The sequence below is a fragment of the Haloferula sp. BvORR071 genome (assembly GCF_000739615.1).
Lineage (GTDB): Bacteria > Verrucomicrobiota > Verrucomicrobiia > Verrucomicrobiales > Akkermansiaceae > Haloferula.
Genome location: NZ_BATP01000007.1, coordinates 230,687 through 288,357 on the forward strand (window position 1 = coordinate 230,687; position 57,671 = coordinate 288,357).

General features: G+C 62.5%; 47 protein-coding genes (2 of these 47 running past the window's edge). 26 read left to right on the plus strand and 21 right to left on the minus strand.

What is annotated here, in order from left to right; all coding sequences use genetic code 11:
* Positions 1-1,316 carry the 3' portion of a glycosyltransferase family 4 protein gene (locus tag BV071_RS06265; RefSeq protein ID WP_052572965.1) on the plus strand. The gene continues 1,291 nt to the left of window position 1, outside the view, so only the last 1,316 of its 2,607 coding nucleotides appear in the window; its start codon lies beyond the left edge, outside the window; it ends in the stop codon at positions 1,314-1,316.
* On the plus strand, positions 1,306-2,226 hold the full coding sequence (locus BV071_RS06270; RefSeq protein WP_052572966.1) for an NAD-dependent epimerase/dehydratase family protein: 921 nt from the start codon (positions 1,306-1,308) through the stop codon (positions 2,224-2,226). Before BV071_RS06265 ends, BV071_RS06270 begins: the two co-directional genes overlap by 11 nt.
* Positions 2,227-2,583: 357 nt before the next feature.
* On the opposite strand, the gene BV071_RS06275 is transcribed toward BV071_RS06270, so the two are convergent.
* The gene (locus BV071_RS06275) at positions 2,584-4,146 is read right to left on the minus strand and encodes an FAD-dependent oxidoreductase (protein WP_035603534.1); all 1,563 of its coding nucleotides are present in this window, start codon (positions 4,144-4,146) and stop codon (positions 2,584-2,586) included.
* A 200-nt stretch (positions 4,147-4,346) separates the two neighbouring features.
* On the opposite strand from BV071_RS06275, the gene BV071_RS35205 reads away from it, so the two are divergent.
* Positions 4,347-4,496 (plus strand): hypothetical protein, encoded by a 150-nt coding sequence (locus BV071_RS35205; protein ID WP_265594129.1) that lies wholly within the window; start codon positions 4,347-4,349, stop codon positions 4,494-4,496.
* Positions 4,497-4,505: 9 nt separating this feature from the next.
* Here the strand turns inward: BV071_RS35205 and BV071_RS06280 are convergent, their stop codons facing one another.
* From BV071_RS06280 to BV071_RS06295, 4 genes are read right to left on the minus strand one after another with little or no spacing between them, the layout of a single operon-like run.
* Positions 4,506-4,856: a hotdog domain-containing protein gene (locus tag BV071_RS06280; protein WP_035603536.1), complete on the minus strand. Its 351-nt coding sequence runs from the start codon at positions 4,854-4,856 to the stop codon at positions 4,506-4,508.
* A gap of 6 nt (positions 4,857-4,862) precedes the next feature.
* The gene (locus BV071_RS06285) at positions 4,863-5,330 is read right to left on the minus strand and encodes a DoxX family protein (protein WP_035603539.1); all 468 of its coding nucleotides are present in this window, start codon (positions 5,328-5,330) and stop codon (positions 4,863-4,865) included.
* Positions 5,327-5,815 carry a R3H domain-containing nucleic acid-binding protein gene (locus BV071_RS06290; protein WP_035603541.1) on the minus strand — a complete coding sequence of 163 codons (489 nt, stop codon included), beginning with the start codon at positions 5,813-5,815 and terminating at the stop codon, positions 5,327-5,329. Before BV071_RS06290 ends, BV071_RS06285 begins: the two co-directional genes overlap by 4 nt.
* A 45-nt stretch (positions 5,816-5,860) precedes the next feature.
* On the minus strand, positions 5,861-6,310 hold the full coding sequence (locus BV071_RS06295; protein WP_035603544.1) for a GAF domain-containing protein: 450 nt from the start codon (positions 6,308-6,310) through the stop codon (positions 5,861-5,863).
* 217 nt (positions 6,311-6,527) lie between these two features.
* Between BV071_RS06295 and BV071_RS06300 the strand changes: the two genes are divergently transcribed.
* From BV071_RS06300 to BV071_RS06315, 4 genes are all read left to right on the plus strand, one after another.
* Positions 6,528-7,670 carry an aldose epimerase family protein gene (locus tag BV071_RS06300; protein ID WP_035603547.1) on the plus strand — a complete coding sequence of 381 codons (1,143 nt, stop codon included), beginning with the start codon at positions 6,528-6,530 and terminating at the stop codon, positions 7,668-7,670.
* Between the two features lie 122 nt (positions 7,671-7,792).
* On the plus strand, positions 7,793-9,550 hold the full coding sequence (locus BV071_RS06305) for a sodium:solute symporter family protein (RefSeq protein ID WP_035603550.1): 1,758 nt from the start codon (positions 7,793-7,795) through the stop codon (positions 9,548-9,550).
* 19 nt (positions 9,551-9,569) lie between these two features.
* Entirely contained in the window at positions 9,570-9,782 is a 213-nt protein-coding gene (locus tag BV071_RS06310) for a hypothetical protein (protein ID WP_035603553.1), read from the plus strand.
* 125 nt (positions 9,783-9,907) lie between these two features.
* A complete protein-coding gene (locus BV071_RS06315; RefSeq protein WP_075090848.1) occupies positions 9,908-11,971 on the plus strand; it encodes a hypothetical protein in 2,064 nt (687 codons plus the stop codon).
* 52 nt (positions 11,972-12,023) lie between these two features.
* Here the strand turns inward: BV071_RS06315 and BV071_RS06320 are convergent, their stop codons facing one another.
* On the minus strand, positions 12,024-14,690 hold the full coding sequence (locus tag BV071_RS06320; RefSeq protein ID WP_035603555.1) for a CotH kinase family protein: 2,667 nt from the start codon (positions 14,688-14,690) through the stop codon (positions 12,024-12,026).
* Positions 14,663-15,064: a lamin tail domain-containing protein gene (locus BV071_RS06325; RefSeq protein WP_081885826.1), complete on the minus strand. Its 402-nt coding sequence runs from the start codon at positions 15,062-15,064 to the stop codon at positions 14,663-14,665. Before BV071_RS06325 ends, BV071_RS06320 begins: the two co-directional genes overlap by 28 nt.
* Positions 15,065-15,255: 191 nt before the next feature.
* On the opposite strand from BV071_RS06325, the gene BV071_RS32570 reads away from it, so the two are divergent.
* Positions 15,256-19,176 carry a glycoside hydrolase family 2 TIM barrel-domain containing protein gene (locus BV071_RS32570; RefSeq protein ID WP_052572968.1) on the plus strand — a complete coding sequence of 1,307 codons (3,921 nt, stop codon included), beginning with the start codon at positions 15,256-15,258 and terminating at the stop codon, positions 19,174-19,176.
* Positions 19,177-19,216: 40 nt separating this feature from the next.
* Positions 19,217-20,395, plus strand: a complete 1,179-nt coding sequence (gene galK / locus BV071_RS06335; RefSeq protein WP_035603559.1) for a galactokinase — start codon at positions 19,217-19,219, stop codon at positions 20,393-20,395.
* 44 nt (positions 20,396-20,439) lie between these two features.
* On the opposite strand, the gene BV071_RS06340 is transcribed toward galK, so the two are convergent.
* Positions 20,440-21,411 carry an NPCBM/NEW2 domain-containing protein gene (locus tag BV071_RS06340; protein ID WP_035603562.1) on the minus strand — a complete coding sequence of 324 codons (972 nt, stop codon included), beginning with the start codon at positions 21,409-21,411 and terminating at the stop codon, positions 20,440-20,442.
* Between the two features lie 119 nt (positions 21,412-21,530).
* Here BV071_RS06340 and BV071_RS06345 point away from each other — a divergent pair, with 119 nt between their 5' ends.
* The 5 genes from BV071_RS06345 to BV071_RS35210 all read left to right on the plus strand — a co-directional run bounded on the left by BV071_RS06345 (position 21,531) and on the right by BV071_RS35210 (position 28,576).
* Positions 21,531-23,390, plus strand: a complete 1,860-nt coding sequence (locus tag BV071_RS06345) for a DUF1592 domain-containing protein (protein WP_052572969.1) — start codon at positions 21,531-21,533, stop codon at positions 23,388-23,390.
* Positions 23,387-23,794 carry a hypothetical protein gene (locus BV071_RS06350; RefSeq protein ID WP_035603565.1) on the plus strand — a complete coding sequence of 136 codons (408 nt, stop codon included), beginning with the start codon at positions 23,387-23,389 and terminating at the stop codon, positions 23,792-23,794. The genes BV071_RS06345 and BV071_RS06350 overlap by 4 nt, the downstream gene beginning before the upstream one ends.
* Positions 23,795-23,822: 28 nt before the next feature.
* A complete protein-coding gene (locus tag BV071_RS06355) occupies positions 23,823-25,229 on the plus strand; it encodes a DUF1552 domain-containing protein (protein ID WP_052572970.1) in 1,407 nt (468 codons plus the stop codon).
* Between the two features lie 331 nt (positions 25,230-25,560).
* Positions 25,561-28,299, plus strand: a complete 2,739-nt coding sequence (locus tag BV071_RS06360; RefSeq protein ID WP_035603568.1) for a right-handed parallel beta-helix repeat-containing protein — start codon at positions 25,561-25,563, stop codon at positions 28,297-28,299.
* A gap of 106 nt (positions 28,300-28,405) precedes the next feature.
* Positions 28,406-28,576 (plus strand): hypothetical protein, encoded by a 171-nt coding sequence (locus tag BV071_RS35210; protein ID WP_265594130.1) that lies wholly within the window; start codon positions 28,406-28,408, stop codon positions 28,574-28,576.
* 138 nt (positions 28,577-28,714) lie between these two features.
* Here the strand turns inward: BV071_RS35210 and BV071_RS06365 are convergent, their stop codons facing one another.
* Positions 28,715-29,224, minus strand: coding sequence for a hypothetical protein (locus tag BV071_RS06365; protein WP_035603571.1), 510 nt, complete (start codon positions 29,222-29,224; stop codon positions 28,715-28,717).
* 220 nt (positions 29,225-29,444) lie between these two features.
* Complete coding sequence (locus tag BV071_RS06370; protein ID WP_035603572.1) at positions 29,445-30,965, minus strand: FAD-dependent oxidoreductase; 1,521 nt, start codon at positions 30,963-30,965, stop codon at positions 29,445-29,447.
* A 173-nt stretch (positions 30,966-31,138) separates the two neighbouring features.
* On the opposite strand from BV071_RS06370, the gene BV071_RS06375 reads away from it, so the two are divergent.
* The gene (locus BV071_RS06375) at positions 31,139-31,351 is read left to right on the plus strand and encodes a hypothetical protein (protein WP_035603575.1); all 213 of its coding nucleotides are present in this window, start codon (positions 31,139-31,141) and stop codon (positions 31,349-31,351) included.
* Between the two features lie 485 nt (positions 31,352-31,836).
* Here BV071_RS06375 and BV071_RS06385 read toward each other — a convergent pair whose 3' ends face one another.
* Positions 31,837-33,054: an alpha/beta hydrolase gene (locus tag BV071_RS06385; protein ID WP_265594131.1), complete on the minus strand. Its 1,218-nt coding sequence runs from the start codon at positions 33,052-33,054 to the stop codon at positions 31,837-31,839.
* A gap of 42 nt (positions 33,055-33,096) precedes the next feature.
* Between BV071_RS06385 and BV071_RS35215 the strand changes: the two genes are divergently transcribed.
* The 3 genes from BV071_RS35215 to BV071_RS34710 all read left to right on the plus strand — a co-directional run bounded on the left by BV071_RS35215 (position 33,097) and on the right by BV071_RS34710 (position 34,583).
* Positions 33,097-33,261 carry a hypothetical protein gene (locus BV071_RS35215; protein ID WP_265594132.1) on the plus strand — a complete coding sequence of 55 codons (165 nt, stop codon included), beginning with the start codon at positions 33,097-33,099 and terminating at the stop codon, positions 33,259-33,261.
* An 82-nt stretch (positions 33,262-33,343) separates the two neighbouring features.
* Positions 33,344-33,799 (plus strand): hypothetical protein, encoded by a 456-nt coding sequence (locus BV071_RS35220; RefSeq protein ID WP_035603579.1) that lies wholly within the window; start codon positions 33,344-33,346, stop codon positions 33,797-33,799.
* A gap of 28 nt (positions 33,800-33,827) precedes the next feature.
* Positions 33,828-34,583: a DUF2383 domain-containing protein gene (locus BV071_RS34710; RefSeq protein ID WP_265594133.1), complete on the plus strand. Its 756-nt coding sequence runs from the start codon at positions 33,828-33,830 to the stop codon at positions 34,581-34,583.
* Positions 34,584-34,666: 83 nt separating this feature from the next.
* On the opposite strand, the gene BV071_RS06405 is transcribed toward BV071_RS34710, so the two are convergent.
* Together BV071_RS06405 and BV071_RS06410 are read right to left on the minus strand one after the other, a co-directional pair.
* Complete coding sequence (locus tag BV071_RS06405) at positions 34,667-36,457, minus strand: amidohydrolase (RefSeq protein ID WP_035603585.1); 1,791 nt, start codon at positions 36,455-36,457, stop codon at positions 34,667-34,669.
* A 12-nt stretch (positions 36,458-36,469) separates the two neighbouring features.
* Entirely contained in the window at positions 36,470-36,784 is a 315-nt protein-coding gene (locus BV071_RS06410; protein WP_265594134.1) for a hypothetical protein, read from the minus strand.
* A gap of 408 nt (positions 36,785-37,192) precedes the next feature.
* On the opposite strand from BV071_RS06410, the gene BV071_RS06415 reads away from it, so the two are divergent.
* Positions 37,193-37,495 carry a hypothetical protein gene (locus tag BV071_RS06415; RefSeq protein ID WP_035603587.1) on the plus strand — a complete coding sequence of 101 codons (303 nt, stop codon included), beginning with the start codon at positions 37,193-37,195 and terminating at the stop codon, positions 37,493-37,495.
* Positions 37,496-38,009: 514 nt separating this feature from the next.
* On the plus strand, positions 38,010-38,570 hold the full coding sequence (locus tag BV071_RS06420) for an NADAR family protein (protein ID WP_035603590.1): 561 nt from the start codon (positions 38,010-38,012) through the stop codon (positions 38,568-38,570).
* A gap of 42 nt (positions 38,571-38,612) precedes the next feature.
* Here the strand turns inward: BV071_RS06420 and BV071_RS06425 are convergent, their stop codons facing one another.
* Positions 38,613-39,290: a hydrolase gene (locus BV071_RS06425; protein ID WP_035603594.1), complete on the minus strand. Its 678-nt coding sequence runs from the start codon at positions 39,288-39,290 to the stop codon at positions 38,613-38,615.
* Positions 39,291-39,369: 79 nt separating this feature from the next.
* Entirely contained in the window at positions 39,370-40,344 is a 975-nt protein-coding gene (locus BV071_RS06430) for a hypothetical protein (protein ID WP_035603596.1), read from the minus strand.
* Positions 40,345-40,475: 131 nt separating this feature from the next.
* On the opposite strand from BV071_RS06430, the gene BV071_RS06435 reads away from it, so the two are divergent.
* Positions 40,476-41,306: an alpha/beta hydrolase gene (locus BV071_RS06435; RefSeq protein WP_035603601.1), complete on the plus strand. Its 831-nt coding sequence runs from the start codon at positions 40,476-40,478 to the stop codon at positions 41,304-41,306.
* Between the two features lie 90 nt (positions 41,307-41,396).
* Positions 41,397-42,089: a hypothetical protein gene (locus BV071_RS06440; protein WP_075090849.1), complete on the plus strand. Its 693-nt coding sequence runs from the start codon at positions 41,397-41,399 to the stop codon at positions 42,087-42,089.
* Between the two features lie 46 nt (positions 42,090-42,135).
* On the opposite strand, the gene BV071_RS06445 is transcribed toward BV071_RS06440, so the two are convergent.
* The gene (locus tag BV071_RS06445) at positions 42,136-44,613 is read right to left on the minus strand and encodes a TIM-barrel domain-containing protein (RefSeq protein WP_265594135.1); all 2,478 of its coding nucleotides are present in this window, start codon (positions 44,611-44,613) and stop codon (positions 42,136-42,138) included.
* 341 nt (positions 44,614-44,954) lie between these two features.
* Here BV071_RS06445 and BV071_RS06450 point away from each other — a divergent pair, with 341 nt between their 5' ends.
* Together BV071_RS06450 and BV071_RS06455 are read left to right on the plus strand one after the other, a co-directional pair.
* Positions 44,955-46,259 (plus strand): glycosyltransferase, encoded by a 1,305-nt coding sequence (locus tag BV071_RS06450; protein ID WP_035603604.1) that lies wholly within the window; start codon positions 44,955-44,957, stop codon positions 46,257-46,259.
* Positions 46,260-46,356: 97 nt separating this feature from the next.
* Positions 46,357-47,592 (plus strand): glycoside hydrolase family 57 protein, encoded by a 1,236-nt coding sequence (locus tag BV071_RS06455; protein ID WP_035603607.1) that lies wholly within the window; start codon positions 46,357-46,359, stop codon positions 47,590-47,592.
* On the opposite strand, the gene BV071_RS06460 is transcribed toward BV071_RS06455, so the two are convergent.
* The 3 genes from BV071_RS06460 to BV071_RS06470 form a co-directional block, all read right to left on the minus strand.
* Positions 47,572-48,441 (minus strand): hypothetical protein, encoded by an 870-nt coding sequence (locus BV071_RS06460; protein ID WP_035603611.1) that lies wholly within the window; start codon positions 48,439-48,441, stop codon positions 47,572-47,574. The two genes, BV071_RS06455 and BV071_RS06460, sit on opposite strands and share 21 nt — an antisense overlap.
* 259 nt (positions 48,442-48,700) lie before the next feature.
* The gene (locus BV071_RS06465) at positions 48,701-51,088 is read right to left on the minus strand and encodes a tetratricopeptide repeat protein (protein WP_265594136.1); all 2,388 of its coding nucleotides are present in this window, start codon (positions 51,086-51,088) and stop codon (positions 48,701-48,703) included.
* A gap of 146 nt (positions 51,089-51,234) precedes the next feature.
* Positions 51,235-53,655 carry a transglycosylase domain-containing protein gene (locus tag BV071_RS06470; RefSeq protein ID WP_035603615.1) on the minus strand — a complete coding sequence of 807 codons (2,421 nt, stop codon included), beginning with the start codon at positions 53,653-53,655 and terminating at the stop codon, positions 51,235-51,237.
* A 145-nt stretch (positions 53,656-53,800) separates the two neighbouring features.
* Between BV071_RS06470 and BV071_RS06475 the strand changes: the two genes are divergently transcribed.
* Both BV071_RS06475 and BV071_RS06480 read left to right on the plus strand, forming a co-directional pair.
* Positions 53,801-54,772, plus strand: a complete 972-nt coding sequence (locus tag BV071_RS06475) for an SAM-dependent methyltransferase (protein ID WP_052572975.1) — start codon at positions 53,801-53,803, stop codon at positions 54,770-54,772.
* Entirely contained in the window at positions 54,769-55,404 is a 636-nt protein-coding gene (locus BV071_RS06480; RefSeq protein ID WP_035603618.1) for a class I SAM-dependent methyltransferase, read from the plus strand. The genes BV071_RS06475 and BV071_RS06480 overlap by 4 nt, the downstream gene beginning before the upstream one ends.
* Before the next feature lie 240 nt (positions 55,405-55,644).
* Here BV071_RS06480 and BV071_RS06485 read toward each other — a convergent pair whose 3' ends face one another.
* Positions 55,645-57,156 carry an excinuclease ABC subunit UvrC gene (locus tag BV071_RS06485; RefSeq protein WP_265594137.1) on the minus strand — a complete coding sequence of 504 codons (1,512 nt, stop codon included), beginning with the start codon at positions 57,154-57,156 and terminating at the stop codon, positions 55,645-55,647.
* A gap of 106 nt (positions 57,157-57,262) precedes the next feature.
* A protein-coding gene (locus BV071_RS06490; protein WP_035603625.1) for a hypothetical protein crosses the window boundary here: on the minus strand, positions 57,263-57,671 show its 3' portion. Its footprint extends 8 nt past the window's final position; only the last 409 of its 417 coding nucleotides appear in the window; the start codon falls outside the window, past its right edge; its stop codon occupies positions 57,263-57,265.

Here is a 57,671-nt window from a genome sequence, read left to right on the forward strand (position 1 = left end):
GAACCCGTGAGCTGGCCTGGCGAAATCCGGCGCTGAGCTTGCGGGATGCCGATGCCTCGCCCGAGAACTTCGCGAAGGCGCTGGCGGATGCTCTGCTCGATCCCCCGCCCTCCGCCCACAAGCTGGTCTGGCGCGACTTCACCACCAGCCGCATGGCGGAACGCGTGGCCCGCTTCGCCAAGCAGGCTGCCTGTCGCTCGGCCCCCGCCACTACCCTCTGGTTCGTCAGCAACAATCTGAGCATGGGCGGGGCGCAGTCTTCCTTGCGGCGTTTGGCGAAGTCCTTCCACGCCCGCGGGATCCGAGTGCGCGTGGCCCTCTTGCAGGAGTATCCGGAGCACCCCACGCCGGGCCGGCTGGATTTGTTAGAGCATGGGATCGGGGTCTTCGTGCCTCCGCCGGCGGGCTTGATCGATGCGCGCGAAGGAGTGGATCTGATCTTGGAAGAGATGGCCAGCGATCCAGCGGCGACGGTGGTGTTCTGGAATGCGATCACCAGCCACAAGCTCTTGCTCGCGGACTCGCTCCCCTTCGCGAAGGTTCACGATATCTCGCCGGGTGAGATGTGGTTCAGCTCCTTCGAGAAGACGATGGAGAACCCGCCGCCCGGCTTGCCCTGCCGCGTGCCCTCCGATTACGGACGCCTATTAGAGTGCTTCACGGTGAAGTATTCGGCGGAAGCAGAACGTGCCGCGGCCATCGGCGCACGCGTACAGGTGATCCCGAATGGCGTGATCCTGCCGGACCAGCCACGGCGGCGGGCACAGGTGGAAGGTGCTTTCGTCTTCGGCACCGCTGCTCGCGTCAGTCCGCAAAAGCGGCTGGACGAATTGATCCAAGCTTTCCGCCTCGCCTTGCCCGATCTGCCGCCATGTGTCCTGCGGATCGCCGGTGGCGTCGAGACCGGTGCGGAGTCTTGTGCGGCGGAACTGCGCAAGCTGGCGGAAGGATTGCCCGTCGAATGGATCGGCGAGACTCAAGACATCGGTGCCTTCCATGCTGGCTGCGATGTCTTCGTGATGATCTCCGATCCCGCGGGCTGCCCGAATGCCTCGCTGGAAGCACTGGCTTCCGGACTACCGGTGATCGCCACGGATGTCGGCGGAGCTTCCGAGCAGGTCGTGGATGGAGTGAACGGCTTCTTCATTCCGAAGCGCGATGTCCCAGCCTTGGCCAAGGCCATGGTGGAGATCACCCGCGATCCAGCTCGCCGCGATGCGATGAGCGAGGCGGCGCGCGAGCATATACGCCGACACTTCACTTTGGAGCGAATGACGGAGGATTACCTGAAACTCTTGGTTCCAGATGCAAGCTGAGCGAAACAGAGTTCTGGTAACTGGAGCCTCCGGCTTCATCGGCAGCCAGGTGGCGCGCCACCTGGCTGCGGTGGGCCACGCCATCACCGCTCTCGACCTGCGGCCTCCGCCGGAGCCTCATCCGGCTGGAGTGAAGATGATCGACTGCGATCTTCGCCACGGGAAGCTACCCGACGACGAGCTCCCCCACGTCGTCCACCTTGCAGCCCTCGGCGGAGTGCGCCCTTCCATGGAGCGGCCGCTCGACTATCTCGACACCAATCTCGGGGCGACGATCCGTTTGTTAGAGCATGCCCGTAAGCGCGGCCTGCGGCGCTTCATCTTCGCATCCTCGTCCAGCGTCTATGGCCCCACTGCCGGCAGGCCAAGCAAGGAAGACGACCAGCTCAACCCGTGCAGCCCCTATGCCATTACCAAGCTCCAAGGCGAGGAATGGGGGCAGCTGTTCGCGGAGAAGCACGGCATCGATTTCATCGCCTTGCGCTTCTTTGCGGTGTGGGGACCGGGGCAGAGGCCGGATCTAGCGCTGGAGTCATTCCGCCGGAAGATCCTCGAAGGAGAAGCCATTACCATCCATGGCGACGGCAGCCAGCGGCGAGATCTCACGCATGTCTCGGATGTGGCGCGGGCGATTGAGGCGGCGCTAGCTTGGAATGGGCGAGGCTTCGAGGTGTTCAACGTCGGGACCGGTAGAAGTCACTCCGTGAATGAGATGCTACGCGCCGCGGAGGCGTGGACAGGGATGAAGACGAAGGTCCACTATGGCCCGGCGCATCCGGCGGATGTGCCCGCGACCTTGGCGGATGTGAGGAAGGCGGAGGAGATGCTCGGTTGGAAAGCGGAGGCCTCTTTTCCCGGAAGGTCCCCGCTCCCTAACAGCGGCAAAGCCGCCCTCGGACTGCTGCGGTGATCCGCAGCTTTTGAATGCATCTTACGGTGCGCCCTCTCGGTCGGAGTGAATCAGCCCGCCCGCTCCGCCAGCGCCGGACCTTATGTCCAGTTTGTAACAAAGCATCCCCGCGAATCACTTGGGCTCCGCGCCACCACGCTAGCCGTGGCTCCGCGGTCCCTCGCGCCGTGGCAATCCTTCCGGCTATCGAAGTCTCTTGTCAGGCCGACATCCCACGCTTGCGCAAGCGAACGCTCCGAGGGCTGATTCATTTCCCTCTGGAAAGCCGGCCCCACCCTGCACTCGAAAGCTGCAAATAATCGCAGCAGTCCGAGGGCCTGCGGCTTCATTCGCCGGGGACAAGATAGGAGGATAAAATCACCCCGCCACCGCCTCGGCCACGCGCATGCCGTCCATCGCGGCGCTTACGATGCCGCCGGCATAGCCTGCGCCTTCGCCGCAGGGATAGAGCCCCTGCAACTCCGGATGCTCCAAGGAGTCATCGCGGCGCGGGATCCGCACCGGCGAACTCGTGCGGGTCTCGAAACCCAAAAGTAGCGCTTCCTTCCCCGCATAGCCGCGGATCTTGCGATCGAAAAGCTTCAGGCCGGTCTGCATGCGCTGGACCACGCCTTTGGGCATGATCTCATGCAGCGGCGCGGGCTTGCCTCCGGGGAAGTAACTCGTCTTCGGCAGGTCCGCCGAAATCTTGCCCGCGAGGAAGTCCGCCACGCGCTGAGCCGGTGCCACTTGGCCGCCGCCGCCCGCTTGCTTCGCCGCGACCTCGAGGGCCTTTTGATAGGCGATGCCCGACAAAATGCCGTGCTCCTTCGCAAAGGAATCGGTGTCTTCCGGCTCGACGGTCACCACCAGCCCGGAGTTCGCGAAGGGCGAGTCGCGCCGCGCCAGGCTCATGCCATTGACCACCACCTCGTCATTCTCCGTGGAGGCCGGCACGATGAAACCGCCCGGGCACATGCAGAAGGAATGCACCCCGCGGTCGTCGATCTTGGTCGCTACGGCGTAGCGTGCCGCGGGCAAGAGCTCGGGGCGTTCCTCGTCCTTCTTCAGGTGGTACTGCTGGGCATCGATGAAGGGCTGGGGATGCTCGATCCGCACGCCAACCGCAAAGGGCTTGCGCTCTAACAGGATATGTTTCGCTGCGAGTAGGCGGTAGATATCACGCGCGCTGTGACCGGTCGCCAGGATTACCGCCTCACCGGTGATCTCCTCGCCCGTGGCCGTCACCACCCCGCGGAGCTTGTTCCCTTCCATCAGGAAATCGCTTACCTTGGTCTGGAAGCGGACCTCCCCGCCCCCTTCGAGGATCGAGGCGCGCATCGCCTTCACCACGTTCGGCAGAAGGTTCGAGCCGATGTGCGGATGGGCGTCGGTCAGGATCCGCTGCGGCGCGCCATGTGCGACCAGGATCTCATACACGCGCGCCACCGGCCCGCGCTTGGTTGCGCGGGTGTAGAGCTTGCCATCGGAAAAGGTCCCGGCCCCGCCCTCGCCGAAGCAGTAGTTCGAGTCCTCGATCACCGTCCCCTGGCGCAGGATCGGAGCGAGGTCGAAGCGCCGCGCGGAGGCATCCTTGCCGCGCTCCAGCACGATCGGCCTCAGGCCCAATTCCAAGCAACGCAGGGCCGCGAACATCCCGGCAGGACCGCAGCCGACGATCACGATCGTCTTGGCATTCGCGGGCAGCCGCGGCGCGGTCCATGTCGGCGTGACTTCTTCCGGCAGCGGCTCATCCACCGCCACCTCCAGGCGGACTTGCACTTTCACGGCCCGCTGGCGGGCATCGAGCGAGTGCTTGAGCAGGCGCACCCCGCTGACCCGGGTGGGCGGCAGGCCGAGCTGCTTCGCCGCCGCGGCTTTCCACGCCGCTTCATCTTCGGAAGCTTCGAGCGGCAGAATCAGGTCGAGCGTGTGGATCATCGGCGGGAAGGCGTCATCGCAGGAGCACGGCGGCGGGGCAAGCAAAGTAGTCCGCACAGGCCGTGTGTGGACGAAGCCCCCCCGTAGCCGTATCTACCCGGGGGCTTGGAGTTCGGTCCGCCACCAGAACTGCTTCGTCCGCTCAGAGGACTGAGCGGACTACTTTGCAAACCCCGCGAACCCACTAGCGTAGCCGGATCATGCTCCGATCCCTCTTCATCATCCTAGCGCTCGCCCTCCCGACTGCCGCCGAAACGGGCGGCTGGGGCTGGAACTTCCGGACCGATGCCGCGGGTTCCAAGTCCGACTTCCTGATCAAGGAAGTCCGGGTCGCCAAGTCGAAGCCCTGAGCCAAACCCTCAACTCCCGAGGGGCCGTTTCCGCCCCGCGTCATCCACGCTCACATAGGTAACCGTGGTCACAAAGATCGCCGGGGCCGAGAGATTGCGGCGGTCAAAGACCTCCACCTTGTAGCTCACCGAGGTGTTGCCTGCCTTCTCCTTCTGGCAGCGAATCTCCAGGATCGTCCCTTGCCTTACGGAGTAGCGGAACTCCACATTGTCCATGCCGATGGTCACGAACTGGCAGTGCGGATAGTCGATCGACGCCGCGATCCAGCACGCCTCATCCACCCACGCCAAGAGCCGCCCCCCGAAGAGGAAGCCGAAGTGGTTCAGGTCTTCCGGCAGGACAAGTCGATGCGTTTCCATGGGCGGCTACCGCCTGCGGCGGCGTCTGTCCTCCGTGTTGAACAAGGCATCCGCGGACCACTGCCCGCCGCCGGTGATGATCAGCACGAAGCAGGGAATCAGGTAGAGCACGGCCATCTCCTTGGCCGGTCCGCCAGTGGAGAAGAAATCTGCATTCACATTCACCTGGAAGGCCGCCACGCACATCGCGAAGCCGAACACGAATGCCGCGGGCCGCGTCGCCAAACCCAGTACCAAAAGAGCAGCGGCAAAGACCTCTGCGCCGATAGTGGCGATCAGGCTCACCGGCCCGCTCATCATGCTGAGTGGCCAGATCCGGGGCACTGGCCAATTCCCGGACAGCTGCGAAAATGCCTGCCACTTCCCGATTCCGTGGCCGATCATCATCATCAGCCCGAAGCTGACCCGCAGAAACAGGATGCCAGTGGAAGCGAGTGCATCTCGCGTCCCGCAGTCGAAAAAGAAGCGTTTCATTCAGTAGTTCCCGGCTGGCTTTCGGTCCCGCCACTGCCACGTGGCCGGATCAGGATGCGCTTCAGGCGCTCTTCGCCTCCGGGGGATACGCTCTCCACGTCCGTGTCATCGATCAGCGCATTGTGCACCAATCGCCGATAGTACGCGTTCAAGGGACGCATCTTGAACGGTTTCCCGCTGGCCTTCACGGTTTCCGCAGCGCCACGGACTTCCGCGCTCAGCTTGTCCTCCTGGATCGCGCGGTAGTGCTCGCAATCGATCCGGACGCGTGCGGCCTTGGGGAAATGTTTCTTAAGCACGCGGTTCACCAAGTACTGCAGATCGTCCAGACGCTCGCCGTCCTTGCCGATCAGCAGCTCGGGACGGGGGCTATGGATTTGCAGGCACGGCTCTTCCTCACTGTCGAAAACCTCGATGTCCACGTGGAAACCGAGGTGACCCAGCATCGTGTCGAGTATCTTTTTCGCGGCCCCGACGGGTGTCATGGCCCCTATCTAACGACCCAAGGGCCTTCTGGTCAATGTCGGTGCTCAATTTGCACTCCATGACTTTCCTACTTGGGCTGCAATGGCTGACAAACGGGCCTTTTCGTCGTCCGAAAAATCATGAGGCGCCTGCATACCCACCCCGAGCGTCCCCAGCACCTGGGTCCCGTCCGGCGAGAACACCGGTACCGCCAGCGAGCCGGAAACCTGCGTCTGGCGGGCATCTGGCCGCGCCACCCCGCCGAGGTCCTCCTGCAGGTTGCAGAGCTCCACCGGCTCCCGGCGCTCTGCCGCCACCCCGGCGATCCCCTTGCCAAAGGGAATGTGGGAAATCTTCGGCAGCAGGAACTCCGGCACCCCCCTCTGGATCACCAGCTCGAGGAACTCCCCGCTGCCATCGGTGCGGTGCAGGGTGCCAGTCTGGCAATTGAAGGCGCACAGGACTTCGTCCAGCCAGGCGGCAGGATCGGAGCAGGTCTGGAAATCGAGGCTCATCGGAGGCTTTTTCGGAGAACCGCACCGCTAAACAAGGAAATAGGTCTGGTGCAGCCCGCCGACCCATGCCCGTTCGCACGAAACGGCCACTACACAAGGAAATCTTGCCCAGCCCCGGCACACTCACCATAGACTAAGAAACCTGAGAACGAGGACGGGATTTCCCATTTACAGCCCCGCCTAACGATTTCACCCTTCAACCCTGTTTGACCAACCCATGAAGACCAAACCCTTGATGACTCTGATGGCGTCCGCTGCACTTGCCGCCGCCCTCCAGACCGGAACAGCCTCCGCAGAAAAAATCGCGATGGAAGCATTTGGCAAAACCGCTGATGGCCAAGAGGCCAAGGTCTACACCCTGACCAACAAGAACGGCCTCCGCGCCCGCATTTCCGACTTCGGTGCCACCCTGGTGTCCATGGAAGTCCCGGACAAAGCCGGCAAGATCGCCGACGTGACCCACGGCTTCGACTCCGTGGAAGGCTACGCTTCCGCCGGAAATCCCTACTTCGGAGCCTCGGTCGGCCGCTTCGGCAACCGCATCGCCAAGGGCATCTTCTCGCTGAACGGCAAGGAATACACCCTCGCCACCAACAACGAGCCCGGCGGCATCCCCTGCCACCTCCACGGCGGCAAGGTCGGCTTCAACAAGAAGATGTGGAAGGCCGAGCCCGACGAGGCCAAGAACGCCGTCGCTTTCACCTACGTCTCGCCGGACAAGGAAGAAGGCTACCCCGGCACCCTGACCACCAAGGTCACCTACACCCTCACCGAGGCCAACGAGCTGAAGTGGGAAGTCGAAGCCAAGACCGACGCCCCCACCATCCTCAACATCGTCCATCACAGCTACTGGAACCTCAGCGACGACCAGAACAGCTCGATCAACGACCACATCCTGACGCTGAATGCCGACAAGTTCCTGCCGACCGACGCGGGCCTGATCCCGACCGGCAAGCTGGAGCCCGTCGCCGGCACCCCGATGGATTTCACCAAGCCGACCCCGATCGGCCAGCGCGTGGACGCCAAGTTCGAGGCCCTCAAGCTCGGCGGCGGCTACGACCACGCTTGGATTCTCAAGCCCGGCAGCGGCGTCAAGCTGGCGGCCCGCCTCAAGGATCCCAAGTCCGGCCGCGTGATGGAAATCTCCACCGACAAGCCCGCGGTCCAGTTCTACGGCGGTAACTTCCTGGACGGCACCGTCGCCGGCAAGAAGGGCGTCAAGTACGCCTACCGCACGGCCTGCGCGCTGGAGACCGAAAACTACCCGGACGCTCCGAACCACAAGGACTTCCCGACCGCCGTGCTGAATCCGGGCGAGACCTACAAGCACGTGATGATCCACAAGTTCTCCGCTGAATAAGCGCGGATAGTCACCATTTCGTGCGCCCCCCTTTCCGGGGGGCGCACGCACTCGTCTCTTGCTAGAGAGCGGCCTCCCCGCCTCAATCACCCACCCGCTCAAGCAAACCCATCTTTGCCCCGATGCTAACCGAACTCGCTCCACTGCTCGCCAATGTCGGCGGCGCCGTCTCTCTCGAAGGGATCGCCAAGCCCGACCTCAACTTTATCGACTGGTCGATCATGGCGATCTACCTGGCCTTTGTCATTGGCATCGGCTTCGCGCTGAAGAAATACATGAACAGCGCGGAGGACTTCTTCCTCTCCGGCCGCTCGATTCCCGGTTGGGTCTGCGGTCTCGCCTTCATTTCCGCCAACCTCGGCGCACAGGAGCTGATCGGCATGGCCGCCTCCGGTGCTGAGTACGGGATCATGACCTCTCACTTCTACTGGGTGGGTGCCATTCCCGCGATGGTCTTCCTCGGGATCTTCATGATGCCGATGTACTACGGCTCCAAGGCCAAGTCGGTCCCGGAGTATCTGAAGATGCGCTACAACGAGCCGACCCGGGTCTTCAACTCGGTGTCCTTCGCCTTCATGACCGTCGCGTCCTCCGGCATCTCGATGCACGCGCTGGCGGACCTCTTGCACACCTTGCTTGGTTGGCCCTACGCGGTCTCGTTGATCGTCACCTCGGCCATCGTCCTTGCCTACGTGCTGAAGGGCGGCCTCAGCTCCGCGATCTACAATGAGGTGCTGCAGTTCTTCATGATCGTCTTCGGCATGGCCCCGATCGCCTACATCGCGCTGAAGGACATCGGCGGCTGGGAAGGCCTGATGGTGAAGCTACATGCCTCTCCCGCCGGTGAAGGTGCCGTCCATTCCTGGGCACAGACCGGCGACCTCCACAATCCCTTGGGTGTGCCATGGTATGGTATCCTTTTCGGCCTCGGCTTTGTGCTCTCCTTCGGCTACTGGACCACAAACTTCGCCGAGGTGCAGCGCGCGCTGGCCGCGAATTCGATGGGTGCCGCCCGCCGCACCCCGATCATCGGTGCCATTCCAAAGATGCTCTTCCCCGCGATCGTCATCCTGCCCGGCATGATCGCCTACGGCCTCACCAGCGACTCGGTCGCCGGCGGCTACTCGATCCCAATCAAGGATGGTGCCCTGAACTACAATCAGGTGCTGCCCTCGATGATCTTCCACTACTTCCCCAATGGCCTGCTGGGGCTGGCGCTCACCGCGCTGATGGCCTCCTTCATGTCCGGGATGGCGGCAAACGTGACGGCCTTCAACACGGTCTGGACCTACGACCTCTACAAGACCATGAAGCCGAACCAGACCGACAAGGAGCTGCTCGCCATGGGCAAGTACGCGACGGTCTTCGGCATCATCGCCGCCATGGGCTTCGCGCTGGTGGCCTCGAAGTACAACAACATCATGTCGATCCTGCAGCTGGTGTTCGGCTTTGTGAATGCGCCGCTGTTCGCGACCTTCCTGCTGGGCATGTTCACCAAGCGCTCGAATAGCTCCGGTTCCTTCTGGGGCCTGGTGGTCGGCACCGCCACCGCCGTCACCTTCCACGGCCTCAGCTACGCCACCGGAAATGCCCCGGGCCTCAAGGGTGCCTGGATCACCCCGGTCAAGGCCTTCGAGTTCCCGAAGGAAATGTCCCAAGGCTTCTGGGTCGCGATCGTGGCCTTCAGCACGACCTTCCTGGTGAACCTCGTCATCTCGCTGCTCACCAAGCGCACCAAGACCGATGCGGAGCTGGCTGGCTTGGTCTACTCGCTCACGCCGAAGCATCGCGATGAGAACGAGCCTTGGATCCTGCGTCCCGCAGTGATGGGCAGCATCGTGATGATCGCTGTTGTCGCCCTGAACATCTACTTCTGGTAATCCCGAAACCCACACTACCATGGATCTCCGACTTCCAATCGGCTACGTCTTCTCGATCTACGGCCTGATGCTCGCGGGCTACGGCGTCTTTACCAACGGCGCCGAGATGTATGCGAAATCGCTCAACATCAAGATCCTCGGCATGAACGTGAACACCTTCTGGGGTCTCGTCATGCTGGTCTTCGGTCTGCTCATGCTCTTCTTCGCCAAGAAAGCGAAGAACCAAGGCTAAGCGCCCGATTCGCCAAACAATTCCCGGGGCCAATCCCGCCGCATGAAAAACGGCAGGATTGGCCCCGTATGCTGTCCCGCCCTTCGGACACCAGCCAAACTGATTTATCCTGTAAAACTGCCCGCATGATCCCTGCCCTTTCACTGCTTCTCGCCCAGACCGCCGCCCCGGAGGCCGTGACCCTGAAAGCCGGCAAGATGGGCACCCTGGATGTGGTGCTCTTCTTCCTGATGGTCATCGGCGTCACCGGCTTCGGCATCTGGAAGGGCACCCGCAAATCGAAGGATGCGACGGATGGTGGTGCGGCGGGCTACTTCCTCGCCGGCCGCGGCCTCACCTGGTGGCTCGTCGGCTTCTCCCTGATCTCCGCGAATATCTCCACCGAGCAATTCGTCGGCATGTCCGGTGCGGCTGCGGACTGGCTGGGTATGGCGATTGCCTCCTATGAATGGCTGGCGGCCATCGCGCTGGTCTTGGTTGCCTTTGTCTTCCTGCCGCGCCTGCTGCGCTGCGGCCTCTACACCATTCCGGAGTTCCTGGAGTATCGCTACGGCGTGGTCTCCCGCACGGTGATGGCCTCACTGGCGCTGCTGATGCTGGTCTGCGGTCCCACCGCCACAGTGATCTATTCCGGGGCCAAGGTGGTCTCGGTCTTCTTCCAAGGTGTGGACGTCGCCGGCCTGAATCTGGGGAACGTGAAGATCGGCTGCTGCCTGGTGGGCATCTGTGCCGCGATCAACGTTTTCGTCGGCGGACTTAAGGCCGGGACTTGGACCGGCATGGTCTGGGGCGCTGCCTTGATCATCGGTGGCGCCATCGTGGCCGGACTGGCCTTCGGTGCGATGAAGGATGCCGATCCCCACCAACTGATCGCATCCAAGGTGATGAACTCCAGCGCCACGGTGGAGGACCTCCAAAAGGCCGGGGCCTGGGAGCGCTTCATGCTGCTCAATGATGGCCACGATGGTGAAGCGGCGGCCATCACCGGTGAGAACCAGTCCGGAGGCAAGCTGCACATGAAGCTGCCGAAGACGGATCCCGATCTGCCCTGGACCGCGCTGATCTTTGGCATCTGGATCCCCGTGATCTACTATTGGGGGCTGAACCAATTCATCGTCCAGCGGACCCTGGGTTCAAAGTCACTTGCGGAGGGCCAGAAGGGCATCGTGCTCGCCGCCTTCCTGAAGCTGATTATCCCCTTCATCGTCGTGGTCCCGGGCATCCTGTGCTTCAACCTCTATCATCAGGACCTGCGGGCGGAGGCGGTGAAGAAGAACACCAACACCATGGTGGAACTCGCGAAAACCGATCATACCGTCTATCCCTTCACCGAAGCCTTTGCGCGGATGTCGCCGGACCAAGCGAAGGAAGTTGTGACCCACAATTCCCGTGTGGTCGGCGTTGCCATGGAGGCGGCCCCTGTGGATGCGACTCCACAATACTGGGCCACCAGCAACGCCCGCCTGCTGCAGGCGGCCGCGAGTCAGCCCGCCATCACCACCGGCGCAAAGCTGGTCGGCTACGATTACGACGCTGCCTTCCCCACCCTGCTGCGCAATCTGATGCGCCCCGGCATCACTTGGTTTGTGCTCGCGGCACTCTTCGGAGCGGTAATCTCCTCCTTGGCCGCGATGCTCAATTCCGCGGCCACCATCGCCACCATGGACCTCTACCAAAAGGTGAAGAAGGACGCGACCCAAGCGCAACTCGTGGGGGCGGGCCGCTTCTTCACGATCCTCTTCGTGGCGATCGCGATCTTGCTTTCGACCATCCTCGCCGAGCGCTTGAGTTCGATCTTCCGCTTCATCCAGGAAATCCAGGGCTTCATCAGCCCGGGCATCCTCGCGATCTTCCTCGTCGGCTTCCTCGTGCCCCGCGCGCCGCGCTACTTGGGCTGGGCGGGCATTGCCCTGAATGCGGTCCTCTATGCCCTCCTGATGTTCTTGGGCGATCGGATTTGCGCCAATGGATTGTGGTACGCAGACCACATGTCCTTCCTCGACCGCATGGGCATCTGCTTCATCTGCGTGCTCATCCTCTGCGGCGTGGCCACCTTGGTCCACCCGCTGGCAGAACCCGCGGAAATGCCGGTGAATGATCAGATCGCACTCGAATCCTCGAACTCCGCGAAGCTCTGGGGCGCAGTGGCGATCATCGCGACCATCGCCCTCTACGTGATCTTCTGGTGACGCAAGCCCCTTGCGCCCTGTGGAGGGCGGGCACTCATGTCCGTCCAAGGGCCTAAGGCACGCTCACCTGAATCCTCACAAACCTCTGCCCACCGTCCGGCGCCGCCTCGCGGAACCACAGCATCACCGTGCCATCCCCCTGCGGCACCGGCGCGCCCACTCGCTCCAGGCTATCCGGCCAAGCCTCCAGATCACTCGACCCCTGCGCTGAGATCGTGACCGCAGTCAGATCCAGATCCTCCCGCACCCGGAAGCCGACAGTGAAATAGCGCTCCTGTGTCCCCGGATCCGTCCACCAGCTCCCCTCCGGCTCCGGCCGCGGATTCTCATCCCCCGGGGAAGTCCCCCTGACCATCTCCATCAGGTTCACCACACCATCCCCATCCGGATCCGCCTCATCGCCCCACAGCGTGGCTTCCAGCCCCACATCCGCCAATTCCTCCGGCGCGAAGTTCTGACCGCGCCAAGCATCGCGATCTAACAAATCCGCCGCACCCGGCCTGCCTCCGCGCACATTGCTCGCCCGCCAGTTCCCGCCCTGCCCTGCTGCCGGATTGCTCGCCGGACCCTTCAGCACCAGCGCGGAACCATCGCCATCCGCGGACAGCGGCCACGGGCTCACATCATCGTAGGCAAACTCCTTCAGCGTCGCATTCGCAGTGCCAGCCAGACGCAAGGTCTCGCCCGCATTGCTCAGCTCATCGCTATAGGCACCCGCCACCGGCAGCCCCGGACCATAGCGGACTTGCAGCGCCGCCGGATTCTTCGCCACCAACACCCGCGCCCCTGCCGCCAGGGTCACGATCGGCGAAGTGCCGAAGTTGAAGCCGATCCCCGTCATGAAAGCCACCGCCGAGAGATCCACCGTATGATCGCCGATGTTCAGCAGCTCCACATACTCGAACTCGGAGTCACCCTGAAAGCCCGCGGCCTTCTCCGCTTCGCTTGGATTGTCCGGGTGATAGTGGATCTTGCTGATCACCAGATCCCCCGCCACTGCCGGCGGATAGCCGATGAAGCGCGCCTCATCCAAGGCAGACCAAATCCCTCCCGCACTCCTGTAACGGGTCCGTACCGTGACCACCCCGTTGATCGGAATTCCTGCGCCATAGGTGTTTGCCGTTCCCGCCACCGCTCCGCCGATCGCCCGTGGATCACTGCCGTCGAGCGTGTAGTAAATCGTGCCTCCACCACCCGAGCTCAGCGTCAGCATGAAGTCCGCCCCCACCGAGCCACCCCGCTGCGAAAACACCGGCGTGCTCACCGCTGGATAAAATCCCCGGGTCCGCAGGTAGGAGATCATCGACGACTGCCGGGACAGAAAGAAACTGCTGCGGATCGAATTGATCCGCGACTGCCATTGCGCCAGTGTGTGGTTCGTCGCATTGCTCCCCCAACGCGCCGCGTCCGGCACGATTGCCTGCGAGATCTGTGCGGCGCGCGCATCGAAGAGCGTGGTCGCCGGGAAGGCCGTCATCGCACCACCATTGAAGAGCGCCTTCTGCGCGATGTCCGCAAAGCGGATCCGATACTCGGGATTCACCGCGAGATCCTCGTGGATCCACTCCGGGTTCGAGTAAGTGAAGCTGCTGCGGTTGCTGCCATTCGGCGCACTCGTGTTCGGGCGATTGTCCACCCAGCTTGGCGCTTGCAGCGTGTGCTCGGAGTCGTGGACGAAGTAGCGGAAGCCTTCTGTGCCATTGCGGTTCCGCATCCCACGCCAGTTGTTCGCGCGGTTCATGCTCAGGAAATTCGAGAGCGGCGCATCGCCATCTCCCGTGTAGTAGTTCACCAGCATGTAGGTGATTAGGTTGTCCAGATCCACATACACCGGCAGCGCGGGATTGCGCTGGCCGTCCGCATTGCGGCCTAGCAGCACGAAGTAGTTCGCCGCGCTCGGATTTCCCGCATGGGTCCGCGCCAGGCTCCACATCGTCTGCCACGCATTGACCTGCCCGCTGCTCAACTCGTAGGTGAAGCTCGGGTGGTTCGAAGTCTGGATTACATCGTAGTCATCCGCCTTGCCGCCGAAGTAGCTGGCACCGTAGTCCTCCTGCGCGCGCTCCTCCGTCTGATAGATCCCCCAGTACTGGCCATTCAGGTAGAGTTGCACGTAGCGCGAGCGTGTCGTCGGCTGGCCCATCGCCGCCATCAGGTCACGGCAGAAGACCTCGCGCACCGCGGTGTTCTCAGTTCCGCTGCTATTCGCCCAGTGGTAGTTCTGCTCGGTCCGTAGGTCCAGGGTATCGAACTCATCCGTGCCGCTGCTACCATGCAGCGCGAACTTCAGCGTCGATTCCCCGTAGCTGCCGCGGAAGTGCAGCCGCAGCGAGTGCTTCACGTAGGCATCGCCCCGGCTAGCCCCGCCGCGGATCCTCAGCCCGGCATCGATGCGGAAGCCGTCGCTACCATCCGCTGGCAGGTACTCCATCGAGACCGGCCGTTCCCACTCGTCACCCTTGAGACCGGAGTTCACGTAGATCCCCTGGGCAACACCTGTTAGATTCCCTTGCTCCGTCACCAGCGAGACCGTGGGAATCTGCTTGAGACCATCAATCAACTGCTGGGTGCTGTACTGCGCCTTGAGCGTGCTGTTCCAGCCATAGCGGAAGGCCTGGCCGTTCACTGAACTGCTCGGCCATCCCGCCGGCGCCGTGCCTGCGGGATAGTTCTGGTTGGCCAGCACATCGTTCAGGAACAGGTAGGTCTGCGTCGCCACCGGCGAGGGCAAGTAGCCTGCAGGTTGTTCGCCGGATTGTTCCGGTTCTTTGAGGACGCGAAGACGATCCGATACCCACCACCCGCGACCATCGCACCCGGCGGGAAGTCCCAAGTGTTGGCGGAGTCCTCCAAGCGATAGCCTCCCAGATCCAGCGCCGAGGCATTCGGGTTGTAGATTTCGATCCAGTCGGAGCTGTCGCCATCCTCGTCTTCCAGCCCGCCGGAATTGCTCGCCAGGAATTCATTCAGCACCGGCGGCAGCAGCGCGCCCTCCTGCGCTTGGACCGCCGCGGGCAACAAAAGCGCGACAGTGCCCAGCGCGCAGAAAAGCGGGCGGGGCCAGCGTAGGCCGGGGAGTCGGGGATCAGGCATGGGTTCTCCGCCTCGCTGAACGCCCTACCAGCCCCGAAATCGAGACCAAAATCACTTTCCTACTCAAAAAGGCGGGGCATTGACACCCGGAGACCGCTCCAGGTGATCCCAGCGATGACCCTTTGCTTACACCTTTCCTCTTTGCCAAAATCCCGGATTCGACCACGATTTGGACCGTCGTTCCGCAACCGATGAAAGCTCTCCCGCTCTTCTTTGCCCTGGCCCTGCCAGCCTTCTCCCAAGCTCCCGAGTGGGAGGATCCCGCCGTGTTCCGGATCAACAAGGAAGCACCCCGCGCCACGGCGATGCCCTTCCCCCAGCGGGAGGATGCCCTGACCAAGCTGCGGCTCCAGTCGCCTTGGTGCCAGATGCTCAACGGCAAGTGGAAATTCTACTACGCCGGCACGCCAGCCGCACGCCCCGCGGACTTCTTCAAGCCGGACTTCGACATCTCCGGCTGGCCGGAAATCACGGTGCCCTCGAACTGGCAGTTGCAAGGCTACGGCGTGCCGATCGGCACCAACATCGAGTATCCTTTCGCCTCGGACCCACCGCACGTGATGGGCGAGCCGCCGGCTCATTTCCCGAATTTCCCGGTGGCCAAGCGCAACCCGGTGGGCAGCTACCGCCGCAGCTTCACCCTGCCGCCGGAATGGAACGGGCAACCGGTGCACGTGGTCTTCCAAGGCGTGGACTCCGCCTTCTACCTCTGGATCAATGGCGAGAAGGTCGGCTACTCGGAAGACTCGCGGACTCCGGCCGAGTTCGACATCACCAAGTATCTGAAGGACGGCGAGAACAGCATCTCCGCCGAGGTCTACCAGAATTCCGATGGCTCCTACCTCGAGGACCAGGACATGTGGCGCATGAGCGGGATCTTCCGCGACGTCTACCTCTGGACCTCGCCGCCGATCGATGTCCGCGACCACTGGTTGCAGGCGGGCCTCAGCGATGACTACAAGAAGGGCAAGCTGCGCTTCACCGCCACAGTGGCGAACGAGTCAGGCGAAGCGAAGGACGGCAAGCTCGGCTTCCTGCTGCGCGACCGCGACGGCAAGGAGGTCCTCGCCCGCGAGATCCCGATGACCGTGCCGGCCAGTGGCGAACTCCCCATCTCCTTCGAGGTGCCGGAACTCGAGGGCCTGAAGTTTTGGAGCGCCGAGGCCCCGGAACTTTATTCCTATCTGATCACGCTCACCGACGCGACGGGCAAGGACCTCGCCTACTACGCCGGCAAGACCGGCTTCCGCCGCGACGAGGTGAAGAACGGCCAGTTCCTCCACAACGGCCAGCCGATCCTCTTCAAGGGGGTGAACCGCCACGATATCGATGCCATGTCCGGCCACTACGTGACCGAGCAGAACATGAAGGATGACCTGCTGACGATGAAGCGGGGTAACATCAATGCGGTGCGCGGCTCCCACTACCCGAACGATCCCCGCTTCTTGGAACTCTGCGACGAGCTCGGCTTCTACGTGATCGACGAGGCCAATCTCGAAAGCCACGGCATGGGCTGGGGCCCGGATGCCAATCCGCTGGCCAAGGACCCGGCTTGGGGACCGGCCCACCTCGACCGCATGAAGAACTGCCTCGAGCGCGACAAGAACCACCCCAGCGTGGTGATGTGGTCGATGGGCAATGAGTCCGGCGACGGCATCAACTTCCAGCAGACTTCCAAGTGGATCCACGAGCGCGATGCTTCCCGCCCTGTTCACTACGAGCAGGCGCAGCGCCGCAGCCATGTGGACCTCTTCTCGCCGATGTATGCCTCGATCAAGGACTGCCTCGCCTACTGCCGCGATGAGGAGAAGAAGCCGCTCGAGCAACAACGGCCGCTGATCCAGTGCGAGTACAGCCACGCGATGGGCAACTCCTCGGGCAACCTCGCCGACTACTGGGACATCTACCGCAAGGAGCGCCTGCTGCAGGGCGGCTTCATCTGGGACTGGAAGGACCAGGGACTGTTCCGCCAGGTTCAGGAAATCAGTGCCGCCGAGGATCGCTCCGGCAAGGGTCACAAGGCAACGCTCTACGGGCTCGTCAATGCGGAGGACGGACTCTTCGCAGGCAACACGGTGCTGGATGACGCGCTCGACCTGCACCTCACCGAAACCGTCTCGTTGGTCGCGGAAGTCCGCGGCAACTTCGGCGGCAAAGGCAATCGCCCGAGTGGCGACGAGGCGCAATCCGACGGCTACCCGATCATCTCCAAGGGCGACACTTCCTACATGCTCAAGGTGAACAACCAGGGCTCGATGATCGAGTTCTTCGTATACATCGCCGGCAAGTGGGAAGCCGTGTATGCCGATCTGCCGGACGCCACCGCATGGCGCAGCCAGTTCCACACCGTCGCCGGCACCTACGATGGCAAGCAATTGGTCATCTACATCGATGGCCAGAAGGCAGCCGAACGCGAGTGCAGCGGCGCCATCTCCGCCAACCGCTGGCGCGCTGCCGTGGGCATCGATACCGAGAAACCGGATCGCCGCTTCAACGGGGCGATCCGCCGCGCCGCGATCTATGGCCGCGCCCTGAGCGCGGATGAGATCGGCTTCAAAGCCAAGGCACCGCTGGTCTTGTTCGACTTCACCGCGGATGCCGCCAAACCCGCCGAGCGGATGATCTTCGCCAACGGTGGCGATTTCGATGACCGCCTGACTGCGGGCTCATTCTGCTGTGATGGACTGATTATGCCGAACGGCTGGCCGAGCCCGCAGTTCGAGGAAGTGAAGAAGGTCTACCAGGATATCCACGTCAGCGCAGTGGATCTCGCCTCCCAGGATCTGCATCTCCGGGTGAAGAACGAACGCTTCTTCACCAGCACCGCGAGCGTGCGGGCTTCCTGGAAGCTGTTGAAGAACGGTGTCTCCGCGGGAGGCGGCAAGCTCGATCTGGCCGAGATTCCCGCCCAAGGCAGCATCGACCTGAACGTACCCACCGGGGTTACCCCGGAGCCTGGCGCCGAGTATGTCTTCCGGATCCGCTTCGACCATGGAGTCGCCACCCCTTGGGCTCCGGTGGGTATGCCCTTCGCTTGGAATGAGTTCATCCTGCCATGGAGCCACGCCACCGGCGAACAGCCCGCCACCGCCGAAGGCAAGGCCAGCGCGGCCGAAACACCGGAAGCGATCACCCTCAGCGCTGGCAAGACGGTGGCCCGCATCGACCGCCGCTCGGGCATGCTCTCCTCTTGGACCCTCGACGGCAGGGAGCTGCTGGCCGCTCCGCTGCGGCTGAACTTCTGGCGCCCGCCGACCAACAACGACGAGGGCGCGAAGCTGCCCCGCAAGCTCTCGGTCTGGCGGCGTGCCGGCGAGAATGCCAAGGCAATCTCGATCGTGTCCGGTGAGGAAGATGGCAAAGCCTTCGTGAACACCCGCATTTCCGTGCCCGCTGGCCAAAGCGAGGCGGCGATCACCTGGCGCATGCATCCCTCCGGCCAGCTCTCGGTAGACACGGTCTTCACGCCCCAAGGCAACTTGCCGATGATCCCGCGGATCGGCTTCCAAGGCGGCCTGTCCCCCAAGGTCGACAACCTGACTTGGTACGGCAAGGGGCCGCACGAAAACTACGTGGACCGCTTGGCCAGTGCTTACACCACCATCCACAGCATGCCCATGCGCCAACTCTTCCATCCCTACGTCGATCCCCAGGAAAGTGGCAATTTCACCGGCGTTCGCTGGGTGCGTTTCCTCCCGACGGCAGGCGGCGTCGCGCTGCGCGTCGATGCTGCAGATGAATCACCGCTCTCCGCCTCCGCCTATCCGCTGTCGCAGGACGACATCGAGATTGCCCACACCGCCACCGACATCCCCGACACCCTCACCGGACCGATCACCTTCAACATCGACCACCGCCAGATGGGCTTGGGAGGCACCAACTCTTGGGGCGAGTTGCCCCTAGAGAAATACCGGATCGAGCCAAGAGGCGTTTACCGCTGGTCCTTCTTGCTAACCCTCGGGGAGGTTGCCCCTGCGCCGCCGCGAACCGGAGGACTTCCGCGCTCCCTGCCGCTCCCGCCGACTCCGGCCCCCGCGGCGGGCGAAAAAGCCCCGGAAAAGGCCCCTGATTCCCCACCCAAAGCCCCCGAGGACGCCCCTCCCGGCGAGTGATTTTCTTGTTCATATTGTTTTGCGCCCAGACCCATCCGACATGTCCATCGATCTTGCCCCTTCCCTTTCCGATCTCGCCGCCGACGCCTCCGCGGGCCTCAAGGAACACTTCGGCTCCGAAGCCACGGTGATCGCCGCCGCGCCCGGCCGCGTGAACCTGATCGGTGAACACATCGACTATTGCGATGGCTTCGTCATGCCCTTCGCGATTGACCGCTATATTGTGATTGCGGCGGTCCTGAATGGCACGAACGAGGCCCGGGTCGTGACCGCCTTGGGCGGCGAGCCGGCGGTGCTGCCGCTGAACGTGCCGCAGCAAGTCACTGAACCCAAGTGGGCGAACTACCTGCGCGGGGTCTTCCAAGGCTTCCAGCAGCGTGGCCATCACCTGCCGGGCTTCGATGCCTACGTGCTTTCCTCGCTGCCGCGTGGCGCGGGCCTCTCCTCCTCCGCGGCTCTGGAGTGCTGCGTGGCGACCTTGCTCGAAGGACTTCTCGATACGGTGCTGGATACCAAGGAGAAGGCGCTGCTGTGCCAGAAGGCGGAGCACGACTACGCCGGGGTGCCCTGCGGAATCATGGACCAGTTCGCCTCCGCCTTCGGCAAGGCCAACCGCTTGATCCTGATCGACTGCATGAGCGGCGAGCCGGAGTTGGTGCCCTTCGAGAATCCGGACCTCACGGTGCTCATCGCGAACACCATGGTACACCATGAACTCTCCGACGGGGGCTACGCAGCCCGCCGCAAGAACACCGAGGACGGCCTCGCGATCATCGGCAAAAAGTCCTGGCGCGACGTCACCCCGGGTGAAGTGGAAGCGGCTTGGGACCAGCTCGGCGATCCGGTGAACCGCCGCTCACGCCACGTCGTGGGCGAAATTGCCCGCACCGTGGCCGCCGCGGAGGCACTGGCGAAGAACGACTTCGAAGCGCTCGGGCCTTTGATGGCCGCGAGCCACGACTCCCTGCGCGATGACTTCGAGGTCTCCTGCAAGGAGCTCGACCTGATGGTCGAAATTGCCCGCGCGATCGGCCGCAATGGCGGCGTGATCGGCGCACGCATGACCGGCGGCGGCTTCGGCGGATCGACGGTGACGCTCTGCGAGTCCGGCAAGGTCGAGCAGATCGCGGCGACCATGGCCCGCGAGTATGAGGAAGCCACCGGCATCAAGCCGCAGATCCTCGCTTCCCGCCCGGCCCAAGGGGCGCATCTGCTGTAGGGAAGCCAGTGGATTAAAACCGATGTGGAGGTCCTTGCTCTGGCTCACCGGTACTCCGGCTTGAGCCAGTAAGACCAGTCACCCGAATCTCGGCCGTTGTCTTCCACCACGAGCACCAATTTCTTGGTCGGTTTGAAGGTGATATCGATCTTCTTCCCGTCCCCGGCCTTGAGAACCTTGCTCCGGAATACCTCGCCCTCGGCGGTCTCGACCGCAAAAATCACGTCGGCTTCCGCCATACCCTCGGCAACGCCCGCGTCGGCCCGGAAGGACGTGATCGGTTTTTCAAACTCATACTCCACTCTAACAGGAGCATGGGAGAAGATATAATCCTTCCTCTCCAACAGCTTCCCGTTGGCCATGATCGGGCGCTCGAAGTTCTCAAGATACTTGAGATACTGCCCGCCGGTGGCGGTCTTCCACTTCACCCCCTTCAAGGTGGTCCAGCCACTGGCTTCGCCACTGCCCTTGCCTGCCGCGGTCGGCTTTGCCTCGTTCGCCTTCTTCACCGCGTCGACGGCATCCCGCACGGTCATGCTTCCACTAATGGCATTGCGCTCGATCCTGACCGCCTCGGCGTCCTCAATCTTGTCCGCCGCTACCAGAGTCTTCTCAAGTGCGCCAAGCCGCTTCTCATATTCTTCAAACCAAGCAACTACCGCCCGTTGCTTCTTGAGCTGGATTACGTCCACCGCGTTGCGATAAACCCCGTGTAGCTTGGCGATTTCCGGACGGGTCTCCTCCACAATCGGCAAATCCCCATCACGCTTCCAGCGTTCGATCTCCGTATCGAAGGCCTTCACGGCATCCAAGTCGCCCGCCTTCTTTGCCGTCTCCCTTCCTTTTCCCAGCGCGGCAGTCAACTGGGTGCGCAGCTTCTCCAATTCCTCAAGGTGATTCGCCGAGATCTTGTCCTGCTGCGCGGCGAAGGCCTTTTGTACTTCTGGCAGCGTCTCGGCCCGCACCGGCGTGGCTAGGACCATCGCTCCGAGAAGCAGGAGAAGCGGGATCTTCATAAGGCTTCAAACAAACGGGATTACCAAGGTAAAGGCGAGCGCTTAATCGCCCGGAACCAGCGTCCAGCTGCCAAAACCTTGAAAGCCGAAGGAGGCACAGGACGTTTCTTGCCTGCCCTGTGTTCATTCGTCCCGTCATCATTGCTTTCCTCACATCTTCCCTGAGCGGGGTGGCGGCGGATTCCTTTGCGGACAAGGCGACACCGCTGCTGTCGCGCTATTGCTACGACTGCCACGGGGAGAAGAAGCAGAAGGGCGGGATCGAGGTGCAGCACTTGCTCTCGACCGAGAGCGCGTTCCGGAACCACCGTTTCCTGGAGAACATCGCGAAGCAGGTGGAAGACGGCGACATGCCGCCGGATGACGAGGACAAGCTGCCGACGGAGGAAGAGCGCAAGGCGCTGGTGGCGGAGATCCGCGGGGTGCTAGGCAAGCTGGAGCGCGGCGATTTCCCGCGCAATCCGGGACGCAGCACGGTGCGGCGGCTGAACCGCAACGAATACAACAACACCGTCCGCGATCTCTTCGGCATCGATTTCCAGGCGGGCAAAGATTTCCCCTCCGACGGAGCGGGCGGAGAGGGCTTCGACAATGTTGGCGATGCCCTCTTCGTCCAACCCTCGCTGATGGAAAAGTATCTCGCGGCCTCCAAGAAGGTGATGGCGGCGATCTACGAAGACCCGAAGCACCTTGAGCGGGTGATCATCGCCAAGCCGAATGACAAGACTCCGCCAGACCAAGCGGCGCGGACGGTGCTGCTCACGCATGCCTCGCTGGCCTTCCGCAAGCGGGTGACGGACGAGGACCTCGCACCCCTGTTGAATGCCTTCAACGAGCGCTTGGCAGGCGGTGAGGCATATGAGGATGCGCTGCGGGTGCCGCTGCAATCGCTGCTGGTACATCCCGCCTTCCTGTTCCGAATCGAGGAGGATCAGGCGGGCAAGGAGGAGTGGAGGGTGAATGACTTCGAGCTGGCGACGCGGCTGTCCTACTTCCTGTGGGCCTCGATGCCGGACCGCCGGCTGCTGAAGCTGGCGGATGAGGGCAAGCTCTCTGAGCCCGCGACCTTGCGGGCGGAAGCAGTGCGGATGCTCGCAGATCCGAAGGCCGAAAGCCTGGCGCGGAACTTCGCGGGGCAGTGGCTGGGCTTCGAGGAGCTGCGCGAGAATTCGGAGCCGGATACCAAGCGCTTCCCCACCTTCACGCAGAACCTGCGGGTCGCGATGTACCGGGAGTCGGTGGAGTTCTTCAATTACCTGGTCCAAGCGAACCGTCCGGCGAGCGAGCTGATCAATGCCAGCTACACCTTCGTGAATGCCGAACTGGCCCAGCATTACGGCATCACCGGCGTAAGCGGCAGCCAGATGCAAAAGGTGGAGCTCAGTGATCCGAACCGCGGCGGGGTGATCGGCCAAGCCTCGATCCTGACCGCGACCTCGCTGCCGCTGCGGACTAGCCCGGTGAAGCGCGGGAAGTGGATCCTGGACACCCTGCTGGGAACGCCGCCACCCCCACCCCCGCCCGACGCCGGGGTGCTGCCCGGCGATGACAAGTCCACCAGCGGCCTATCCTTCCGGGCGACCTTGGAGATGCACCGCAAGAGAGCCACCTGCGCCGCCTGCCACGAGAAAATCGACCCGCTGGGCTTCGGGCTGGAGAATTTCGACGCGATCGGGCGCTGGCGGACTACGGACGCGAACGGAGCGCCGATCGACTCCAAGGCGGTCCTGCCGGGAGACATTGCATTTTCAACCCCGGCGGAGCTGAAAAAGCTACTGGCGGGGTCCGATGATCTTTTTCTTCGCAATCTTGCAAGAAAGATACTCGGCTACTCGTTGGGAAGACCGCTGGAGTATTACGATGAGCCGGTCATCTCCGAGCTGGTCGTCAAGCTCCGCAAGGATGAGCTGAAGATGCAGACCCTGATCCTGTCAGTGGTCGAATCCCAGCCCTTCCAAAACCGCAGCGCGAAGCGATGAAGATCCTCACCAAGGCCGCCTGGAAGCCTCTCCGGAACCCGGAGTTCGCTTGTCCGGGGCTGCTGATGCTCTTGATCGGACTCACCGTAGGACCGGGGATCTGGCTCGTCTTGGGCGGCAGCGGCGGTCTGATGTATTCACTGATTTCGGGCCTGTTGATCCTGACCGGTCTCACGGTGCTGATGAAAAGCCGCCTGGGCACGGTGCTACTGCTGGTGGTGCTGATCCTCGGGTTCTACGACGCCGTTGGGGAAATCGAAGTCTCTTGGTCGTTGCTGCCACGCGCTGTGCTCGGCTTGCTCTTCTGGGGCTCGATGTTCGGCTGTGTGGTGAGCCAGCTTGAGTTCCATCGCGCGCGTCGGGAACGCCGGGAACACGAATTCGTGCTGCCACCCCAGCGCTGAAGCTTATATCCTGCAGGCGATCCGACCGATGGCGAATATCCAATCCCAGAAGTGGCTGATGCCGCGCCGCAGCTTTCTGCGCGGAGCGGGTGCAACCCTGGCGCTGCCCCTTCTCGATGCGATGCAACCGCTGATGGCGGCGAGCAAGGGGGGATCGCTGCCGATCAGAATCGCGCTGCTCTACATGCCGAACGGGGTGCGGTCGGACCGATGGACGCCAGATGGCAAGGGCCGGAACTTCACACTCTCTCCCATTCTCTCGCCGCTCGAGAAGCACAAGCAGGAGCTGCTGATCCTGACCGGCCTGCAAAACAAGGCCTCCTTCACCGGTGACGGGCACTATGTGAAAACCGGTGGCTGGCTGACGGGTACCACGATCACAAAGACGACCGGCTCTGACATCGCCGCGGGCGCGACCTCGATGGACCAGATCGCGGCGCAGCAGATCGGCAGAGACAGCAAGCTGCCCTCGCTGGAACTGGGCACGGAGCCGGTGGCCACGGGGATCGACACGAACGTCAACTACACGCGTCTCTACGCCTCACACATCGCGTGGAAAACCTCCACCGTGCCGCTGCCCTGCGAGATCAACCCGCGGGTTGCCTTCGACCGGCTCTTCCGCGGGCGTTCGAAGGGTGGCGAGAAGCAAGCCAGCGATGACAAGTCGGTGCTCGATCTGGTGAGCACGGATGCGAAGCGCTTGCAATCGAAGCTGGGCCAAGCGGACAAGAGCAAGTTGGACCAGTATCTGGAATCGATCCGCGAGGTAGAGCGCCGCATCGAGGCGGAGGCCGCGACGCTGGGCGCCGGGGAGAACCTGCCGCCGGAACTGCTCAAGCAGCTGGACGAACTCGACAAGCGGATCTCGAAGGGCATGGGCAAGGCCTCGCGCGAGGAGGAGCTGAACTCACGCCCGCGCTTCGACCACGCGGAGCACTGCCGGATCATGATGGACCTGATGGTGTTGGCCTTCTGGTCGGACTCCACGCGGGTCTCCACTTTCATGTTTGGCAACGACGTGACCGGGCGGAACTTCTCCTTCCTGGAAGGGGTGAACGGTGGGCACCACGATCTCTCCCACCACAGCAACGACATCAACAAGCTCGACCAGTATGAGAAGATCAACCGCTGGCACGTGGAGCAATACGCCTACATGCTGGACCGGATGAAGGAGCTCAAGGAGGGCGACAGCAATCTACTGGAGCGCTCGATGGTGGGCTTCGGCTCGCCGATCCGCGATGGCAATTCCCATGATCCGCACAATGTGCCGATCGTGATTGCAGGTGGCTCCAAGGCGGGGCTGAACAATGGCAGCCATGAGGTCTACGACCAGGGCACCCCGCTCTGCGCGCTCTGGCTCGGCATGCTGGAGAAGGCAGGGGTGAAGGTGAAGGATCTCGGGGATGCGAACGGGGCTTTGAGGGGTTTGGGCTGAAGGTGGTCGTTGAAAAGGGTGGCGGAGTGGCGAGCGGTTGGATCAGGCTTTCAGCCCTCCTTGTTGCTTTGCGGCAGAGTTACTAGCGCGTTGCCCTAGGCTGGTATAGGGCGGGCCTTTGGCCCTCTGGAAAGCCAGGGCTGCGCTAGCGCTTGCCTTGGGCTATCTCCCGGCCGCCTCTTCGAGGTTTCGGAATGCGTGAGGCTCGGGATGCAGGAGCCAGTCGGCCCTTTTCCGGAAATTTTGGTATTTCCTGTTAGGAAAGACGGGAAGCGATCACAATGGGAGGATGCGAAGACTGCGCCGTGCCCTCCCGGCTTGCTTGGTGTTGATGGGTTTCGGCCTATCCCACGAGACCCACGCCGCCATCTTGACCGTGACCAGCCTTGCCGATACGGGCCCGGGAACGCTGCGCGATCAAATCGCGGCGGCGGCTTCGGGTGATACCATCGATTTCAGTGTGACGGGCACCATCACGCTGACAAGCAGCGGCCATATCAACATCGCCAAGGATCTCACGATCGCCGGGCCGGGCGCGGGCAGCCTGATCGTGAAACGGATCAATTATGCCACTTCGATTTTCGACATCAGCAGCGGCAGCGTCGGCATCTCCGGCATCACGCTGACGGACGGCAACGGCAACGGCATCACCGATAGCGCTGGCTTTCAGAGTTATGGCGGTGCCATCTACATGACCGGTGGCACGCTGACGATTGCCGACACGACGTTCTCCGCCAATGGCGCGACCAACGGCGGCGCGATCTACATGGCCGCCGGCACCCTGGCGGTAACCGGCAGCACCCTTTCCAACAACAACGCCGAAAACGGCGGGGCGATCTACGTCGCCGGCGGGACCCTGACGATCGGGAGCAGCACGATTTCCGGCAACACCGCCGCCGCAGGCGGGGGCATCATCAACTCCGGCACGGCAACGATCACGGACAGCACCATCTCGGGGAATACCGCGAACGCCGACGCACTCGGCCTGGGCGGAGGAGTCCTCAATACCCATGTGATGACGATCCGTAACTGCACGATCTCGGCCAACCGTTCCTTGTCCGTCCACGATTCAGCCCAACCCGGTGGCGGCGGCATCAACAACTTCGACAGCGGTTGTACGCTGGCGATCGCGAACAGCACGATCACCGGCAATTCGGCGCGGCTCGGCGGTGGCATCAAAAGCCAGGGAACGCTGAACCTTTCGAACACCATCGTGGCCGGCAACACCGCGAGTTCGGGTCCAGACATCTACGACATCTTCGGCAGCACCGGGGGCTCGTACAACATCATCGGGCAGTCCCCCTTGCTCGGGCCGCTGCAAAACAACGGCGGCCCGACGAAAACCCACGCGCCGCTGGCGGGCAGCCCGGCGATTGACGCGGGTGACCCGGCCTTCGATGCCACGAGCACGCCTTACGACCAGCGCGGAGCGAACTTTCCGCGGATCAAGAAGGGACGTGTGTGCATCGGCGCGGTGGAATCGGATCTCGACCAAGGCAGCAGCCTCGTCGTCGACTCGCTGGCGGATCACGACGACGGCACTGCGGGCGCCAACGATTGCACCCTGCGGGAAGCGGTTCGATACGTATCCCCCGGCGGCACCATCACCTTCAGCGTGACGGGTCAGATCACCCTGACGGGCGGCGAGATGGTGATCGCCAAAAACCTGACGATCGCCGGCCCGGCGGGTGTGCCCGGAGTCACGATTTCAGGCAATCATGCCAGCCGCATTTTCAGCGTCACCCAAGGCACGGTGAATGTCTCGAACACGGTGAATTTCTCCAACCTGACCCTGAGCGAGGGAAACGGGGTCGGAGCCATCAACAGCGGCGCCGGTGGTGCGATCTACTCCGGCAACTTCACGCCGCCCATTGTCATTACCGTGACGAACTGCACGCTCTCCGGCAATCAGACCACCTTGGTCGGCGGCGCGCTTCGCAACGGCGGCACGATGGCCGTCACGAACTGCACTCTGGCCGACAACAGTTCCGCCCTCAGCGCCGGCGCCATTCAAAACAGCGGCTCACTGACACTGACCAACAGCACCTTTTCCTCCAACAGCACGACCGGCTCCAGCCCCAACGGCAGCGGCGGAGCTCTGCGCAGCAGCAGCAATCTGACAGTGACGGGCTGCACCTTTGCAGGCAACAGTGCTTCCATCAAAGGCGGCGCCATCGACATCGCCGCCGGCACGGCGAGCCTGTCCAACACGATCGTGGCGGGCAACAGCGCGCCCACCGGCCCGGACCTCAGCGGCAGCGTCGGCGCTGGCGATTGCAATCTGGTGCAGAACCCGTCCGGCGTCACGCTGGCCGGCACTCACAACCTCACCGGGCAAGCCGCCAACCTGGGGGCGCTGGCCGACAACGGCGGCCCCACCCACACGTTCGAGCTTCTCACAGGCAGCCCGGCCATCAACGCGGGCAGCAACGCCCTGATCCCGGGCGGCGTCACCACGGACCAGCGGAGTTTCGCCCGCGTGGATAGCGGAACGGTGGACATCGGCGCCTATGAACTCGATGTCACTCCGCCTTCGGTCACCATCAACCAAGCCGCCGGCCAGAGCGATCCGACCATCTCGACCCCCATTCATTTCACCGTCGTCTTTAGCGAGGCGGTCACCGGCTTCACGACAGGAGATGTCATCCTGAGCGGCAGCGCCGGGGCAACGACCGCAACGGTCACGGGGAGTGGCCCGAACTACGATGTTGCTGTCACCGGCATGACTTGGAACGGCACCGTGATCGCGACGATTGCCGCAGGCGTTGCCCTCGATTTATCCGCGAACGGCAACACGATTGCCACGAGCAGCGACAATGCGATTTCCTACAGCAGTGCGGAAACGGTGCAAAACAGCGGCTCGATCCGTGCGGAAGTAGGTGGCGGATTTACCGTCGGCTTTATCGGAAACGCCGGGCAGGAATATACGATCCAGTTCAGTTCGGACTTAGCCCCCGGCGACTGGCAGACACTGAGAACACAGGCGGCCGATTCATCCGGAGTGATCTCGTTCCTCGACACCCCACCGAGCGGCACGCCGCGGCGCTTCTATCGCCTTCTCCTGCCCTGAGTCGGCCAAGGCGGCGGGTTTGGATGACGTGATTATTCCGATCGCACCGATGCTCCTGCGTTGGGAATACAAGCTTCGCTATTGACTGACGAGCCACCCGCACCATGTGCCGATCGTGATCGCGGGTGGTTCAAAGGCAGGGCTGAACAATGGCAGCCACGAGGTCTATGAGCAGGGCACGCCGCTGTGCGCCTTGTGGCTCGGGATGCTGGAGAAGGCCGGGGTGAAGGTGAAGGATTTGGGGGATGCGAACGGGGTGTTGAAGGGCTTGGGTTAGGGTCTTAGGTATTGTCAGGAACGTGATCCCAATCCGGCTCGACGTGAGGCAGCATGGATTGTCGTGGGCTGACAAAAGAAAAAGCCCGCAGCCCATCAGGTGAGATGAGGTGCGGGCGGGGTTGAATCAAAGCTCCCTTTACTTCGTGGCCGGCTTCGGTTCGGCGGCAGGCTTCTTGTCCTCGGGCTTGACGCGCTTTTCGGTGATCTGCTCGCCGGCGGTCTCGTCCTTGTAGGTGAATTCCTTGTCGGTGAGGGAGATGATGGTCTGGGCGATCTTGGTGCCCACGGGCATCATCTCGGGCATGCTGCACTCGATGATCTCGACGCTCATCTTGTTCTTCTCGATGCTCCACTTGGCCTTCATGGTGACCTGCATCTTCTGGCCTTGGACGTCCATGTTGAGCTCAGCCGAAGCCTTGCCGTCTTCGGTGTAGGTGGTGAGGCCATGGCCGACCATCGGCCCCTGCTTGATGTCCTGGCGCCAGGTGCCGAGGATACCCTTGGCATAGTCGGCTTCCTTCACGGGAGTGCCAGCGGCCTCCTTTGGGGCTTCCTTGGGTGCTTCGGGGGCCTTGGTCTGGGCGAGAGCAGCGGGGGCGGCGAGGAGGAAAGAGAAGGAGGCGAGGAGGGCAAGGCGAGGTTTCATGATACTTGCTCGATTGAAGCGTGTTATGGTTTTCAGTGATGGTATCGCGCTTGATCGCGATATGACCGCTGCACTGTGGAGAGTGGCGGGAATCCTGCAAGATGAAGCGGGGATTCACGGAAATTTCACGCAGCGAATAGGCCGTGACGGGAGCGCTTCCAAATGAAGCTTTTCCACGAACCCATCCCCTCGCTCTGTGCGATGCTGCTAGCACTCCTCTCTATCCTGCGGGAGTATCACCGTTCCACTGCCAGCCGGGGTGACGAACGAAGGCAAGGGTGTCCTTCACGTCGAGGCCAGCGAGGGCCATTGCGCTGAACTGCTGGCGGCGCGCTTCGAAACGCTGGCGTTCCTGCTCGGGCGCGGTGTAGCTCGCGCGATGGGGAATCTGATTGCCGACCAGCATTACCAGATGGCCCTCAAGGCCGAAGTCATTCTGCATCCCGGACAGGCGGTAACGGCAGAAACCGGTCGGCCCGTTCTCCTGGTAGAAATCCAGCAGACTGGCCGCATTGCCAAGGTTCGTCTCGGCGCGGCAATGCTCCCAGAAGGATGTCTGCGGTGCGTTGTTCAGCTTGTAGTGGAGCGCGAGGAAGTCGCGGATATCCGTCCAAGCCTTGCCCGTGAGCTCATTGAAGAGATCGCGCAGTGAAGGCGTGGGCCGGAAGCGGCTGCGATTGAGGATCTCCACCAAGGTCTGGAGGTTGCCACAGACGATCATCAGCGCTGTCGCCTCCAAGGGCTCGACGAAGCCACCGGCATTCCCGATCGCCACGACGTTCTCGACCCACTGGCGGCGGTAGCAGCCGCTGCGGAATTTCACGATCCGCGGCGACTTTGGAGCCTTGGGATTCTTGCGCAGGAATTCCTCGGCTGCCTGCTCATCGCTGATGAAGGAGGAGGAATAGACGTAGCCACGGTTCACATGGTGCTCGTGCTCGATCTGCCAGGCCCAGCCAGCATCCATCTGCTCGGCGGTGGTGTAGGGCAAGATCGGTTCCTCCGCGCGGTCCCAACCGCCGACCACGGCGCGGTCGCAGAAAAGTGCGTCCGAGAAGCTGATGTATTCCTCCTGCAGCACCTTGCCGAGGAGCTCGCTGCGGAAGCCGCTGGCATCGATGAAGAAGTCTGCGGCCAAGCGCTGACCGTCTTCCAGATGCACGGCGGCAACGCCACCACCCGGCAAGCGATCGGCACCGGTTACCTTGCCATCGATGATCTCAACGCCGCTGGCGCGCGCGGCTTCCTCGAGGACATGGACGAGCTTCTCGTTCTCGATGTGGAAGGCGTGCCAGCCCTGGATGTCCGGACAGCCGTTGTCTTGCTTCGCGAAGGCCTTGCCATGCCACATCAGTGCGCCCGGCAGGCTGAGGCAGCGGAAGTCGTCATCGCAATAAAAGCCGTTCGGCATGCGCAGATCGGGCGCGGCGAAATCGAGCTGCTGATCGAAGCTATAGTCGAAGCGCCCGCGGGTGCCCCAGAGGAAGCGGATGCCGAGCTTCCATGTGGGCTCGGCATGGGCATGGAAGTGCTTCCGGTTCAGCCCGAGGTAGTCGAAGAGATGCTGCGGGAAATTCGGCGTGGTCCCCTCACCCACCCCGATAACGCCGATATCCGGACTGCGGACAATGCGGACGCCGAGGTGAGGCAGCTTGCGTTTCAGCGAGAGGGCGGCCAGCAAGCCGGCACTGCCCGCGCCGAGCACGAGCACATCTTGGATCAGGGGAGGCGAATCGGGCATGGGTTTGACGATAATTCACCCTTACTCGCTGCCGTGGTCAATCCGTGAGCGAGGCAGCCATGGCAAGGCTCTGGACGACTGCTGCGACACGCAAGCCATTCTGCCATCGAAAATAGCTGGTTTGAAGGCGAATCGGCAGCGAGCCTGGGAAGAAGAGAACTCCCGATCTCCCTATGATGATCCGCCCTGCCAAACCCGCCGATCTGCCTTTGATCTTGTCCTTGCTGGATGCGGTCTTCGCGCCGAGCCGCTGTGAGTCGCGGTTGGTCGAGCTGGCGATGCAGACGTCGGAAAGAACGCGGCACGGCTGGGTGATGGGAAAAGATGAGAATGGAGATATCATCGGTTACCTCCTCTACACGCGGCCACGCATGATCTGGCGATGATCGGCCATCATCTGGCACCGGTGGCGATTGCCCCCGGAGAAGCAGAATTCAGCACTGGGCTCCCAGCTGATCCGGCACACGCTGAAGGAGCAACCGATTGCGGGAGCAGTCGTATTCGTGCTGGGAGATCCCGGGTTTTACGAGCGCTTCGGGTTTAGGCCGGTGGTGAAGGCGCGCTGCCCCTATGACGAGAGCAATGAGCATTTCCGGGCGCTCGGGTGGGAAGATGAAGGGGAGGAGTTTGAGGTGGGGTATGATGTGGTCTTCGGGGGCGGAGTGAGATTTGAAATTTGAGATTTGGAATTTCAGAGAGCAGCCCTCGTGGAGAGCGAGAAGAGGTCGGGTAAAAACCTTCTGAAAGAAGGAGTCCGCCCAAAAAACCGACGCCCTGAGGCGGCATTCAACAAAAAGGCCCCGCGGCGGATGCCACGGGGCCCAGCAAAGGATTGGATGCTCGTTGGATGAAGAGAGCGTCGGTCGATCCCTTACTCTGCTACGGCGGGCGGCTGCTTGCCGATAGCCGGGGACTTATCCTTGCCGTCGAAGGCGGCCTTGAGGTTCGCGGCGGCGAAGTCCATGGCATCCTGGGCGGCACCTACGACGGCACCCATGCCGAAGAATTCGTGGGTCACGCCTTCGTAGTTCTTGTAGTCGACCTTCACGCCATCGGCCTCGAGCTTCTTGGCAAGCATCTCGCCATCGGAGCGCAAGGGGTCGATGTCAGCGGTGATGATCGTAGTGGGAGGCAAACCGGCGAGGGTCTTCGCTTCGAGCAGGTTGATCTGATGATTCTTCCAGTCCTCAACCTTGGAGAGCGTTTGGTCGAAGAACCACTTCATCATGGCGGCATTCAGTGGCGCGGCCTGGGCGTGTTGCCTGTAGGACTCGCCATCCATGGCGGTGGTCGCGACTGGATAGACGAGCACCTGATGAATGGGCATCTGCATGCCTTTGTCCTGGGCCATCATGCTGAGGGCAACGGCCATGTTGCCGCCGGCGCTTTCGCCAACGACGGCAACGCGCGAGGCATCGCCACTCCACTTGCCGGCATTCTCGAGAGTCCACTGGTAGGCGCCGAAGACATCTTCATGAGCGGCGGGGAACTTGTGCTCCGGTGCGTGGCGGTAGTCGGTGGAGATGACCAAAGCATGCACGGATTTACTGAGAGCGTGGGCGCTGGCGTCGTAGGTATCCAGATCGGCGAGGACCCAGCCGCCGCCGTGGATGTAGAGGATCACCGGGAAAGGCCCGTCACCCTCGGGGCGATAGACGCGGCCATCGACACTACCGGTGGAGAGCTTGATGCTGACGTTATCGGTCTTTCCGGATTTGTCCGCTTTGACGCCGTTCTTCTCCATTACCTTCTTCACCGCATCGGCGGGCGATGGCTGCTTGCGAGCGTCCTTCGGTGAAAGCTCGGTGACGGGCTTGCCGCCCAAGGCGGTGAGCTGATCAAGGACGGCCTGCATCTGGTCATTGGGTTTGGCTCGTGGAGCTTCGGCCTTCGCCTCTGCCTTGGGCTCGGCGGGCGGAGTGTGAACTTCGCTGCCTTTGATCGCCTCTTCGCCAGCGACCGGACTATTCACTCCCGGCTCGGGGCCATCGGCCGCGTAGAGAGGGGTGAGCGAAATGGAACTGCTGGCGGCGAGCAGCAAGGCAAGGCGACCGGTATGGGGAAAAGGAAAAGCAATCGTTGGTTTCATGGTGTTTGACTAGTTGATGTCCGGAATGCTTCCGCTCGCACCATGCCAGACGGCGAGGCCTTGATTTCATGGGCTTTCGTGGCGGGGCAGCGTCTCGAGCACACGCAAATCGCAGAGGAGGGCTGGGCGTTTCGCCTCGGCGATCCCGCATTGCAAAATGCCTCAATCAAACACGCATCGCGCACCGCAAAAGTGGTGATGCCTTGATAGGCCGGATCCTTAGTGGCAGCGAGCCAAGCACTTGCGATGGCAATCGGGATGGCGCGGGGTCTGCGAAAGCCCCTGCGTCATGAATACACGAGCAAGTGATCACTACACATCGCATGGCGAGGATTTGGAAGCGGACTCGCGCGACAAGCGCGCCTCAAGGGACATTCCACAGCCCGTCGACACGGAATCGCACTGGAACGATCTCCATCGTTCGAACGGCTTCCGCCAAGAGTTTATGGAAAAGGCGCGCCGCCATGTGCGCAATGCTTCCATCGCCGACATCGCGGGGGCCGCTCTTGCCGGTTTGGCGCTCGGCTACATCCTCTTCTCGCCACGGCGTAGCAACGGCCTGCGGCAGATGCTGCTGGGCTCCATGACGGATGCCAACAAGGGTGCCCACGACGCATGGGATAGCCTGCGCCACAACCGCACGCTCTCCGATCTCGGCGATCGCGTGGTCAACTTCAGCGATCACGTGGGTGACCGCTTTTCCGATCTCGCCGACCGCGCGGCGAAGCTACGACGCCGCTGGTAAATCCACTCATCCCCCAACCTTACCCACCGTGAATATTCCACGAGCAAAGGACCTCCACCCGGATCAATGGGTGGAGCAGAAGATGAACAGCGGCAAGCAGCGGTTGCAGGAAGCCCGCGCTGAAGTTGAAAGCGCGGTTGTAAAGCATCCGCTTGGTTCGCTGGCCGCCGGCTTCGGCGTCGGCTATCTGGCGCGCAGCCTGCCGCTGGGTCGTCTGGTCGGCGGCACGCTGCGGGCGGTGGTTCCATTCATTCCACATGCCTTGTTGGCCATAGGGGCGGCGCGCGCGTGGGAAATCGCGCAAAACAGCCGCGTGCCGCGACCGCAACGGATGGTCTCGCCGGAGCGAGCCTGCATTGATGCCTGCAATCAACTGTTGCGGGGCGAGATCGCCGCGATCGAGACCTACACTCAAGCAATCTCCTCCTTCAGTGCCGACCGTGAAACCCCGTCGCTCCGCCACATCCTGGCGGTGCACGAGGACAACGCGAGTCGCCTACGACAGCACATTGCGGAAATGGGAGGCGATGCCTCCTTCAGCTCCGGGATGTGGGGTGGCTTTGCGAAGGCACTTGAAGGAGGTGCTTTGGCTTTGGGCGATTCTCCGGCACTGGCAGTACTGCAGGCCGGTGAAGAGCATGGCGTCCGCGAGTATGAAGAAGCCCTGCAGGATCCCGGCGTGATGGAGTCCATGAAGAACGTGATCCGCCTGCATATGCTGCCGCGGAGCCAAGAGAACGTGAACACGCTACTGCGGCTGAAGAAGCAGCAGGCAGTGATGTAAGAAACCGGATCACCCTGATACAATCCAAGCGGACCCCTACGTGGGCCCGCTTGGATTTGTTGTCGAGGGCCATGAACGTGGTCCTAGAAAGCGAAGCAGTCGCACCCGGAACCCCAGAGGCCGGCGGTGGAATAGGCGGGGCTGGACTTGCTGGTCAGAGGAGGCGTGCGGCCATCCCACAGAGGCGCGCCGTAGCCCCCGAAGCGCTTAACCGGTGACCAGTCCGGCAGGATCGGGATCGCGGGGGCATCGTGCTCCTTGAAGGGACCGGCGGCATACACCGGTTTGCCATCGACGATGGTGAGCACCGAGTGGAGATCTCGGATGCGCTCCTCCGGGACTTCGAAGTAATCCTCGCTGGTGACCACGAGGTCAGCGAGCTGGCCGGGAGCAAGAGTACCCTTGCTCTGCTCCTCGCGGGAGAACCAAGCGCTGCCAACCGTGTAGCGGCGGAGGGCTTCCTCGCGGCTGAGGCGATTGGATTCAGGATAGAGTTCCAAGCCGCCCAAGGTGCGACCGCTGACCAGCCAGCAGAGAGAATTGAAGGGATTGTAGTTCGCCACGCGGGTGGCATCGGTGCCAGCGCCGACGGGGATGCCGCGGTCAAGCATCGCCCTCACGGGAGGAGTGCGCCGCGCCGCATCGGCACCATAGCGATCGACGAAGTATTCACCCTGGAAGGCCATGCGGTGCTGGATCGCAATGCCACCGCCGAGGGCGGCGACGCGGTCTAGATTGCGGTCCGAGATGGTCTCGCAGTGATCGAAGAACCAGTGCAGGCCACCGATGGGTGCGGCCTTGTTGACGCGCTCGAAAACGTCGAGGAAGCGCGAGATGCTTTCGTCGTAGGTGGCGTGGAGGCGGAAGGGCCAGCCATTCGAGGCGAGGGCCAGGACGACGTCCTCCAGCTCGTTTTCCAGCGACGGCGCGAGATCGGGGCGAGGCTCGAGGAAGTCCTCGAAGTCGGCGGCGGAGAAGACGAGCATCTCCCCTGCCCCATTCATCCGGAAGAAGGAGTCGCCCTCGCCGGGCTTGGTCATCTTCATCCACTTGGCGAAGTCGTCTTTCTCCTGCTTCGGCCGTTGCGTGAAAAGATTGTAGGCGATGCGGACGGTCATCTCGCCGCGCTGGTGGAGCTGACGGATGATCTCGTAGTCGTCCGGGTAGTTCTGGAAGCCGCCGCCGGCATCAATGCAACTGGTGACGCCGAGGCGGTTCAGCTCGCGCATGAAGTGGCGGGTGGAATTGAGCTGGTGATCCGGCGGGAGCTTCGGGCCCTTGGCGAGGGTGGCGTAGAGGATCATCGCATTCGGCCGCGCGATGAGCAGGCCGGTGGGATTGCCCTGCTTGTCGCGCTGGATCTCGCCGCCGGGAGGATCTGGCGTGTCCTTGGTGTAGCCGCAGGCGCGCAGGGCGGCACGGTTCAGGAGTGCACGGCAGTAGAGATGGAGGATGAAGACGGGCGTATCCGGCGCGGCTTCATTGAGCTCCTCCAAGGTCGGCATGCGACGCTCGATGAACTGGAACTCGCTCCATGAGCCGACCACGCGGACCCACTGGCCGGGCGGCGTATGGTGGGCCTGGATTTTCAGCATGCGCAGGGCATCGGCCAGTGAGGGCACGCCATCCCAGCGCAGCTCCATGTTGTAGTTCAGCCCGCCGCGGATCAGGTGGAGGTGCGAGTCATTCAGGCCGGGAATCACGCGGTGACCCTGGAGGTCGATGCGCTTGGTCGCGGGGCCGGGCGTGAAGTCCCCTTCCCCGCCGCTGGCGAGGATGCGGCCGTCCTTGATGGCGAGGGCGCTGGCCGTGGGACGAGCAGGATCAAGGGTGGTGATCTTGCCGTTGTAGAGGATGAGATCGGGTGTTTCCATAATGGAGGAAGGTTAGTGAGGTTCAGGCCAGAGCCACTTGCGGAAGAGCTTGGTGAGATTTGGCATGACCACCCAGGTGAGCAGGGCGACCACCATGCCGGTGACCACGATATTCACCGCGAGCGGGTGCCAGCCGGGCAGGAGCTTCTTGAAGAGAGGTGGCAGGATGGATGTCAGCGGGTAGACGCCGAGAAAGGTGACGAGGGCCATCTTTGGCTTCGGCGGGGGCTTGCGGGCGGGCTGGTCCGGCAGGGTGAACCAGCCGGCGAGGCCCTCCATTTCGGAGATATGCGGGTCGCCCTCGGTGAGCTCGCGAAGGCGGGCCATCCAGGCCTGGTAGGTGGAAGTGGCGGTGAAGGCCTTGCGCGTCGCGGCATCGGCGAAGCGGTCGACGACGGTGTAGCCGCGGGATTTGCCTGCTCCGAGCGGAGGACGTGGATGCCGCGGTTCCCCGGCGAGGACAGGGCGAAGTCGATGAACTGGCGCATGGCCTCCTCAAAGGGCTGCTCGCAGCCCGGCTTGGTCCGCCGCCGGACCACGACGGTGACGCTGTGATCTTCTTCCGGTGGCGGGTTCATGGCTTCAAGGTCTGGGATCGGTCTGCTGCGCGCGGCTGCGGCTGCGGCTTCTCTCCTGATTTTGGGGAGGCGTGGCGGCTTGTGACCACGGAATCGCGCGGCTCCATTCATCATTTATGATGCAATCTTCCGCCCGGCTGGGCAGAGTGACGCCACGATGCATGCATATTCGGTGGTGTTCTGGCTGCTGCTGGTCGCAGCGGCGATCATCTGGGGAGTCTACTGGGAGGAGCGGCGCTCAACGCAGATCCTCAAGGACTGGGCGGAACGGGAGGGGCTGAAGGTGCTCTCCTCCGAGCGGCGATACTCTTACGCCGAAGATTTCAAGGCATCCCGTTCACAAGCGGTCTTCCGCGTGAAGGTTCAGGACGAAAAGGGCTTCACCCGCCACGGCTGGGTGAAGTGCGGCGGATGGTGGGCCGGACTGCTGAAGAACCGCGCGGAGGCACAGTGGGATTGAGCGCAGGCTCGGGGCAATTACCACAAGCACCGTACCTCAGCCGACAGATAAGGTCTGTCTGAACTTATCCGAGCATATACGCCACCGAACATACCACGCCGGTAGCCACTGCGGCAAAGCCTATCCATGTAGCAGCAGACCACGCGGGATCCCTCGCGTCACGCTCATCCCGTGGCGTCGCCACATTCACATAGTGGCGATGAAAGTAGCGACGGGGAGCACGCGTTTTCATGGTGGGGAGCAGAATCGGGGGAGCGAGGGAAGGCCTTTGGGGGTAGGACGATTTTTTCTAGCAGCTGGTTCCGAATTGTCCAGCGCGGGATAATCACTTCGGAGAAATTAAGTAATTTTCCTTACTGCTGCAAGGGATGGAATGTGGACACATCGTTCCCCCCACCGCTAAAAGCCCCTCCCCCGCGGGCACGAAGGCGACACGACTCCTCTTGGGAGGGCCGCGGCCGGCAGCCCCGCTGGAAAGGAAAAGATAGCCCGGAGGCAGGAGAATATCACTACTATGGATACCGTATCAAACCGCGAAGACCTCGTCCGACGCATCGCCACGGGTGAGCGGGTGAAGTTCCTTTTCTTCTGGGGTCATACTCCATCCGGAGATGGCAGTGTGACGAAGACCTGCTTCAGCCAATGGTTCGAATCGCCCTTCGGCGTGGATGGCATTACCTATGCTACCGCCGAGCATTGGATGATGGCGGAGAAGGCGCGGCTCTTCGGTGACATTGCAGCGGTGGACAAGATCGTTGCGGCTTCTCATCCGAAGCAAGCGAAGGAACTCGGCCGCGGGGTGGCAAACTTTGACGACAATGTCTGGAAGCGCGAGCGCTTCGACATCGTGGTGCGTGGCAATCTCGCGAAGTTCCGGGCACACTCCACGATGCGGGAATTTCTGTTGGGGACCGGTGATCGGGTTCTCGTGGAAGCCAGCCCACGGGACACGATCTGGGGCATCGGCCTGGGAGCTGACAATCCCTGCGCGGAGAAGCCCGCCAAGTGGCGCGGGCTGAACCTGCTCGGCTTCGCCCTCATGGAAGTACGCCGGCAGTTGAGGGAAGAAGTATGAGCCGCCGCGGATCCCCGATCCGCGACGACCGTGCGAGCCCAATTAGTGATGCGCTTTCGCGGGAACGATTTGCGGCTTCTGCGCGGATTGAGGAGCCTTGTGGACCATGGTGTAGGCATACTCCACCCCCACGCCGTAGGCTCCGCCCTGATTCTTGATCAGGCCCATGAGCTTGTCGTAGTGCTCGCGGCGAGCCCAGTCGCGCTGCCACTCAAGCAAGGCCGGAATCGTCGTAACTCTTACAGCACCAGCCTGCACCATGCGCGAAAGCGCGGCCTCATGGGCAGCCGCGGAGGTGGCTCCGCAGCAGTCTTCCACGACGTAGATGTTGTAGCCCTCGCCGAGCATTTCGATGGTCGGCCAGGTCACACAGACTTCCGTCCACAGGCCGGTGAGCAGGATGTTCTTGCGACCGGTGGCGCGGATCGCCTCGCGGAAGCCTTCGTCGTCCCAAGAGTTCATCGAGCTGCGCTCGACCACCGGTTGGCCGGGAAAGACATCAAGCAACTGCGGCCAGACGTAACCGCTGAAGGATTCCGTCTCCACCGCCGTGATGACCGCGGGCACGTTGAATTCCTTGGCGACTTTGGCGAGCAAGGTGACGTTGTTGATCAGGGTGGCGCGATCGATGTTCGCGACCCCGAAGGTCATCTGCGGCTGGTGGTCGATGAAGACGACGGCGCTGTCTTCGGCCGTGTAAAGCTTGTGGTAGGGATTCATGGCAGTGTGGAGTGAAAGGGGCGCACGACGCGCACGCCTACTCCCTAGGATTGGAAGAACCCCGGCCGCTGTGACTGATTTATTCCGGCGTTCCGGAGAAAGGCACAACCACCGTCTTCACCCGGCGGTAGTAGCCGGTGCTGACCGTGATCTCACTGCGACTCCCCTCAATGTAGGTGGTCCGGACATCCGAGCGCGGGCCTTCCTGATTGAAGCCCGCATAGGACAACTGCCCGGAATTCGCACCACTGACTTCAAGCGCGAGCTTGCGCAGCTCCGGAGCGCTGCCCGATGTAGTCAGGCGGAGCTGGATGGGACCGACGCTGGCCTTGGAGGTCACCCCGGGGCGGGATGGCACTTTCAGCACGACTTTCTCCTCGGTGAGATCGCCCGCGCAGATGGCGGTCAGCTGCCCCTCGGCGACGGCGCCCTTTAGCGAGAGTGGCGAGAAGTAGCCGCTGGTGCTGAATCTCAACTGGTCCCTGTCCACGGGGCCGCGGGGAAGCCGTTCGTTCAGGTTCAACTCAAAGGTCCACGCTGACGGCAGGAGAGCCATGCCGTGCAGGCCTTCGATCGGCACATGGTTGAGACTGATTGAGTTCTCCACCACTCGGTTGATCGGCAGGACGGAGACATCAAAGGTGTAGTTCAGATGGTAATAGTGGTCGTAGAGGCTCCCGGTATCAGCTTTGAGCATCGCGGCGTCTCTGAAGCTCAGCACGGGCTTCAGGGCGAAAGCCGCCTCCCAGGCACGCTCCTGATCCGCGCGCTGCAGGTCCGTGATAGGGCGGCTGAGGGGGAGACCCGCGCGCGTGACGAACTCCACTTGGCTGCCTTCAGGATCATTGCGCAGGCCCACCACCTTCAGCTCCCGCACCGTACCGCTGTGGTCTTTCCAGAGCTGGAAGGGATCCGGAACCGCCCCGCTGCGCTGCAGGTCCGAGACCGCATAGAGCACGATCCCGACAAGCCCCACGGTAAGCAGCGCGGGAAACGCGGCCAAGGCCAGCGCGGGCGCGGGGATCTGCGCAGGAAGGATAGCTGCGGTTTTCACAGCTAGCAGTTATCCCACCCTGCCACCGGATTTCAAGATCGAAGCGGTCTCCGGAGATCCGGCAAAGATCGCGGTCACAGCGAGCAGGTGACGCCCTAAATAAGGCTGAAGTTTCCAACCCCATCGAGCCCATGAGCACTATCACCACCAAAGACGGCACCACGATCTACTACAAGGACTGGGGCAATCCCGCCGCACAACCGATTGTCTTCTGCCACGGCTGGCCGCTGAGTGCGGATAGCTGGGAAGCCCAGATGATCTATCTGGCCGGCCAGGGCTATCGCTGCATCGCCCATGATCGCCGCGGCCACGGCCGCTCGGATCAGAGCGCCAGCGGCAACGAAATGGACACCTACGCGGACGACCTGGCGGAGCTGCTCGATCACCTCGACGTGAAGAACGCGGTGATCTTCGGCTTCTCCACCGGCGGCGGTGAGGTCGCGCGCTACATCGGCCGCCACGGGACCAAGCGCCTGGCCAAGGCCGGACTGATCTCGGCGGTGCCGCCGCTGATGGTGAAGCGGGATGACAATCCGGACGGCGTGCCGATCGAAGTCTTTGACGGCATCCGCGCCGCGCAGCTCGCCGACCGCTCACAGTTTTACAAGGACCTGCCCTCCGGTCCATTCTTCGGTTTCAACCGACCCGGCGCCAAGGTCTCGCAGGGCATGATCGACGCGTGGTGGCTGCAGGGCATGATGGGCGGCCACCTTAACACGCTGGAATGCATCAAAGCATTCTCCGAGACCGACTTCCGCGAGGACCTCAAGAAGTTCGACATCCCCACCCTGATCCTGCACGGCGACGACGACCAAGTGGTGCCGGTGAAAGTCGGTGGGCTGGCGTCCGCGAAGCTGGTGAAGGATCACAAGCTGGTGATTTACCCCGGCGCGCCACACGGCATCACGGACACGCACAAGGACAAGCTGAACGCGGACCTGCTGGAGTTCATCCGGGCTTGAGGGAGATCCCCGCAAAAAGCTGACTACAAAGCAGGGGCGTAATTCAAGCCGCGCGCGGGCGTGGAATTGTGCTTTAATGCGGGCATCGAAATGGCAACGACGCCCGAAGAGCCCAAGACCAGCACTACCCTGCTCGCCAAAGGCGCATCCGCCGCAGAGAAGGTGGCGGATGCGATTCTGCGCTTTATCGGCCAAGTGCCGGATAGCGCGGAAAGCACCAGCCTGGTGCCGAAGGATCGAGCCGAGGCGATTGCGCGGAACGCCTCCCGCAAGGCGGCGACCACGGCGGGCATGCTGGCCCTGCCGCCGGGCCCCCTCGCGTGGGCGACGATCGTGCCCGAGATGATCGGGGTCTGGAAGATCCAGTCCCAGATGGTCGCGGATATTGCTGCGGTCTATGGAAAGAGCTGGTCGCTCTCCAAGCAGACGATGATCTACTGCCTCTTCCGGCATACCACGGCCATGGCGATGCGTGACTTGGTGGTGCGGGTCGGCGAACGTTATCTGGTTCGCCAAGCGTCCTTCCAAACGCTGCAGAAGGTGGCGGGGAAGATCGGGGTAAAGCTGACCCAGACCACGGTGAAGAAGTCCCTCGCACGCTGGATTCCCGTCGCGGGGGCTTTGGGCGTGGGGAGCTATGCGTATGTGGACACTTGGAAAGTGGCGAAGACCGCGATCGATTTCTTCAGCAGCGATGCTTCGCACATCGACGAGGGGCCAAAGGATCCGCCGCCTTTGCCGAAGTTGGCCAAGCGGGAGGAGGAAGATGTGATTGAGGGGTGATGCTTATCTTTGCGGCGCAGCCGCTCGTGTTCCCTTGGCAGAAAGCCTAGGCCTCGACCTCGCTTTTCTTCCGCGGGTTCACCTCCACTGGCTCCCAACTTAGCGCCACGCTCTTGAAGTCCCGTGGCACGCTCACGCGGTAGCGGCCGTCATCATCGCGCTTGGCTCTGAGATCATGGCCATCGACTACAACACCCAGCTCTGCCTCGGCGCAGCCGATACCGCAGAAGGTGATCTGGACATTCTCGTAGCCGGGCGTCCATGAGCCCTGCCACTCACGGGAGAGCGCCAGTCTCCCCTCCCCGCCTTCGACGTTGAGGGTGGAGTCGCGATAAATGCCTTCCTTCCACTGCTCGCCGTCGCCTTCGTCTTCGTACCAGCGGCTGGTCTCGCTGCCATCCTTCCACCAAGTGCGGAGCTCGGGCTCGGGATTCACGATCTCGCCGACGTACTGCTGCAGCGGCCAGTGAGGAATCACTGCGCCACCGCGGACGAAGACCGGGATGCGGTCGATCGGGCATTCGATCCAAATGTCCGTGGCTACCGCCTTCGGACGGGCGTCATCGTGATAGGCAAACCAATCGCCGTGCGGCAGGTAGAGGAAGCGGCCCTCCTCGCCTTCGGCCAAGATCGGCACGACGTAGAGGTGATCGCCGAAGTAGAACTCGGCGCTGCGCCAGTAGGCATCCGGATTCTGGTGCTCCACCAGAGGTAGCGAACGCAGCATCGGCGTGCCCTCGCTGACATACTGCCAGAAGGCGGTGTAGATCGCCGGCAGAAGATGATAGCGCATCTCGATCGCACGCCGCACCCAGTCCGTGGTGTCATCGCCGAAGCTCCACGGCTCCTGCTCGCCATGATCCCCTGAGGAATGCGTGCGGAAGAAAGGATGGAAAACCGCGAGCTGCACCCAGCGCAGGTAGAGCTCAGGTGTGGGCGTCTCAATGAAGCCGCCGATATCCGAGCCGATGAAGGACATGCCTGAGGTGGCGAGGCGCTGGCACTGGGTGTTCGCCATGTTCAGGTGTTCCCAGGAAGCGACGTTGTCGCCCGTCCATGCACAGGCGAAGCGTTGCGTGCCAGCATAGGCCGAGCGCGTGATTGAGAAGGCACGGCGACCCTTGCCATAGAGCTTCAGCCCCTGGCGGGTGGCTCGCACCATCTGCATGCCGTAAATATTGTGCGCCTTGCGGTGCGAACAAGGATGACCGTCGTAGTCGTGGCGGACGTCGTGAGGGAAGGTTCCTTCCTCGAAAACCGCCGGCTCGTTCATGTCATTCCAAATGCCGCGCACGCCGACATCGCCGATGAGATCCTTAAAGAGCGTGGCCCACCACTCGCGCACATCCGGCCGGGTATAGTCAGGGAAGTGGCAGAGGCCCGGCCACACCGAGCCCTTCATCAGCGCGCCATCCTGGCGGCGGCAGAAGTAGTTCCGCTCGATGCCCTCGACCCATGCCGGATAGTTCGGATCGATCTTCAGGCCGGGGTCGATGATCGCAACGGTCTTGAAGCCTTCCGCTTCAAGCTCCTCCACCATCTTCTTCGGCTGGGGAAAGCGCTCCGCGTCCCAAGTGAAGCAGCGGTAGCCATCCATGTAGTCGATGTCCAGATAGATGGCATCGCAGGGGATCTTGCGCTTGCGGAAGCCGGTGGTGATGTTCCGCACCGTCGCTTCCGGGTAGTAGCTCCACTTGCACTGGTGATAGCCCAGCGCCCACAAGGGTGGCATCTCGGCCATGCCGGTGAGGCGCGTGTAGCGGCTCACGATATCCAAGGGCTTGTCGCCCTGGATGAAGTAGTAGTCCATCTCTCCACCTTGCGCGCGGAAGGTGGTCACGCCCGGCTTGTCACTGCCGAAGTCGAAGCCGGTGCGGAAAGTATTGTCGAAGAAGATCCCGTAGCAGTGCCCGCGGCAGAGGCTGATGTAGAAGGGAATGTTCTTGTAGAGCGGATCGGTCTGCGGACCGTAGGCATAGGTATCACTACCCCAGAGTTCGAAGCGCTTGCCGCGCAGGTTGAGATCGCAGGATTTGTCGCCCAGCCCGTAGAAGTATTCGCTGTTCTGACAGACCTTGCTCATCTTCACGACCTCGCCGCCGTAGGTCTTGTTGTCCTCCCAGTGGTAGCCCTTCTCATCCTGGCAGAGGATGCGGCCACTGATGGTATCGGTGATGGTGGTCTTGAGACCCTGGCGCGCGATGCGGACGGAGATCCTACCCGTCTTGAGAGCGAAGCCATCCGCGAATTCGATCAGCTCATGCTCCGGCAGCTCACCCTGATAGGCCGGATCGATTGCATAAGAGAAATCTCCATCAAAGCGGCCTTCAGGCGAGAAGCGGAAGCGGACGATGCCCTCTGCAACCAACCTGAGTTGCAAAAGCACCCCATTGTCCGTGAGGAATTCGTAGACGCCGGGCGCGGGGTTCCGCTTGTCGCGGATGCTGCCTGGCAAGAAGTCCACAACCGCTGCGGCGGTCTGGTGCTTCTCCATGTAGTTGCCGGAGAATTCTTCGGATGCCATGTCGATCGGGGGGAGGACGAAGCTCCCATAGGTAGAACCATGGCACGAGCTGTGCCAGTACGCGAATGCGTAGTCATACGGCAAGCCGGTCATCCGGAAGCCGTTCGCAAATTGCCTCCGATTGATTGAAAATCGAGGTGCTTTTGTGTCCGCAGCAAAACCGGACATAATGGCAAGACGCCACAACTTTGAACCTTGCAATGAATCGTTTCGATGCCAGCGTGGCGAACTCGGTACGTGTATCTCCGTATTTTCTATGGACATTGGCCCGGCCATTGCTCATGGACACCCACGGTCACGGGAGTCACTGAAAATCAGGATTCCATGTCGCCCTCTCGGTCATGAATCGTCTTCGCGTGCTCAAACTCGGTTGGGAGTTCCCCCCTCTGATCAACGGCGGCTTGGGGATCGCCTGCCTTGGTCTTTCCCAAGCTCTTTCCAAGCATGTGGACCTGCGGGTGATCGTGCCGCGCGCCGCTCCGGACACCAGCTTCGAGGGTTTCGACCTCACGGGCTTGAACAACCTCCGCGTGGAGGAATTGCAGACCGTGGAGGGCAAATATCGCTACGAGAGCTTTGCCCAGATCGATCGCGTGCCGATCTTCCTGGATCCCTACGATACGACCGAAACCACCGTAGAACAGATCCGCACGGAACCCGGTGGTGAAATCAAGTTTTCCCAGACCACCCGCAACCAGCTTGAACAATTCAAGATGGGTGAGCTCTACGGCGCCGACCTCGGCACCAAGGTGGTCGAGTTCTCAAAGATCGCGGCCAAGCTGGCGCTTCTAACCGATTTCGACATCGTCCACGCGCATGACTGGATGACCTTCCTGGCCGGCGTGGAAGTGAAGAAGGCCACCGGCAAGCCGCTGGTGCTGCATGTCCACGCCTCGCAATATGACCGGGCCGGGGCTGATGCCCGCGGATGGATCTACGACATCGAGAAATACGGCATGGAGCAGGCGGACGCGGTGATCCCCGTGAGCCGCTACACCGGTCAGATTTGCTCCGGGCACTACGGCATCGATCCCGCGAAGGTGCATCCGGTGCACAATGGCGCGGAGCCGGTGGAAGTCTTTAGCACCCGGAAGAAGTTCCCCGAGAAGCTGGTGCTCTTCCTCGGCCGTCTCACCGCGCAGAAGGGTCCCGAGTTCTTCCTGGAGATCGCGCAGAGGGTGCTCGATGTGAACAAGAACGTTCGCTTCGTGATGGCCGGGACGGGCGAGCGCTTGAAGCCGCTGATCGAAAGCGGTGCCTTCCGCGGACTCGGCGGCTACTTCCACTTCACCGGCTTCCTGAACAAGGAGAAGGTCAACGAGCTGCTCTCGATGACTGACATCTACTGCATGCCTTCGGTCTCCGAGCCCTTCGGCTTGTCCGCGCTGGAAGCCGCACAGTTCGGCATTCCCGCAGTGATCTCAAAGCAGTCCGGCGTGGCCGAGGTGCTCAAGGGCGCGCTCAAGGCGGACTTCTGGGACGTCGACCTGATGGCCAAGCACATCATCGACCTGCTGGAGAACGAGGAACTCCGCGAGCAGGTGGTCAAGCAGGCCGCGCTGGACATGGCGGCCTCGACATGGGACGCCGCGGCGGAGAGAGTGGTGGAGATCTACCAAGATCTCGTACACGCTTCCGTGAAATGAGCTGGCGCAACCAGAAGCAAGAAACCAGAACCAAGACCGGTCCCCGCCACAGATCCAGCACTGATCACCGCTTACTGATCACTCGGCACTTTTTTCCATGCCCGACGTTTGCCTCTACTTCCAGGTGCACCAGCCAAACCGGCTGATTCCTTACGATTTCTTCCGGATCGGCGAGCACGCCTTCTATGAGGACGATGGACTCAATGGCGAGGTGCTCTCAAAGGTCGCCGAGAAGTGCTATCTACCGGCAAACGCGCTCTTCAAGAAGGCGATCAAGGAGAGCAAGGGCCGCTTCCGCATGGCCCTTTCGATCAGCGGCACGGTGATCGAGCAGATGGCCCACCACCGGCCGGACGTGCTGAAGTCCTTCCAGGAACTGGTGGCCACGGGCAATGTCGAGCTGCTGGCTGAGACCTACTACCACTCGCTGGCGATCCTGCACTCGAAGAAGGAGTTCGAGCGCCAGGTGGAGCGACATCTCGATATCCTCGAAGACACCTTCCAAGTCCGGCCGCGGGTCTTCCGCAATACCGAGCTGATCTATAACAACGCGATCGCCGCACAGGCGGAGACCATGGGCTTCGACGGCATCCTCGCGGAGGGCGTGCCATGGGTGCTCAACGGCCAATCGCCGAACTTCCTCTACCGCGCGCCGCACGTCTCGCAGCTCAAGACCATCCTGCGCAACGTCGGCCTTTCCGACGATTTGGGCTTCCGCTTCTCCGACAAGAACTGGTCGGAGTATCCCCTCACCCCCGAGAAATTCGCGGGATGGCTGAAGAAGGCTCCGGGGGATGTGGTGAACCTGTTCCTCGACTACGAGACCATCGGCGAGCACCAGTGGAAGGACACCGGCATCTTCGAGTTCTGGGAGAAGCTCCCGGAGGCAGTGCTCGACCAGAACATCAAGTGGGTCACTCCCGGCGAGGTGGTGGACATGTTCCGCGCCACCAAGGAATACGACTGCCACTGGCCGACCTCATGGGCCGATGCCGAGCGGGACCTCAGCGCCTGGACCGGCAATGTGATGCAGCAGGAAGCGATCGCGAAGATCCACCGGCTGGAGGAGGAAGTGCTGGCAGCCAAGGATCCCGACCTGGCCCACGTGTGGGCGAAGATGCAGACCTCCGACCACTTCTACTGGATGTCCACCAAGAGCGGCACCGATGGCAGTGTGCATCAGTACTTCTCACCCTACGGCAGCCCTTACGACGGCTACATCTACTTCATGAACGCTCTGGCCGACTTGCAGATCCGCCTGAAGCGGATCCGCGAGGCCAAGGCGGAGAATGCCGAAGACGAAGTCGAAGAATCAGTTCCGGCGGCGACGTAGGGCGGCCAGCAGGGTCAGCGGTGCGATCATCACGAAGCTGGAAGGCTCCGGGATCGTATTGCCGCTGGCATTCACCGTCTGGGAGAAGCCGCCGAGCTGGGACCAAGTCTGTGCGGAGTTGACGCCGCCATTCACCCCGCCCAAGTCCTGGTTGAGGCTGTTTGTCTGGGTGGAGGTCGCTACCACGTAGCGCAGGCTCGACTGGTCGGTGATGTTGATCGACTTGTTATTCTTCAAGAAGCCCACGATATCCGCGAACGGCATCATGAAGCTCAGGTAGTAGTCCGGATCACCGGTGGTGGAGGGCGTCGCATCGTTGGTGGTCCCGCCGTCCGTGAGGTAGTTCACCGGACGGTAGCTGTAGTTGTTCGCGTCCCGCGTGTAGCTATAGGTGGCCGAGGACGCGATGGAGGTCGTGCTCGGCGAGGTGTTGGCCTGGCCACCGGGTGCATAAATGCCCATGACCGGGGTGCTTCCCTGCATGCCCACACCGAGGAAGACGTCGATCGCATTGTCCCCGTTGGCTTCAATTCCAACCCACAGGATGGCACTCCATGCCGGGTTATTCTTGTTGCCGTCAGCTTCATCCAAGCGGATGCGGAAGCCGAGGGTGCCATCGGTCGAGCTGGCACTCCCGTTGTTATTGAAAGTCGTGAAGAAGCCACCGTTGGTGCCGCTGCCGACAATATCGCTCGCCGGCTGGCCGGTTTGCTGGTCCGCCAAATAGTCATAATTTCCCGCCAGCGCGGTCCAAGACGAGCTGGCAGAGGAAACGGTGGCGGCCTCAACGGCTGGTGCGATCAGGGCGCACGCAGAGACGAGGGCACGGATTGCCCGGGGAGCATTCATGGGTCGGGGAAGACGGGGTGGTGAGAACCCTGCGATTGAGAAGAGCCCGCCGGACGCGTCCGATTTTGCGACCACAACCCTCGGAAAACAAGGAATATTAGGAAACTTGAATATACTTAATCGCGTAGGGTATATCGCCCGTTCGGCCTGTAGGGCCAATCCCTACGGCACGTTTCCCCTTTGCGGCGGATAAGAGCGAAATCGCGACACGGCGAAAAGCCAGCGCATCCGACCGCCTCCACGTCCCTGCCGATTTGCGTCAGGGTGCCTTGAACTCCGGATATTTGTTCCGGAGCATCATGCGGTACTCTTGGGCCGCGGAGGGATCCCCCTTCTTCTCCAGTGCGGTCGCGGCCTTGTTCAGCGCCTGCGGCTTGATCACCCGGTCGCTGTCGTCGAGCTGCTCCACCGCAGACACGTAATCAACGGCCGCGCGCGTGGGATCGTTGCGCTTCATCTGGATGTCGCCATTGACGATCATCACCTCGGCGATCGTGCGGCCTTGGGGCTGGAGCGCACGACACTCATTGAGCGCGGCGCTTGCTTCATCCAGCTTGCCGAGGCCAAGCAGTGCCTTGGCGCGGTCCACCAGACCATCGGCCTTCCACATCGGCACATCCTCCACTTCGAGGGCGTTATTCACGGGGCCAAGGGCTTCCTTCGCTTTGCCTGCCGCGAGGAGGGCCTTGCCGAGGTAGCGCCAAGTCTGCTTGGCAGTACTCCGCGGCTCATCCTCATCCGCGATCAGGCGGTAGAAGCGGGCCGACTGCTCGAAGCGGTCGGCGCCGAAAGCCTGCATGGCAGCCCAGTCAATCAATTGCTCCGGCAAGTAGTCGACGAACTCGTCCTTGATGGCGCGGTCCACGTCATCGCAGAGCGGCTCGGGAGCTTGCAAGGTCCAGTGGGCCAAGGCCAGCAGGGCACCGGCGTTCTTGCCGTAGGTCGCGTGCTCCAGGTCGCGGGCGGTTTCCGCATGAGGGACGGCCTCCTTGAAGTGGTCCTTCTTGATCATGCCCCAGGCCAGCCAGTAGTTGGCCTTCGCCTTGCGGGCGCGAGTGGCGGAAGGGAACTTTGCGAGGAAGCCTTCGTAACGGGCGATCATGTCCTCGAGGTTACCCTCCTGCTTGGCGATCTCCGCGGATTGGATGTAGGCCAGCTCGGTGTATTCCGGATTGAGGTTGCGGGTGATGACCTGATCGTAGTCGATGATGGCCTTCATCGGCTCGCCGCTGGTCTCGTAGGCTTGTGCGCGTTGCATCAGCGCCTCCGCCGCGCGCGGATCGTCCGGATAGGTGGTGATGAACTCACTGAAGGAGCGCACCGCTCCCTGCGGGTCCTCGCTCGCCAATTGGCAGGCCGCGCGCTTGTAGAGCAGGCCCTTGCGGTTCTCCGGGCTGAGCACCGTGGCGTCGATCTCGTTGTAAACCTTGGCCGCCTCGGTCGGATTGTGCGCGTCCATCAGCGTCTCTGCCTTCATCAGCAGCGCCGAATGGATCTTCGGATCGCGGGGGCGATTCTTGCGGTAGATGTCCAGGAAGGCATCCACCTGATCCGGCACGTGCCGGCCCTCGATCCGGTAGAAGCAAAGCAAGCGCAGGTAGTTCGCATCGAAGGCGTGGATGTTGTTGGGCAGCATCAGCTTCTCCACCTCGCGGAAGAGCTCGAGTGCCTCCACATTGCGGTCCAAGGCCATGTAGGACTTGGCTGCGACCATCAAGCGCTTTGCCTCCTGCTCACCCTGGGCTTTCTCCGCGCTACGCAGGAAGATCGAGATCACCTCGCTATACTCCTTGCGATCGTAGCGGGCGTTCATCAGCGCGATCTGCGCATCCGGACGATAGGCCTCCATGCCGGCGGTGTTCATCACCAGCATCAGGTATTTGTCAGAAATTTCGGCCTGGCCAAGCTTGGCCGACACGATGCCAGCCTCCACGGCAGCAGGGCCGCGGATGTCGGAGGCACTGCGGGACATCACCGCCTTGTCGAGCAGCGGCAGCGCTTCATCGAGCTTCTCCGCGCGAGAAAGCAGCTTGCCGAGCTGAAGCTGGGCCTTGCCCAAGAAGGTATTCTGCGGCTCCGGATCCGCAATCACCCTGCGGTAGTAGTCGCTGGCCTCACGGGTGCGCCCTAACAGCTCGTATGAGAAGCCCGCGTAGAAGAGCCCCTTCAAGCGGTGGTCCGGCGCGGTCGCGACGGCTACCATCTTCTCGAAGTAGGGAGCAGCCAGCGCATACTGGCGGTTGTTGAAATGATCCACCGCCAGCCGGAAGGCCGCCGCACTGGCGAAGCCGCCCTTGGCGTAACGATTGAGGATCGAGCCATAGCAGCGGCGCGCGTCGTCGGTCCGCCCGGAGAAATAGTAGCTCTCGCCCAGATACCACCAGGCTGCCTCGGCGTTCGGATCGTTCGGCTTGGTATCGAGGAAGCGGTTAAGCAGCGAAATCGCGCCGGAAAGACGCTCCATCCGCTGGTCGATATTGGTGCTGGCCCGCGCAGCGTCATGCAGGCGCTTGCCGGTCGTGAACCAATCCGTGTCCGAGGGCTGCGGCGGCTGGACCTCGGCCTCGCTCTCGTCCACCGGCTCGGCGCGCGGTGCCTGGGCAAGCGCGGTCGCCGTGGCGGCGAGACAAAGAAGAAGGCGGATCATGACGACGGGCGCATCATCACCCCACCGTGGCCTTTTGCCAAGGAGGGGTTTGGGTTGCTCGGAGCGGCGGTAGCGCATCGCGGACTCAAAGACGAGTGACAAATCAGAGGCGGATTTTACCAACCATGACGAGGGGTAGAACCGCTTCATTCCGGCATGATCTTGATCCGCTTGGGCCAAGCCAGCTGCAGCGGTTTTTCCCCATCCCCCAGATCGAAGCTGTCCAGCACGTTGGTGCTCCTGCGCTGCGGCTGGTGTTCCATCCCTTCAAGCATCACCTGCTCGGTGAAATAGGGATCCTCGCCCAGCAGGATCTGCTCCTTCGGCCGCACCGGGGTACTGTCGATCATCGCAGGGCTAAGCGGCCTTCCTTCAGGAGCCGCCGATTCCGAACCCGAGTGAATCTGGCAGAAGGGCAGGGTCGGCATGCCTTTGCGGAAGAACTCCGTGAACTCCGCCGAGCGGGTCCGCGGCCGGTTGGTGACGGGGTCCATCACGGTCTCGTAGCAATAGGGCGTGGCCCGCTGCCCGGAGACCCGGCAGATCTTCACCTCTTGGATACTCTCCGGTTGCGGGATGACTTTGCCTCCGAAGTCCTTGGCGCAGGCATTCATGGCATCCGCCCAGACCGGCATCGCCAGCTCCTTCGAGAAGGCGCCCTGATAGATCGACTTGCCCGGCTGCAGGAAGCCGAGCCAGACGCCGCAGGACACGCGGCCGTTGTAGCCCAGGAACCAGTTGTCGGAGAAATCATGGGTGGTGCCGGTCTTGCCCGCACCGCTGAAAGGCTTCTCGACCAGCATCTCGGTGAGGCCGGAGGCGCTGCCCCGCTCCATGCCGCCGCGCAACATGGTGTGCACCATGTAGGAGGTGGCATCATCGATCGGCTCCAAGCGCACGGGTACCTCGATCTTGCGGTTGTAAACGATGCTACCTTCGCTGTTTTCCACCCGGTCCACAAAGGTGAAGACCTTGGGAGCACTGGTCCCATTGCGGCCGAAGACCGAGATTGCCCGCACGGCGTCCTTCATGGATGCAGCCTCCCACCCTGCCGCCAGACGCGGCAGGAGTTCAGCCCCCTTCATCGGCAGGCCGAAGGCCTCCGCGGTATTCGCCACATTCTGCAGGCCGGCCATCTGGGCAAAGCCAATCGAGGCCCCGATCTTGGAACTCTCCAGCGCCCGGCGCGCCGTGATCTTGCCTTCGGGCTTCCCCGGATTGAGCGTTTCCATCCCCCACTCCCCCATCACGCCCTCGGTACCGCCGATGCCTACGAAGCGTGCGTCCATCCATTCATCGGTCACCGCCGTGGCCGGGGTCAGGTTTTGCTTGAAGCCCGCGGCATAGGCGAAGGGCAGGAAGGCGGTCCCCAGCGGACGCTTGCCCAGCTCGATCACGTCATAAGGCACCTCCGCATAGTCACGGCCGCCGACATGCGCCAAGACCTCACCGGTCGCATGATCCACCATCAGGCCCGCCCCTTGAAGATATTCCGCGGGCTTGCCGGACGATTTCTTATAGTCGGCCTTCTTCTGGTTGGCATAGCCCTGAACGGCTTCCGCTTTCTCGTAGCTGGCCTTCAGGCCCTTCTCCATCGCCGACTGCACATCGGCATCGATAGAAGTATGGATGATGAAGCCGCCGGCGGCCAAAGCATCCGGCCCGAGTTCGCGGCCGATCTCATCGGCAATCCGCTCGTAAAGATGGCTGGTGCCACGCTGCAGCGGCTTGGGGTTGAGCTTGAGGGTCTCGGCGGAAAGCTTGCTGGCCTCCTTGGAGGTGATCGCATTCGCCTCCGCCATCCGGCCCAGCACCAAGTTGCGCGACTTCTTGTTGTTCTCCGGGTAGCGGAGTGGCGTCATGTCGTTCGGGTCCTTGATGCAGCCAACGATCGCCGCGCTCTCCAGCGCGGTTAGATCCTTCGGCTCCTTCCCGAAATAGCCCAGCGAGGCGGAGCGGATCCCGTAATAACCGCTGCCGAAATAGATGCGATTCAGGTAGAACTCGAGGACCTGCTTCTTGCTGTAGGATTTCGTGATTCGCCGTGCGAGGAAGGCCTCCACGATCTTGCGATTCATGTCGTCCTCGCCGCGCCGCTTGCTCTCGTTGATCAGGTCATAGGCATTGCGCGCGAGCTGCTGGGTCACGGTACTGGCCCCCTGGGTGCGCTTGCCAGCCTTCTTGTTCAGATAGACTGCGCGCACGATACCGATGTAGTCGATCCCGTCGTGGGTTTCGAAGCGTTGGTCCTCCCCCGCCTTCAGGGCTTCGATGAAGATATCCGGCACTTCGGAAATCGGAATCACACTGCGGTTCTGGACGAAGATGCGGCCGATCTCCTTGCCGTGCCGGTCCAAGATCACGCTGGGGATTTCCAGATCGTTGATGCGCGCCAGATCGTAGGCGTCCGCCCGCTCGCGGAAGGGGCGGGTGTAGCGCTCGACGCCGACGTAACCGATCCCCGCGCTCAGAACGCAAAACAGGATCAACCCCAGCCAGAAGCCTTTGCGCTTGTAGAAACGCCGCTTCCTCAGCTTGTTCGCCTTCTGGTTCTCCTTATTGGCCATGCCGGATTCTTTTTGTGAAAACTCCCGGATACCCTCCGGCGCGCCCTCCGCATACTCGCCGGAGGCCGAAGGCGCAATGCCGGGCTTGGCCGCCCGGCTACGTGAGGAGATCCTTAACTCCGGGCCGCTGCTTTTCCAGCATTTTATGGCAGAAGCCCTTTATAATCCGGACCAGGGCTATTACGCCCGGCCGGCAGGGCAGGTCGGCCGGGGCGGCGATTTCTTCACCAGCGTGAGCGTCGGGCCGCTCTTCGGCCGTCTTTTGGCTGCGCATATTTCCGCCTGGTGGCAGGAAGCCGGCTCGCCGGTCCGCTGGCGGATCGTCGAAGCGGGGGCGAACGACGGCTCACTGGCGCTCGACATTCTGGCGGCCCTGGAGGCCTCGGGGGCGGAATATGTGGTGGTCGAGCCGCTGCCCCTGCTGGCGGAGGCCCTGCGCCAACGCAGCGCCGGTGCCCTGCGCGTGGTGGATTCCACTACATCGCTGGCCGAGGATCCCCTCCCCTCCTTCGTACTCGGGAACGAGGTCCTCGATGCCCTGCCTTTTCATGTCATCGAGTCGGATGGTGAGCTCTGGCACGAGCTGGGGGTGGAGGTCTCGGACGGGCGCTTCTACTGGACAGACGTGGGCCCCGCACCGGCGGATCTGGTGGCCAAGCTGCCCACCCGCCCCGTCGGCTACATGACGGAGGTCCGCGACAACATCGGCAGCTTCCTCAGTGCCATGGCCACCGGCATGGCCGGCGGGCGCATGCTCTGGCTCGATTACGGCTTCGACCGCGAGGACTACTACCACGAGTCCCGTACCACCGGCACCCTACGGACCTTCTCCCGCCACCGGGCGGCGGAGGATCCGTTAGAATCCCCCGGGGAAATCGATATCACCGCGCATGTCGATTTCACCGCACTGGCGGAAGCCGCGGAAGCCATGGGCGGCACGGTGATCCGCGACCAGCGGCAAGGACTCTTCCTCACGGAGATCGCGAAACCTTGGCTACTTTCCCTTGAGGGCCGGACCGATGTGGCCAAGGATCTGCGCGCCTTCCAGACCCTCACCCACCCCGGCCAGCTCGGGGCCAAGTTCCGGGTCATGGAAATCGGCTTCGACCCACCATGATCGAATACTACGCCCGCCGTGCTGCCGAATACGAACAGGTCTATGCCAAGCCCGAGCGCCAGGCCGACCTCCAGCAGCTCCGGAAGCGATGCCGCGAGATCTTCGCGGGCCGGGACCTGTTAGAGATCTCCTGCGGCACCGGCTACTGGACGGAGTGCTTCGCAGAGAGCGCCGCCAGAATCCTGGCCACGGACATCAATCCGGAAACGCTGGAGATCGCACGGGCCAAGCCGTGGAAGGAAGGAAAGGTGGAGTTTGCCGTCGCTGACTCCCTCGCGCTGCCTGACTTCGGCCGCCACTTCGATGCTGGATTCGCGGGCTTCTGGTGGTCGCATGTGCCCTTGGAGCGCTTGCAGGAATTCCTCGCAGGCTTCCACGCCCGTCTAACACCCGGTGCCACCGTCGCCTTCATGGACAACCGCTACGTGGCAGGCAGCAGCACGCCGATCCACCGGACGGATGAGGCCGGGAATACTTACCAGCCCCGCAAGCTGGCGGATGGAAGCAGCCACGAGGTGCTGAAGAATTTCCCCGATAAGGAAGAGATCCGCGCTGTGCTGGCGTCGTTCACAGACAAGGTGGAAGTGGTGGAGCTCGAATACTTCTGGATGGCTGTCTACAACTTGACGTAGGGCAGGAAGATAAAGGTGGTCCGCACAGCCCCTCTGTGCGGCGAAGCCGTTCTGGCAGTCGTCGGAGATCAAGTGCCCCCGGGAAAACATTCCGATTCGCCAGCCTAGGCTTGGTTCTTGCAGAGGCTGTGTAGCCCTTAGCCTCCGCCAACTCGCTTCAGGCTCAACCCGAGGTCACGGGGCGAGGTCCACCGCCAAAACTGCTTCGTCCGCACAGAGGGGCTGTGCGGACCACCTTTTTCACCCCAGCCACTCCAAAATCACCTGCGCCGACTTCTCGGAAATCCCCGGCAGCGCCGCGATCTCCGCGACACTTGCCTTGCGGATCCGGTCCACGCTGCCGAACCGCGACAGCAGGGCCTGCTTCTTCTTCGGCGAGACCGCGGGGCAGTCGTCTAACAGGCTCTCCTTCATCCGCCGCCGGTAGAGCAGCGCGTTGTAGCCATTCGCGAAGCGGTGGGCCTCGTCGCGGATCCGCTGGAGCAGCTTGAGCGCGCCGCGGTCGTGCGGGATCAGCAAGGGATCGCTCTCACCGGGGAAGAAGACTTCCTCGCGTTGCTTGGCCAAGCCGATCACCGGCAGGTCGAAGAGCCCCAAGTTCCGCAACTCGCGCACAGCCATCGAGAGTTGGCCCTTGCCACCGTCCACGATCACCAGATCCGGCAGCACGATCTTGGCGCGGCCTTCCTTCGCAAGGCGCCGTTGTCTCTCCAGCGGGTCTTCCTGCGAATACTCGTCGTCCGGGTTTGCATCCGCGTTCTCGCCAAGAATGCGTGAGTAGCGGCGTCGGATCACCTCCGCCATCGAGGCGAAGTCGTCCTGCCCCGCCACCGTGCGGATGCGGTAGCGGCGGTAGTTCTGGTTGTCCGGCTTCCCCTCGGTGAAGCGCACCATCGAGGCCACGATGTGGTTCGAGGAGACATTCGAGATATCGAAGCACTCCATCACCCGCGGCGGGCCTTCCAATCCCAGAGCCTCACCGAGATCCGCGAGGTCCTCGGTCGGCTTCACCGTGGTCGGCACTCCCCTGCCCCGCGTGAACTGCCGCGTCGGGTTCAGGGTCTTCTTGAGGTTGTCGAGCACGTCGCGGAGCAGCGCGGCCTTCTCAAAGTCGAGCCGCCCGGCGGCCTTGGCCATGTCCGCCTCCAGATCGCTGAAGATCTCGCGTCGGCCCTTGCCGTCCAGCACCTGGCAGGCCTCATCGATCCGCGCCAAGTAGGCATCCCGCGTGATCCGCAAAATGCAGGGCGCGGAGCAGTTTCGGATGACGTCCGCATTGCAGTGCCGGTAGTCGTTCTCGCCGGGATTGAGCGGGCGGCAGGCGCGCAGGCCGAACTTCCGGTTCAGCCAGGAGATCGTCGCCCGCAGCGCGCCGGAATGCGCGAATGGCCCGAAGTAGCGCGCTCCGTCGTCCTTCTTCATCCGCGTCAGCACGAAGCGCGGCCAGGGCTCACTCGGCTGGAGTTTCACCAGCAGGAAGCGCTTGTCGTCGCGGAAGGCCACATTGTAGCGCGGCCGGTAATCCTTGATCAGCTTGCCTTCCAGCAGCAGCGCCTCGGCCTCATTGCGCACGAGGTGGAATTCGAAATCGACGATCGTATCGATCAGCGCCCGGGTCTTGAGGTCCGCGCGGGTCTTGCGCGAGGCGAGGAAGTAGGACGAGAGGCGTTTCTTCAAATCCCGGGCCTTGCCCACGTAGATGATCGAGCCGAGGCGATCCTTCATGAGGTAGACGCCGGGCTGATGAGGCACCGTCCTGAGTTTTTCCTTACACGCCGCCGCGGCCACGACCTCATTGGACGCTAGGACCCACTCCCGCGCAAGGGGGGATGATTGCGCAGAATGAACGCGGAACCCTTCAATTTCCCACCACTCTCAGGGAGCTCTTCCGCAGCGCCTCCTCGCCCTGCGCGGCAATCCGCTCCTGCTCCCCGGCCTTCACCCAGTAGATCTGTCCCCGATGCGGTACCCGGTAGAGGGTCTGGGTGGCTCCACTCGGCGCGACCAGGGTAAGCATCTTGCGGTCCCCGGAGAAACTGTAGCGCCCCGCGGTCTTGCGCTCACTGCCCTCGATATTGATTTCCGAATAGACCGTTTGTTGGAAGGTGCCGTCGGGAGCCAGCACTAAGTGCCGACCTCCCCGGGTGCCGCCGTCGCGGTTATCCAGCACCAGTGCCGCGCCAGCTTCCCCCGCGGTGGGCGGGGACTGTGGTCCAGCACAGGCAGCCAGGACAGCGATCACGCAAGGGAGGAGGACGGAGCCGAGA

Excerpts from the sequence above, each read along its gene's own strand:
- BV071_RS06270 (WP_052572966.1), top strand. The coding sequence starts at position 1,306 with ATGCAAGCTGAGCGAAACAGAGTTCTGGTAACTGGAGCCTCCGGCTTC.
- BV071_RS06275 (WP_035603534.1), bottom strand. The coding sequence starts at position 4,146 with ATGATCCACACGCTCGACCTGATTCTGCCGCTCGAAGCTTCCGAAGAT.
- BV071_RS35205 (WP_265594129.1), top strand. The coding sequence starts at position 4,347 with ATGCTCCGATCCCTCTTCATCATCCTAGCGCTCGCCCTCCCGACTGCC.
- BV071_RS06280 (WP_035603536.1), bottom strand. The coding sequence starts at position 4,856 with ATGGAAACGCATCGACTTGTCCTGCCGGAAGACCTGAACCACTTCGGC.
- BV071_RS06285 (WP_035603539.1), bottom strand. The coding sequence starts at position 5,330 with ATGAAACGCTTCTTTTTCGACTGCGGGACGCGAGATGCACTCGCTTCC.
- BV071_RS06290 (WP_035603541.1), bottom strand. The coding sequence starts at position 5,815 with ATGACACCCGTCGGGGCCGCGAAAAAGATACTCGACACGATGCTGGGT.
- BV071_RS06295 (WP_035603544.1), bottom strand. The coding sequence starts at position 6,310 with ATGAGCCTCGATTTCCAGACCTGCTCCGATCCTGCCGCCTGGCTGGAC.
- BV071_RS06300 (WP_035603547.1), top strand. The coding sequence starts at position 6,528 with ATGAAGACCAAACCCTTGATGACTCTGATGGCGTCCGCTGCACTTGCC.
- BV071_RS06305 (WP_035603550.1), top strand. The coding sequence starts at position 7,793 with ATGCTAACCGAACTCGCTCCACTGCTCGCCAATGTCGGCGGCGCCGTC.
- BV071_RS06310 (WP_035603553.1), top strand. The coding sequence starts at position 9,570 with ATGGATCTCCGACTTCCAATCGGCTACGTCTTCTCGATCTACGGCCTG.
- BV071_RS06315 (WP_075090848.1), top strand. The coding sequence starts at position 9,908 with ATGATCCCTGCCCTTTCACTGCTTCTCGCCCAGACCGCCGCCCCGGAG.
- BV071_RS06325 (WP_081885826.1), bottom strand. The coding sequence starts at position 15,064 with ATGCCTGATCCCCGACTCCCCGGCCTACGCTGGCCCCGCCCGCTTTTC.
- BV071_RS32570 (WP_052572968.1), top strand. The coding sequence starts at position 15,256 with ATGAAAGCTCTCCCGCTCTTCTTTGCCCTGGCCCTGCCAGCCTTCTCC.
- galK (WP_035603559.1), top strand. The coding sequence starts at position 19,217 with ATGTCCATCGATCTTGCCCCTTCCCTTTCCGATCTCGCCGCCGACGCC.
- BV071_RS06340 (WP_035603562.1), bottom strand. The coding sequence starts at position 21,411 with ATGAAGATCCCGCTTCTCCTGCTTCTCGGAGCGATGGTCCTAGCCACG.
- BV071_RS06350 (WP_035603565.1), top strand. The coding sequence starts at position 23,387 with ATGAAGATCCTCACCAAGGCCGCCTGGAAGCCTCTCCGGAACCCGGAG.
- BV071_RS06355 (WP_052572970.1), top strand. The coding sequence starts at position 23,823 with ATGGCGAATATCCAATCCCAGAAGTGGCTGATGCCGCGCCGCAGCTTT.
- BV071_RS06360 (WP_035603568.1), top strand. The coding sequence starts at position 25,561 with ATGGGTTTCGGCCTATCCCACGAGACCCACGCCGCCATCTTGACCGTG.
- BV071_RS06365 (WP_035603571.1), bottom strand. The coding sequence starts at position 29,224 with ATGAAACCTCGCCTTGCCCTCCTCGCCTCCTTCTCTTTCCTCCTCGCC.
- BV071_RS06370 (WP_035603572.1), bottom strand. The coding sequence starts at position 30,965 with ATGCCCGATTCGCCTCCCCTGATCCAAGATGTGCTCGTGCTCGGCGCG.
- BV071_RS06375 (WP_035603575.1), top strand. The coding sequence starts at position 31,139 with ATGATGATCCGCCCTGCCAAACCCGCCGATCTGCCTTTGATCTTGTCC.
- BV071_RS06385 (WP_265594131.1), bottom strand. The coding sequence starts at position 33,054 with ATGAAACCAACGATTGCTTTTCCTTTTCCCCATACCGGTCGCCTTGCC.
- BV071_RS35215 (WP_265594132.1), top strand. The coding sequence starts at position 33,097 with ATGCCAGACGGCGAGGCCTTGATTTCATGGGCTTTCGTGGCGGGGCAG.
- BV071_RS35220 (WP_035603579.1), top strand. The coding sequence starts at position 33,344 with ATGAATACACGAGCAAGTGATCACTACACATCGCATGGCGAGGATTTG.
- BV071_RS06405 (WP_035603585.1), bottom strand. The coding sequence starts at position 36,457 with ATGGAAACACCCGATCTCATCCTCTACAACGGCAAGATCACCACCCTT.
- BV071_RS06410 (WP_265594134.1), bottom strand. The coding sequence starts at position 36,784 with ATGGCCCGCCTTCGCGAGCTCACCGAGGGCGACCCGCATATCTCCGAA.
- BV071_RS06415 (WP_035603587.1), top strand. The coding sequence starts at position 37,193 with ATGCATGCATATTCGGTGGTGTTCTGGCTGCTGCTGGTCGCAGCGGCG.
- BV071_RS06420 (WP_035603590.1), top strand. The coding sequence starts at position 38,010 with ATGGATACCGTATCAAACCGCGAAGACCTCGTCCGACGCATCGCCACG.
- BV071_RS06425 (WP_035603594.1), bottom strand. The coding sequence starts at position 39,290 with ATGAATCCCTACCACAAGCTTTACACGGCCGAAGACAGCGCCGTCGTC.
- BV071_RS06435 (WP_035603601.1), top strand. The coding sequence starts at position 40,476 with ATGAGCACTATCACCACCAAAGACGGCACCACGATCTACTACAAGGAC.
- BV071_RS06440 (WP_075090849.1), top strand. The coding sequence starts at position 41,397 with ATGGCAACGACGCCCGAAGAGCCCAAGACCAGCACTACCCTGCTCGCC.
- BV071_RS06445 (WP_265594135.1), bottom strand. The coding sequence starts at position 44,613 with ATGGCATCCGAAGAATTCTCCGGCAACTACATGGAGAAGCACCAGACC.
- BV071_RS06450 (WP_035603604.1), top strand. The coding sequence starts at position 44,955 with ATGAATCGTCTTCGCGTGCTCAAACTCGGTTGGGAGTTCCCCCCTCTG.
- BV071_RS06455 (WP_035603607.1), top strand. The coding sequence starts at position 46,357 with ATGCCCGACGTTTGCCTCTACTTCCAGGTGCACCAGCCAAACCGGCTG.
- BV071_RS06460 (WP_035603611.1), bottom strand. The coding sequence starts at position 48,441 with ATGAATGCTCCCCGGGCAATCCGTGCCCTCGTCTCTGCGTGCGCCCTG.
- BV071_RS06465 (WP_265594136.1), bottom strand. The coding sequence starts at position 51,088 with ATGATCCGCCTTCTTCTTTGTCTCGCCGCCACGGCGACCGCGCTTGCC.
- BV071_RS06470 (WP_035603615.1), bottom strand. The coding sequence starts at position 53,655 with ATGGCCAATAAGGAGAACCAGAAGGCGAACAAGCTGAGGAAGCGGCGT.
- BV071_RS06475 (WP_052572975.1), top strand. The coding sequence starts at position 53,801 with ATGGCAGAAGCCCTTTATAATCCGGACCAGGGCTATTACGCCCGGCCG.
- BV071_RS06480 (WP_035603618.1), top strand. The coding sequence starts at position 54,769 with ATGATCGAATACTACGCCCGCCGTGCTGCCGAATACGAACAGGTCTAT.